The sequence below is a fragment of the Paraburkholderia sp. GAS33 genome (genome assembly GCF_050436645.1).
In the GTDB taxonomy this organism is placed as follows: domain Bacteria; phylum Pseudomonadota; class Gammaproteobacteria; order Burkholderiales; family Burkholderiaceae; genus Paraburkholderia; species Paraburkholderia phenazinium_B.
On the sequence record NZ_JBNDMP010000007.1, the window covers coordinates 340,540 to 398,210 of the forward strand.

The 57,671-nt window shown below is 61.1% G+C and carries 52 protein-coding genes (1 of these 52 running past the window's edge); 9 read left to right on the plus strand and 43 right to left on the minus strand.

Annotated features, from left to right (window positions below):
- Window positions 1–35: 35 nt before the first annotated feature.
- The 4 genes from P3T24_RS22990 (at window position 36) to P3T24_RS23005 (ending at window position 3,722) form a co-directional block, all read left to right on the plus strand.
- Complete coding sequence (locus P3T24_RS22990; RefSeq protein WP_429438081.1) at window positions 36–815, plus strand: HvfC/BufC family peptide modification chaperone; 780 nt, start codon at window positions 36–38, stop codon at window positions 813–815.
- A 68-nt stretch (window positions 816–883) separates the two neighbouring features.
- On the plus strand, window positions 884–1,327 hold the full coding sequence (locus P3T24_RS22995; RefSeq protein ID WP_429287161.1) for a DoxX family protein: 444 nt from the start codon (window positions 884–886) through the stop codon (window positions 1,325–1,327).
- A 45-nt stretch (window positions 1,328–1,372) separates the two neighbouring features.
- Complete coding sequence (locus P3T24_RS23000; protein ID WP_429438084.1) at window positions 1,373–2,014, plus strand: DUF1109 domain-containing protein; 642 nt, start codon at window positions 1,373–1,375, stop codon at window positions 2,012–2,014.
- Between the two features lie 121 nt (window positions 2,015–2,135).
- Entirely contained in the window at window positions 2,136–3,722 is a 1,587-nt protein-coding gene (locus tag P3T24_RS23005; RefSeq protein ID WP_429438087.1) for a methyl-accepting chemotaxis protein, read from the plus strand.
- A gap of 43 nt (window positions 3,723–3,765) precedes the next feature.
- Here the strand turns inward: P3T24_RS23005 and P3T24_RS23010 are convergent, their stop codons facing one another.
- The 4 genes from P3T24_RS23010 to P3T24_RS23025 all read right to left on the minus strand — a co-directional run bounded on the left by P3T24_RS23010 (window position 3,766) and on the right by P3T24_RS23025 (window position 9,980).
- Window positions 3,766–5,178, minus strand: coding sequence for an efflux transporter outer membrane subunit (locus P3T24_RS23010; protein ID WP_429438089.1), 1,413 nt, complete (start codon window positions 5,176–5,178; stop codon window positions 3,766–3,768).
- On the minus strand, window positions 5,175–8,351 hold the full coding sequence (locus P3T24_RS23015; protein WP_429438092.1) for an efflux RND transporter permease subunit: 3,177 nt from the start codon (window positions 8,349–8,351) through the stop codon (window positions 5,175–5,177). The genes P3T24_RS23010 and P3T24_RS23015 overlap by 4 nt, the downstream gene beginning before the upstream one ends.
- 11 nt (window positions 8,352–8,362) lie before the next feature.
- Window positions 8,363–9,508 carry an efflux RND transporter periplasmic adaptor subunit gene (locus P3T24_RS23020; RefSeq protein ID WP_429438095.1) on the minus strand — a complete coding sequence of 382 codons (1,146 nt, stop codon included), beginning with the start codon at window positions 9,506–9,508 and terminating at the stop codon, window positions 8,363–8,365.
- A 163-nt stretch (window positions 9,509–9,671) separates the two neighbouring features.
- Window positions 9,672–9,980, minus strand: coding sequence for a PadR family transcriptional regulator (locus P3T24_RS23025; RefSeq protein ID WP_074264529.1), 309 nt, complete (start codon window positions 9,978–9,980; stop codon window positions 9,672–9,674).
- 337 nt (window positions 9,981–10,317) lie between these two features.
- Between P3T24_RS23025 and ampC the strand changes: the two genes are divergently transcribed.
- Together ampC and P3T24_RS23035 are read left to right on the plus strand one after the other, a co-directional pair.
- On the plus strand, window positions 10,318–11,487 hold the full coding sequence (gene ampC, locus P3T24_RS23030; RefSeq protein ID WP_429438098.1) for a class C beta-lactamase: 1,170 nt from the start codon (window positions 10,318–10,320) through the stop codon (window positions 11,485–11,487).
- A gap of 38 nt (window positions 11,488–11,525) precedes the next feature.
- Complete coding sequence (locus P3T24_RS23035) at window positions 11,526–12,113, plus strand: hypothetical protein (RefSeq protein ID WP_429438101.1); 588 nt, start codon at window positions 11,526–11,528, stop codon at window positions 12,111–12,113.
- Here the strand turns inward: P3T24_RS23035 and P3T24_RS23040 are convergent.
- The gene (locus P3T24_RS23040) at window positions 12,104–13,012 is read right to left on the minus strand and encodes an SDR family oxidoreductase (protein WP_429438104.1); all 909 of its coding nucleotides are present in this window, start codon (window positions 13,010–13,012) and stop codon (window positions 12,104–12,106) included. The genes P3T24_RS23035 and P3T24_RS23040 overlap by 10 nt on opposite strands.
- A 90-nt stretch (window positions 13,013–13,102) precedes the next feature.
- Here P3T24_RS23040 and P3T24_RS23045 point away from each other — a divergent pair, with 90 nt between their 5' ends.
- Complete coding sequence (locus P3T24_RS23045) at window positions 13,103–13,747, plus strand: TetR/AcrR family transcriptional regulator (protein ID WP_074264525.1); 645 nt, start codon at window positions 13,103–13,105, stop codon at window positions 13,745–13,747.
- Window positions 13,748–13,823: 76 nt separating this feature from the next.
- Here P3T24_RS23045 and P3T24_RS23050 read toward each other — a convergent pair whose 3' ends face one another.
- From P3T24_RS23050 to P3T24_RS23065, 4 genes are all read right to left on the minus strand, one after another.
- Complete coding sequence (locus tag P3T24_RS23050; RefSeq protein ID WP_429438107.1) at window positions 13,824–16,118, minus strand: phosphocholine-specific phospholipase C; 2,295 nt, start codon at window positions 16,116–16,118, stop codon at window positions 13,824–13,826.
- Between the two features lie 243 nt (window positions 16,119–16,361).
- Window positions 16,362–17,243 (minus strand): MurR/RpiR family transcriptional regulator, encoded by an 882-nt coding sequence (locus P3T24_RS23055; RefSeq protein ID WP_429286998.1) that lies wholly within the window; start codon window positions 17,241–17,243, stop codon window positions 16,362–16,364.
- A 57-nt stretch (window positions 17,244–17,300) separates the two neighbouring features.
- Window positions 17,301–18,746, minus strand: a complete 1,446-nt coding sequence (locus tag P3T24_RS23060; protein ID WP_429438109.1) for a cytochrome-c peroxidase — start codon at window positions 18,744–18,746, stop codon at window positions 17,301–17,303.
- A gap of 137 nt (window positions 18,747–18,883) precedes the next feature.
- Window positions 18,884–20,665, minus strand: a complete 1,782-nt coding sequence (locus tag P3T24_RS23065; protein WP_429438112.1) for a phospholipase C — start codon at window positions 20,663–20,665, stop codon at window positions 18,884–18,886.
- A gap of 460 nt (window positions 20,666–21,125) precedes the next feature.
- Here P3T24_RS23065 and P3T24_RS23070 point away from each other — a divergent pair, with 460 nt between their 5' ends.
- Window positions 21,126–21,518 (plus strand): NUDIX hydrolase, encoded by a 393-nt coding sequence (locus P3T24_RS23070; protein WP_429404983.1) that lies wholly within the window; start codon window positions 21,126–21,128, stop codon window positions 21,516–21,518.
- 2 nt (window positions 21,519–21,520) lie between these two features.
- Here the strand turns inward: P3T24_RS23070 and P3T24_RS23075 are convergent, their stop codons facing one another.
- The 32 genes from P3T24_RS23075 to P3T24_RS23230 all read right to left on the minus strand — a co-directional run bounded on the left by P3T24_RS23075 (window position 21,521) and on the right by P3T24_RS23230 (window position 54,622).
- Window positions 21,521–21,922 (minus strand): transposase, encoded by a 402-nt coding sequence (locus P3T24_RS23075; RefSeq protein ID WP_429404982.1) that lies wholly within the window; start codon window positions 21,920–21,922, stop codon window positions 21,521–21,523.
- A 5-nt stretch (window positions 21,923–21,927) separates the two neighbouring features.
- On the minus strand, window positions 21,928–23,592 hold the full coding sequence (locus P3T24_RS23080; RefSeq protein ID WP_429404980.1) for an ABC transporter substrate-binding protein: 1,665 nt from the start codon (window positions 23,590–23,592) through the stop codon (window positions 21,928–21,930).
- A 21-nt stretch (window positions 23,593–23,613) separates the two neighbouring features.
- The gene (locus tag P3T24_RS23085; protein WP_429404978.1) at window positions 23,614–24,057 is read right to left on the minus strand and encodes a GNAT family N-acetyltransferase; all 444 of its coding nucleotides are present in this window, start codon (window positions 24,055–24,057) and stop codon (window positions 23,614–23,616) included.
- Between the two features lie 132 nt (window positions 24,058–24,189).
- The gene (locus tag P3T24_RS23090; RefSeq protein ID WP_429438115.1) at window positions 24,190–25,230 is read right to left on the minus strand and encodes an LLM class flavin-dependent oxidoreductase; all 1,041 of its coding nucleotides are present in this window, start codon (window positions 25,228–25,230) and stop codon (window positions 24,190–24,192) included.
- Between the two features lie 41 nt (window positions 25,231–25,271).
- Window positions 25,272–26,213: an ABC transporter substrate-binding protein gene (locus tag P3T24_RS23095; protein WP_429438118.1), complete on the minus strand. Its 942-nt coding sequence runs from the start codon at window positions 26,211–26,213 to the stop codon at window positions 25,272–25,274.
- Window positions 26,214–26,253: 40 nt separating this feature from the next.
- Complete coding sequence (locus P3T24_RS23100) at window positions 26,254–28,086, minus strand: amino acid ABC transporter permease/ATP-binding protein (RefSeq protein WP_429438121.1); 1,833 nt, start codon at window positions 28,084–28,086, stop codon at window positions 26,254–26,256.
- A gap of 31 nt (window positions 28,087–28,117) precedes the next feature.
- Window positions 28,118–29,440, minus strand: coding sequence for an LLM class flavin-dependent oxidoreductase (locus P3T24_RS23105; RefSeq protein WP_429438123.1), 1,323 nt, complete (start codon window positions 29,438–29,440; stop codon window positions 28,118–28,120).
- Window positions 29,441–29,483: 43 nt separating this feature from the next.
- Window positions 29,484–30,485 (minus strand): LLM class flavin-dependent oxidoreductase, encoded by a 1,002-nt coding sequence (locus P3T24_RS23110; protein ID WP_429438125.1) that lies wholly within the window; start codon window positions 30,483–30,485, stop codon window positions 29,484–29,486.
- A gap of 140 nt (window positions 30,486–30,625) precedes the next feature.
- Window positions 30,626–33,154, minus strand: coding sequence for a TonB-dependent receptor plug domain-containing protein (locus P3T24_RS23115; RefSeq protein WP_429438128.1), 2,529 nt, complete (start codon window positions 33,152–33,154; stop codon window positions 30,626–30,628).
- A 157-nt stretch (window positions 33,155–33,311) separates the two neighbouring features.
- The gene (locus tag P3T24_RS23120) at window positions 33,312–34,253 is read right to left on the minus strand and encodes an ABC transporter substrate-binding protein (protein ID WP_429438131.1); all 942 of its coding nucleotides are present in this window, start codon (window positions 34,251–34,253) and stop codon (window positions 33,312–33,314) included.
- Window positions 34,254–34,311: 58 nt separating this feature from the next.
- Window positions 34,312–34,860: a GNAT family N-acetyltransferase gene (locus tag P3T24_RS23125; protein ID WP_429438134.1), complete on the minus strand. Its 549-nt coding sequence runs from the start codon at window positions 34,858–34,860 to the stop codon at window positions 34,312–34,314.
- 239 nt (window positions 34,861–35,099) lie between these two features.
- Window positions 35,100–36,092 (minus strand): succinylglutamate desuccinylase/aspartoacylase family protein, encoded by a 993-nt coding sequence (locus P3T24_RS23130; protein WP_429438137.1) that lies wholly within the window; start codon window positions 36,090–36,092, stop codon window positions 35,100–35,102.
- A gap of 17 nt (window positions 36,093–36,109) precedes the next feature.
- Window positions 36,110–37,456, minus strand: a complete 1,347-nt coding sequence (locus P3T24_RS23135) for an LLM class flavin-dependent oxidoreductase (RefSeq protein ID WP_429438140.1) — start codon at window positions 37,454–37,456, stop codon at window positions 36,110–36,112.
- A gap of 38 nt (window positions 37,457–37,494) precedes the next feature.
- Entirely contained in the window at window positions 37,495–38,844 is a 1,350-nt protein-coding gene (locus P3T24_RS23140) for an LLM class flavin-dependent oxidoreductase (RefSeq protein WP_429438143.1), read from the minus strand.
- A 121-nt stretch (window positions 38,845–38,965) separates the two neighbouring features.
- Complete coding sequence (locus tag P3T24_RS23145) at window positions 38,966–39,310, minus strand: DUF3088 domain-containing protein (RefSeq protein WP_074266061.1); 345 nt, start codon at window positions 39,308–39,310, stop codon at window positions 38,966–38,968.
- Between the two features lie 129 nt (window positions 39,311–39,439).
- The gene (locus P3T24_RS23150; protein WP_429438146.1) at window positions 39,440–40,657 is read right to left on the minus strand and encodes an acyl-CoA dehydrogenase family protein; all 1,218 of its coding nucleotides are present in this window, start codon (window positions 40,655–40,657) and stop codon (window positions 39,440–39,442) included.
- Between the two features lie 189 nt (window positions 40,658–40,846).
- Window positions 40,847–41,569, minus strand: a complete 723-nt coding sequence (locus P3T24_RS23155; protein ID WP_217272807.1) for a GntR family transcriptional regulator — start codon at window positions 41,567–41,569, stop codon at window positions 40,847–40,849.
- A gap of 131 nt (window positions 41,570–41,700) precedes the next feature.
- Window positions 41,701–42,465, minus strand: a complete 765-nt coding sequence (locus P3T24_RS23160; RefSeq protein ID WP_429438149.1) for an SDR family NAD(P)-dependent oxidoreductase — start codon at window positions 42,463–42,465, stop codon at window positions 41,701–41,703.
- Between the two features lie 33 nt (window positions 42,466–42,498).
- Window positions 42,499–43,593, minus strand: a complete 1,095-nt coding sequence (locus tag P3T24_RS23165; RefSeq protein WP_429438151.1) for an LLM class flavin-dependent oxidoreductase — start codon at window positions 43,591–43,593, stop codon at window positions 42,499–42,501.
- A 40-nt stretch (window positions 43,594–43,633) separates the two neighbouring features.
- The gene (locus tag P3T24_RS23170; RefSeq protein ID WP_074264506.1) at window positions 43,634–44,140 is read right to left on the minus strand and encodes a flavin reductase family protein; all 507 of its coding nucleotides are present in this window, start codon (window positions 44,138–44,140) and stop codon (window positions 43,634–43,636) included.
- 98 nt (window positions 44,141–44,238) lie between these two features.
- The gene (locus tag P3T24_RS23175) at window positions 44,239–45,000 is read right to left on the minus strand and encodes an SDR family NAD(P)-dependent oxidoreductase (RefSeq protein ID WP_074264505.1); all 762 of its coding nucleotides are present in this window, start codon (window positions 44,998–45,000) and stop codon (window positions 44,239–44,241) included.
- Window positions 45,001–45,082: 82 nt separating this feature from the next.
- Window positions 45,083–45,811, minus strand: coding sequence for an amino acid ABC transporter ATP-binding protein (locus P3T24_RS23180; RefSeq protein ID WP_074264504.1), 729 nt, complete (start codon window positions 45,809–45,811; stop codon window positions 45,083–45,085).
- On the minus strand, window positions 45,808–46,464 hold the full coding sequence (locus tag P3T24_RS23185) for an amino acid ABC transporter permease (protein WP_429287000.1): 657 nt from the start codon (window positions 46,462–46,464) through the stop codon (window positions 45,808–45,810). Before P3T24_RS23185 ends, P3T24_RS23180 begins: the two co-directional genes overlap by 4 nt.
- A 3-nt stretch (window positions 46,465–46,467) precedes the next feature.
- Entirely contained in the window at window positions 46,468–47,130 is a 663-nt protein-coding gene (locus P3T24_RS23190) for an amino acid ABC transporter permease (RefSeq protein WP_074264502.1), read from the minus strand.
- Between the two features lie 46 nt (window positions 47,131–47,176).
- Complete coding sequence (locus P3T24_RS23195; protein WP_074264501.1) at window positions 47,177–47,998, minus strand: transporter substrate-binding domain-containing protein; 822 nt, start codon at window positions 47,996–47,998, stop codon at window positions 47,177–47,179.
- Window positions 47,999–48,184: 186 nt separating this feature from the next.
- Window positions 48,185–48,604, minus strand: coding sequence for a DUF1801 domain-containing protein (locus tag P3T24_RS23200; protein WP_429438153.1), 420 nt, complete (start codon window positions 48,602–48,604; stop codon window positions 48,185–48,187).
- 116 nt (window positions 48,605–48,720) lie between these two features.
- Window positions 48,721–49,056: an L-rhamnose mutarotase gene (locus P3T24_RS23205; protein WP_429438156.1), complete on the minus strand. Its 336-nt coding sequence runs from the start codon at window positions 49,054–49,056 to the stop codon at window positions 48,721–48,723.
- 43 nt (window positions 49,057–49,099) lie between these two features.
- Window positions 49,100–50,218 (minus strand): mandelate racemase/muconate lactonizing enzyme family protein, encoded by a 1,119-nt coding sequence (locus tag P3T24_RS23210; protein WP_429438158.1) that lies wholly within the window; start codon window positions 50,216–50,218, stop codon window positions 49,100–49,102.
- Window positions 50,219–50,225: 7 nt separating this feature from the next.
- The gene (locus P3T24_RS23215) at window positions 50,226–51,107 is read right to left on the minus strand and encodes a carbohydrate ABC transporter permease (RefSeq protein ID WP_429438160.1); all 882 of its coding nucleotides are present in this window, start codon (window positions 51,105–51,107) and stop codon (window positions 50,226–50,228) included.
- A 5-nt stretch (window positions 51,108–51,112) separates the two neighbouring features.
- Window positions 51,113–52,054: a carbohydrate ABC transporter permease gene (locus P3T24_RS23220; protein WP_429438163.1), complete on the minus strand. Its 942-nt coding sequence runs from the start codon at window positions 52,052–52,054 to the stop codon at window positions 51,113–51,115.
- A 75-nt stretch (window positions 52,055–52,129) separates the two neighbouring features.
- A complete protein-coding gene (locus tag P3T24_RS23225; RefSeq protein ID WP_429438166.1) occupies window positions 52,130–53,461 on the minus strand; it encodes an ABC transporter substrate-binding protein in 1,332 nt (443 codons plus the stop codon).
- Window positions 53,462–53,557: 96 nt separating this feature from the next.
- Window positions 53,558–54,622: an ABC transporter ATP-binding protein gene (locus tag P3T24_RS23230; protein WP_429438168.1), complete on the minus strand. Its 1,065-nt coding sequence runs from the start codon at window positions 54,620–54,622 to the stop codon at window positions 53,558–53,560.
- A gap of 245 nt (window positions 54,623–54,867) precedes the next feature.
- Here P3T24_RS23230 and P3T24_RS23235 point away from each other — a divergent pair, with 245 nt between their 5' ends.
- On the plus strand, window positions 54,868–55,659 hold the full coding sequence (locus P3T24_RS23235) for an IclR family transcriptional regulator (RefSeq protein ID WP_083611406.1): 792 nt from the start codon (window positions 54,868–54,870) through the stop codon (window positions 55,657–55,659).
- A 48-nt stretch (window positions 55,660–55,707) separates the two neighbouring features.
- Here P3T24_RS23235 and pgm read toward each other — a convergent pair whose 3' ends face one another.
- Both pgm and P3T24_RS23245 read right to left on the minus strand, forming a co-directional pair.
- A complete protein-coding gene (pgm, locus tag P3T24_RS23240) occupies window positions 55,708–57,366 on the minus strand; it encodes a phosphoglucomutase (alpha-D-glucose-1,6-bisphosphate-dependent) (RefSeq protein ID WP_429438170.1) in 1,659 nt (552 codons plus the stop codon).
- Window positions 57,367–57,427: 61 nt separating this feature from the next.
- Window positions 57,428–57,671 carry the end of an MFS transporter gene (locus P3T24_RS23245; RefSeq protein WP_429438172.1) on the minus strand. The gene runs 1,052 nt beyond the window's last position, so only the last 244 of its 1,296 coding nucleotides appear in the window; the start codon falls outside the window, past its right edge; the stop codon is at window positions 57,428–57,430.

Genomic DNA, 57,671 nt, shown 5'->3' on the forward strand with positions numbered 1-57,671 from the left:
TCCCCGTACGCATGCTACTGCGCAGGAGCTCAGCCATGCAGCCTGAAAACCGTTCGCTCCGGTACGCCGCAGAGTTTGCACCGGGACTGATTGACCCAGCGATCGCGGCGCCTGAAGGCCTGGTCGCCGCAGCGGGGAAGCGTGTGGTCAAGCGCTATAACGTCTATCGCAACAACGTGACGGTCAGCCTTATCGATGCACTGGCCGCCGTCTACCCCGCTGCGCAGAGAATTACCGGCGTCGACTTCTTCAGGGCCATGGCCCGTTTCCATATCCGCGCGACGCCACCCGCTTCGCCGCTACTGTTCGAGTATGGGCGCGACTTTCCTGCGTTCATCGAATCGTACGAATACGCCCGTGACATGCCGTGGCTTGCAGACACGGCGCGCATCGAGCGCGCGTGGCTTGATGCCTATCACGCGGCCGACCTGCCGGCACTCGCTACCGAGGCGTTCGGCAATATCGAACCCGCGGCGTTGGCCGGGTTGCGTTTCAGGCCGCATCCCGCGGCGCAGATCGTGCGTTCGGTCTATCCCGCTGTCGCCATCTTCGCGATGAATCGCACTGAAGGTCCTATTTCTGCGGTGCATTCGAGCGAACCTGAAGATGCGCTCGTGACGCGGCCGGGATACGACGTCATCGTCTCCCGCCTGCCGGCGGGAGGTGCCGCGTTCCTGATCGCTCTTCTCGCGGGCGAGTCACTCGGCGAAGCAGTCACGTCTGCGTTTGAAGAAGCCCCTTCCTTCGATCTCCATGCCAACCTGGCAGGGATGATCTCGGCGGGCGTATTTTCCGCCGTCCAACATGGAGATTGACCCAAATGACGTCCGACACCCAACAGGCAAAACCGCCATTTCCAGGTGCGGTGATATCCGCGATTGTCATGGCGAAGAGGTTCATACAACATCTCGCGCAACCGTGGCTCGTGCAGTTCGTGCTTCGGATTGCGCTCGCCGTTCCTTTCTGGAAGTCAGGCATCCTTAAGTGGCACGGCTTCCTGCAACTGAACGACACGGCAATCGACCTGTTCACGCAGGAGTTCCAGTTGCATCTCCCTGGCGGCCCCTATCCGTTTCCCGCCCCTGCGGTTTTTGCGTTCCTGTCGGGCTGCGGCGAGGTAACGTTCCCGGTATTGCTCGTGCTGGGCTTCGGAACCCGGTTCGCCGCCGCCGGCCTGATACTGATGACATGCATCATCGAACTGACCGTCCCGGAAGGCTGGCCGATCCATCTCACGTGGGTGGCCATGGCACTGGCCATCGCCGCCTGGGGACCCGGCCGCATATCCATCGACTATCTGCTGGGTGACAGGTCGTTCAGGCCCTGACCCGAAGTTTTCATCGAATCGTTGGGCTGTTCTCCATTGGACACCATGAGAACTTCAGATCTGATACTCAGGCTGACCGAGCGTCTGACGACGATCGATCCGGACGCCGTTTCGAAACGGCTCAACCGGTCGCTGAGCGTGGGTCTTGCCGGCAGCACGGCTTTGCTGGTGGTCATTTACGGCATCCGCAGCGACATGCCGCAATTGCTGTTGACGACGATGTTCTGGATAAGACTCGCGTTTCCGGTCGCGATACTCATCACCGCGTTGAAACTCGCCGGGCGTCTTGGACACCCCGGCGTACCCGTCAAGCTGGCGTGGTTCGCGGTTGCGCTACCCTTCGTTGCTGTGCTGCTCGTTGCTTCGTTCATGCTGCTCGCGACTCCGCGCGGCTATCGGCTGGAACTGATGCTGGGCACAACATGGCGAGTCACCACGGCCAATATCGTTCTGCTCTCCTTGCCTCCGCTTGCAGCCGCGATGCACGCCATGAAGGGGCTGGCCCCGACCCGCCTCGCGCTTGCGGGCGCCGGCGCTGGGCTGCTCGCCGGCGCGCAGGGTTCGCTGGTGTATTGCCTTTATTCCTCGGAGATGTCCGTGCCGTTCTGGGGTATCTGGTACGTACTAGGTGTTGTATTAACCGCAGGCATGGGTGCTGTATTTGCTCCGTTCTACTTACGGTGGTAGCCGGGCAAGCCTAAGGGCAGGCCACGCCACAGGAAAGCGGGTCTCGAGATCAATACGGGTTGCACGCGCTGACCGGACAAGGAGTCAACGCCTGTTGCTGCCCATACGCAAAGGATAAATCGTGAAGGCTATTGGTCACCTCAGGATCGGCGTTCGCCTTGGAATCGGATTTGGCGCGACGCTCGCCCTGCTATGCCTCGTAGGCGCGCTTGGACTCGCGCAGGCTTCCCGCATTTACGACGGCACGCAGGAGCTCGCAACCGATCTCCTTCCCAGTGTCCAGCGGCTGGGCGATATCCGGGCGCTCGCCGACGAGGTCCGCCAGGCTTCCCTGAGTTATCTGATCGCCACCAGTTCCGCCGAGCGTCAGTCGCAGCGGTCGAAACACGACACCGCGCTGAAAGAACTTTCGCAGGTGTGGCCCCAGTACGAGGCGGTGGTCGGATCTGCCGAGGAGCTGCAACTCTCGAACCAGATCAAGGCAGCATGGACCTCCTACCTAGCGCTGGACAAACGGTTAAACGAGCTCTCCGACAGCGGAGATGAACATTTCAGCGACGCCCGCTCATTCGCCGGGGGCGAGTCTTCGAGCGCATTCAGCAAGGTCACCGCACTCATCGCGCAGGATATTGCCCTGAACAGTCAGGGCGCAAGCGACTCCAGTGAGCAGGCTGCGGACGCCTTCCACAGCGCCTCGCTGTTTACCGGCGCGCTGACCGGAATAGCGATCCTGTTGAGCCTCGTGATTGCGTTCGTCATTACCCGCTCCATTACGGTTCCCATTGGCTCGTCCGTGAAGATTGCCCAGACGGTCGCGCAAGGCGATCTCACCTCGCAAATCGAAGTGAGCGGCAAGGACGAAACGAGCCAGCTACTGCGAGCGCTCAAACATATGAACGAAAGACTCGCTGAACTGGTAGGCCAGGTGCGTTCGGGCAGTGACAGCATCGCGACGGGCGCTGCGCAAATCGCAGCGGGCAATGCCGATCTGAGCCAGCGGACCGAAGAACAGGCTGCGTCGCTCGAGGAAACCGCGGCAAGCATGGAGGAACTGGCTTCCACCGTCCGGCAAAACACCGAAAGCGCCCGGCAAGGCAACGCGCTCGCGGCAAACGCGTCCGATATCGCGCAGCGTGGTGGCGACGTCATGGGCCGCGTAATCGGCACGATGCAGACGATATCGGAAAGCTCGGCCAGGGTGACCGATATCATCGCGGTGATCGAGGGTATCGCCTTTCAGACCAACATCCTCGCACTCAACGCATCGGTCGAGGCGGCGCGTGCGGGGGACCAGGGGCGCGGTTTTGCCGTCGTCGCTGCAGAAGTGCGGACCCTCGCACAACGAAGTGCCCATGCTGCCAAGGAGATCAAGGAGCTCATTACACACTCGGTCGAGCGTGTGAAGGCCGGTTCGAATCTCGTCAACGAAGCTGGCGCGACCATGGACGAAGTCGTCCAGGCGGTCAAGCGCGTCTCCGACCTGATGGGAGAGATTACGGCGGCATCGCTAGAGCAGGATGCCGGTATCGAACAGGTCAATATCGCCGTGGCTCAGATGGACCAGGTGACGCAGCAGAACGCTGCGCTGGTTGAAGAAGCTTCGGCCGCCGCGCAGTCGGTGTCGGCGCAATCCAGCACACTGCGCGAGGTCGTGTCGATCTTCAGGCTGGGAGCGGAGCCTGCGGTGAACAGCGCGTCGCTCGCGTAGCAGCACTCGTCCTGCGTTTGCGCGGTTGGTCCCGAAACTGTATCTACGCCTTCCAACCTCCACCCAGGGCCTTGTATAGTGTGATCAGATTGCTCAGTTCTGCAAAGCGGTCGTTGACCAGTTGCTGCCTTGCCGTATACAACGTGCGTTCGGCATCCAGCAGGACCAGAAAACTATCGGTCCCCGTGCGATAACGGGCTTGCGCCAGATCGTCGTAGTGCGTCGAAGCCGCCACGTACTCGCGATCCGCCGCCACCTGGTCCACGTAGGTGGCGCGCCCGGCCAGCGCGTTCGCCACTTCCTTGAAGGCAGTCTGAATCGCCTTTTCGTAATTGGCGACTTCGATCTGCGTCTCTATCTTCGCCGCGTCGAGCGTGGCCCGATTGTTCCCGTAATCGAAGATGGGCAGCGTCACCGTAGGTGCGAAGGTCCATGCGCCGGTCGCTGCCTTGAACAGGCCCGACAGCGCGGTGCTGGACGTCCCCGCCGCCGTCGTCAGCTGGATAGATGGAAAGAAAGCCGCGCGGGCCGCGCCTACGTTCGCGTTAGCAGCCTTCAGCGTATGTTCCGCTTCGACGATGTCGGGGCGCCGGGTCAGCAGGTCGGACGGCACACCGGCACTCACCGGCGGCAACTGCGAGGCTTCCAGCGCTTCGCTGTGAAGCAGTCCGTCGGGAATCGGGCAGCCGATCACCGCCACCAGATTGTTGAAGTCCTGCGCCACTGCACGCTGGTCGGCGATCAGGCTCGAACGCACGCTTGCATACTCGGACTCAGCCTGCCGCACATCCTGCATTGAGGCCGTACCGATCCGCTCGCTTTGCAGATTCACCTGATAGGTTTGCCGGTCGGCTTCGGCTGTTGCTGTCGCCACCTCGAGCAGCGATTGATCGGTCAGCCACTGAAAATAATCGGTTGCGACGGTCGCAATCAGGCTGATGCGCGTGCTGGTCTGCGAGGCGTCGGTCGCCAGATATTGTTCGAGCGCCTGATGCTTGAGGCTGCGCAAACGCCCGAAGAAATCGACCTCCCAGGAAGTCTCGCCGAGCGTCACGCTACTTTCTTTCGTGGTAACGCCGATCTCGCGATAGTTGTCCACCGCTCCTGTTGCATCGATTGTCGGCAGGAGTGCCGAACGAGCGATGCGGTATTGTGCCTCGTATTGGGCCACCTTCAGCGCAGCCACCCGCATGTCGCGATTGTTTTCAAGCGCCAGCGCGATCAGATTCTGCAGCGCGGGATCCTGGAAGAAGGTGTGCCAATCCACGTCTGCTGCGAGAGGCGCAGGGGATTGCGCAGCCACGCCGGCCCCGGAGGCTGACGCACTGGCCGCCACGCCCGCCGCATCCGTCCAGGCCGCCGCCACTGGCGAAGGCGGGCGCAGGTAGTCAGGCTCCAGGGTGCAGGAGCACAGGCTGATGACGCATAACACGCTGCCAAGAATATGCCGCTTCATTGCTCGGTCTCCGCCGGGTTCGTCGTGTCGGGATGCAACTTGCGCTCCTTGAATACCTTGCGCACCAGAATAAAGAAGAGCGGCACGTAAAAGACTGCCAGCAGCGTCGCGCCAAGCATGCCGCCCGTCACAGCCGTGCCGATCGCGCGCCGGCTCTCGGCGCCGGCACCGCCACTGAAAACCAGCGGCAATACACCGAACACGAATGCAATCGAGGTCATCAGGATCGGCTTGACCCGCAAGCGCGCCGCTTCGAGTGCCGCATCCATCAGATCGCGGCCCTGTTCGTGCAGCTCCTTGGCGAATTCGATGATCAGAATTGCATTCTTGGTGGCGAGGCCGATCGTCGTGAGCAGTCCTACCTTGAAGTAAATATCGTTGGGCATGCCCCGCAGCGTCACGGCAAGCACTGCGCCCAATGCGCCGAGCGGCACCACCAGCAGGACCGCGAATGGCATGCCCCAGCTTTCATAGAGGCCGGCCAGACACAGGAACACGATCACGATCGAAATGCCGTAGAGATACAGCGACTGCGAGTTGGACAGGACCTCCTGATAGGATTGGCCGGTCCATTCCACGGAAAACCCCTTGGGTAGTTGCGCGGCAATTTTCCCGATCGCCTTCATCGCGTCGCCGGTACTTGCGCCCGGCCCTGTCTGCGCGGTCATTTCCATCGCCAGCATATGGTTGTAGCGCTCGATCTGCGGCGACCCGAAAGTCCAGCGGGTGGTCGAGAAGGCAGAAAACGGCACCATCTGGCCATCGAAATTGCTCGGTCCGGAACCGGACACCAAAACAGCTCCGTCCGCCGCGGCGGTACGCACATACCATTGCCCGATATTGTCCGGCATCATCCGGTACGGTGCATCAGCCTGCACGAACACGCGCTGGATTCGCCCCGTGTCGATGTAGTTGTTCACGTAGGACGAACCGAAGGCGATTTCGAGCGTGTTGTTGATGTCGGCGATCGACAGACCAAGCGCGCTGGCCTTCTCACGATCGATATCGACATGGAACTGCGGCGTGTCATCCAGTCCGGCCGGATGCGTCATCGCCAGTGCGGAATTTTTTGCGGCGAGACCCATCAACATGTTGCGAGCCTGAAGCAGCCGCTCGTGTCCCAGCCCCGCCCGATCCTCGACCTCGAAATCGAGGCCGCTCTGGTTGCCGAGGCTAGGAATCGCCGGCAGGTTCACAGCAAATACCTGTGCGTCGCGCAAAGAGGCGAAATGGGCATTTGCGCGGTTCAGGATTGCATGCGCCTGCTGATCGGCGCCGTCACGCTGACTCCAGTCCTTCAGGCTGACAAACAGGATCGCATTGTTCTGGCCTTGTCCATTGAAGCTGAATCCATCGATCGCCAGTACCTTGTCGGTGCCGGGTTCATGATGCAGAAAGTAGTCCTCAGCGAGCCTGACCGTGCGGTCCGTCACGGACAGCGGCGTGCCGACCGGCGTCGACACCAGCACCACCACGACCCCTTGATCCTCGTCGGGCAGATAGGATGTGGGCAGCCCGCTCATGAGCCAGGCGAGCGCCGCGACGATCACGGCGAAAAGAAACAGGAAGCGCAGCGGGCGCGCGAGAAAAGCAGCCAGCCAGTCGCGGTAACGTTCGATGCCATGCTCGATAAAGCGGGCAATCCGTCCGCTGTGAGCGGCATCGCCGGCGCTGACCGGCTTGAGCAACGTGGCGCATAAGGCGGGCGTCAAGGTGAGCGCCAGCAGCAACGAGAGCACCATCGCCGCCACGATCGTGACGGAGAACTGACGGTAAATGCCTCCGGTCGCCCCGGAGAAAAAGGCCATCGGAATGAACACCGCGGTCAGCACGGTCGTGATCCCAATCAGTGCGCCGGTGATCTGCTTCATGGCCTTGCGTGTGGCTTCGCGCGGCCCCAGACCTTCCTCGCGCATCATCCGGTCGACGTTCTCAACCACCACGATGGCGTCGTCCACCAGCAAGCCGATCGCCAGCACCACGGCGAACATCGAGAGCACGTTGAGCGACATGCCCGCGACCCAAAGCACGATACAGGTGCCAAGCAGCGCAATCGGAATCACCACGGCCGGAATCAGCGTGGTGCGCACACTGCGCAGGAAAACCAGCATGACGAGAAACACGAGGACCACCGATTCGATCAGGGTCTTCATGACGTCCACAATCGAGATCTTCACGAACGGTGTCGTGTCGAACGGGTAGTCGACGTCGACGTCGGCGGGTAGTTGCGGTTTCAGCTCGTCCACGCGTGCGCGCACGGCCGTCGCCACCGCCATCGCGTTGGCGCCTGTGGCCAGCTCGATGGCAAGCGCTGCGGCCGGCCTGCCGCCCATGCGGGACACGATGTCGTAGGTGTCGCCGCCAACCTCGACGCGGGCAACGTCCTTCAACCGCACCTTGGCGCCGCTGCTATTGACGCGCAGCAGGATGTCGCCGAACTGGTCAGCAGTGCGCATCAGGCTGGATGCGGTGATCGTCGCGTTGATCGCCTGGGACGCGGTCGCCGGCGTCCCACCCAGTTCGCCAACCGAGGTCTCGACGTTCTGGTTGGCGATGGCGGTCGTCACATCGCTCGCCGTCAAGCCGAAGCTATGCAGCTTGATCGGGTTCAGCCAGATGCGCATCGCGTGCTGCGGGGAGAACAGGTTCACACCGCCGACGCCGTTAATTTCGGTGATAGGGTCCTGCAACTGACTCGCCAGCAGATTGCCGAGTTCGATCGAGTTTAGCCGTCCACTTCGCGAAGACAGCGACACCACCATCAGGAAACTGCTGCTTGCCTTGGAAATGTTGATGCCCTGCTGCTCGACCACCAGCGGCAACAACGCGGACACCTGGCTTACCTTGTTTTGCACCTGCATCTGCGCGATGTCGGGGTTGGCCCCTGGATCGAGCGTCAGTGAGATCGTGGCCTGGCCCGCATTGCTGCTGGTGGACGACATATAGAGCAGATGGTCGATGCCGCTCAGACTCTGCTCGATCACCTGCGTGACGTTGGCGGCCACCGTATCGGCCGAGGCGCCCGGATAGGTCGCCACGATCTGGATCACGGGAGGAGCGACCGACGGATATTGTTCGATCGGCATCGTGCGCAGCGCCAGCACGCCAGCGATCATGATGACGAGCGCGATGACCCAGGCCAGTACCGGCCTATCGATGAAAAAACGTGCCATTTCGTCCCCGCTTAACTGTGTACGGCTGCACTGCTAGCCGCGGGAGCGTTGGAAGCCTGGGTGTCGGTCACCTTGACCGGCGCGCCATCCTGAAGCTGGCTGGCTCCGCTAATCACCACCCGATCGCCGGCCTTCAGGCCCTGCGAAACGATCCACCGGTCGCCGTAGGCCGTATCGGCCTGGACGGGCGCCTCATAGGCCTTGCCATCGTGACCGGCCACCCACACCGTCGCCCGGCCGTCCGCGGTCCGCGTGACGGCCAGTTGCGGAACCAGCATCGCCTGCTCGTCGACGCCCTCTTCCAGCTCGGCCCGCACGAACATGCCGGGCAACAGTTCATGCTCCGGATTGGGCACAACCACACGCAGAATGACCGAGCCGGTAGTCTGATCGACGGTGATGTCCGAGAAGGCCAGCGTGCCCGGCTGCGGATAGTCGGAACCGTCCTCCATGACGATGTGCACGGTTGCGCCCTGGTTACCCGCCTGCTTCAGACGGCCAGCGTTGAACTCCTTTCGGAGTCTTAACCAGTCGACGCTCGGACGGGTCACGTCGAGATACATGCGGTCGATGGTCTGGACCGTGGCGAGCGCCGTAGTTTGCTCCGCGGTGACGAGGGCGCCGGCGGTCACGCTGGACACGCCGATCTGTCCCGAGATCGGACTCGTGATGCGCGTATAGCCGAGATTGATGCGCGCAGATTCGAGCGACGCGCGATCAGCCAGCACGTCAGCCTGATCTTCGTTGACGACGGCGATGGCGTCGTCGTAATCCTGCTTGCTGACGCCGTTAATCTTGACCAGTTCCGCAAAGCGGCTCGACTTCGCCTTCGCGTCCGACAACGTGGCTTCGGCCTTCGCGAGTACACCTCGGGCCTGATCATAGGTGGCCTGATACATCGCCGGATCGATCTGATAGAGCGGCTGGCCAGCCGTTACCTCAGCGCCTTCGGTAAACAGACGCTTTTGCACGATGCCGGAAATCTGCGGACGCACGTCGGCCACATTGAGGGCAGACAGGCGTCCTGACAACTCGGTCCGTTCGACGATCTTTTGCGGCGTCATGACCAGCACGCCGACTTCGGTTACAGATGCGGCGTCGCCCGCGCCGCCGGCCTGATGTTTGCCGCAGCCGCCGAGCGCCAACAGGAGCAGCATCGCAGCGAGGCATGAAGCTGGGCGCAGCGAAACCCGCCCGTACTTGTCAGAACACGCGAAAAGAACCATATCACCTGCTCGCTTTTACTTTTTTTTGACTAATGAAAAACGACCGGATCCCGATACCCAGGATCCTTTAACCGTTCTCCGCTACCGCGCCGCCTTACTGCCCCAGGACGCCGTGAACCTCGTCGACAAAACTGCGCCATTCCGCCCGCATTTCGAGTAACCGGCGACGGCCGATGCCGGTCAGCGAGTAATACTTGCGCGGCGGTCCCGAGGCCGATTCGACCGTATAGGTCGACACCCACGCCTCGGCCTGCAGACGCCGCATCAACGGATAGATCGTGCCCTCGCCCACCTCCATCGCGAGCGAGAGCGTCGATGCCAGTTCATAGGCGTAACTATCCCCGCGGGCCAGAACAGCCAGCACGCACATATCGAGCGCCCCTTTCTTCAACTGCGTTTTCATCTATGTCCGGAGGAATAATGCATAACAAGGAACCTTGCTATGCATAATACATGAGCCGGGCCAAAACGCCTGTTGCAACTGGGCGTGACAGTATCAGCCTCTATTTGTTTATGCAAGGTACCGATCAAAAATCATGCATACGATGTGCTTACGAAAGATTAACAGGACCTTCGCGCGACGGCGTATCGGCTCATCTTCTTCCGAGGATTGTTGGGGACGCCAACCATCCCATCCGAAAGTTTTTCTATTTCCTAAGGCAAGATTTGCTCGATAGTCGATGAACGGCAGAGGCGTCATACTCCGTCGTCAAAACATGCCCCACTCAAGGACCAGGCAAATGAATCGACGAGCCGTAAGCCTCATGACGATCACCGCTATTGCATGCACGATCGCGACCGCCAGCCACGCAGCGGACGATCAGAAAGACAGAATAAAAACCGCGGTCGACCACGCCATGGCGCCCGTCATCGCGCACAACGGCATTCGCGGCATGGCGGTCGGCATCGTCGATGGCGATGAACACTACGTGTTCAACTATGGCGTGGCCTCGACGGAGACAGGAAAACCGGTGACGAACGAAACCTTGTTCGAGCTCGGTTCGGTCAGCAAGACGTTGACGGCGACATTAGCGTCGTACGCGCAGGTTCGCGGCTATCTGTCTCTGTCTGACCCGACGAGCAGGTTCCTGCCGTCGCTGCAGAACAGCCCCTTCGGCAACGTGACGCTCCTCAATCTGGGCACGCACACTCCCGGCGGCCTCCCCTTGCAGGTGCCCGACAACATCAGCAACAATGAACAGTTGATGCAGTATTTCAAGGCGTGGCAACCGGCCTACGCGCCTGGTACCCATCGGACTTACGCCAATCCCAGCATCGGAACACTCGGTTTGATCGCGGCAAAAAGCATGGGGCAAGATTTTGACGGGCTGATGCAAGGTCAGCTGTTTCCCGCGCTCGGCATGAAAGACACCTACATCAAGGTACCTGCGGCGAAAATGCCCGACTACGCGCAGGGCTACGCAAAAGATGGCGCGCCGATCAGGATGGCGCCAGGCGTGCTGTCTTCTGAGGCATACGGTGTCAAGACGACCGCCGCGGACATGAATCGCTTTGTCGAAGCCAACATGAATCTGATTCGTGTGAACGAAAAACTGCAACACGCGATTGCCAATACGCACATTGGCTACTTCAAAGCAGGGCCCATGACACAGGATCTGATCTGGGAACAGTATCCGTACCCGGTCACGCTCGAGTCGCTTCTGTCCGGCAACTCGCCGGCGATGATCTTTAGCGCAACGCCGGTTACCGAAATAAAGCCACCGCAAGAACCACAAAACAATGTCTGGATCAACAAAACCGGCTCGACGAACGGCTTTGGCGCCTACATTGCCTTCATTCCGCAGAAGCGACTGGGGATCGTGATTCTCGCCAACAAGAACTTCCCGATTGATGAACGAGTCACCGCCGCATACCGGATTCTCACCTCGCTGGAGAACAGCGAACGTTGAGAGCTTTCGCCGCGGCCTTCTCATCCTGACGAGATACCATGAATTCACCCATAGCATTCAAGGCGGCTGAGCAAACCATGTGGCGACTAGTGCAGCGCTACACAGGTCGGGTGGGATATCGGCGCGGTGTGAAATCCGAAGGGCTATCGCTGAGTCCGCCGGTCATTGACTGCTCGGGATGGACCACCCTGCTCCTGACGCAGGCCATGCAGGCGGAAAACGAAGCGACCGGCCGGGCAGTGTTCAGCGCAGACGACATGCTGGCGTTGCATGCCTGGTCGGATCGGATCATCGAGGAGATTGGGACACGCACGGGGTTCATTCTTGAGGCGAGCAAGATCACAGCCGACACCTTCCCTCGATACGCCACGATTGGGCTGAAAATGGGTGAGCCCGCGTGGGCGAACAACCATCCCCGCTCGCGCGGAATCACTCACATCGTTCAGGTGGTGTGCGGCCCGGAGGACGGTGCGCAGTTCGTTTCGGAGTCCTACGGCGGATCCGTCTCTCCGGGGATAAGCCTCACGCCGCTGACGGAGTGGCTTGCTTTATCAGAAAACCATCTCCGGGCTGGCGAAATGTGGGTTGTCGACCCTTTCCGGCTGGCCTCGAAAGCTCAAGGCTGAAAGACAGCGATGTTGTCCTTCAACCACTCCGTCAACGATCGCGGCGCTTTTCCCGTGAGTTCCTCGACCGTCGACGTCGTCTCTCCCAGCACAGACTCGCGGAACATCTGATCAAGGCCCAGCAGCAGATCGACCGCGAAAGGAGGATGCCCCGCGGCGAGCAAGACCTCTCGTTGTTGTGCAGGAGTGCGATTAATGTAGGTAACCGATCTATCGAGCAGGCGCGACAACTCCTCGGCAACCTGCGCCATCGTCCATGCCCGAGGACCGGTCATGTGGTACGCCCGCTGCGATTCGGGTTCGATATCTTCCAGCAGGGCAACGCGCGCGACGTCGGCTATGTCGCGCGTATCGATGAAATTCGCACGCCCTTCCTTTGCCGCGCCGCCCCACGAACCGGCGGCCACACCCGCGCCCGCATACTTGAGAAGATAAGCAAAAGCACTGGGGCGCAAAACAGTAGACGCTACCGGTTGATGCGCCAGGTGCGCCTCGATCTGCATGTGCCAGGCAAACGGGATCAGTCGGCTGGCGGGCCCAAGGGCGGACAGCTTGACGATATGCCGGACACCCGCGGCAACGGCGGCATCGATCAATGCAATCTCGTTGTCGACCTGCCGGCCCGAGGTGCCTTGCGAGATGAACAACCGGTCGACACCACGCAACGCTTCCCGCAGGGTGTCCGGGCGTTCAAAGTCGACACCAACCGCCGTCGCACCGGCAGGCAATCGTGCGCCATCGGGCTGGCGCGTGAGCGCCACGAGTTCAACCGGATCGGCGGCGAGCAACGTGCTCAACGCCAAACCAACGCGACCTGTGGCCCCGGCAATGGCGATCCGCGGCTTCTGTGTATTCGGGACTGGATGACTGGACATATCGGTGCCTTTTGGAGGTATCATGGAACGAACGATCCAAATATCATGGAACGATCGTTCCCATAATGGAATGATCGTTCCTGATTGTCAACCTGTTTTGTCAACGAGGACCGAGTGAGCGGAAAACCGCAATATGACGAAGCCGCAGTCATCGACGCGGCACTGGAAGTTTTCTGGCGCCACGGCTATGCGGCTGCGTCGATCAATGATCTTTCGGAAGCCACGGGTCTGTCCCGATCGAGCCTTTATCAACGCTTCCAGGACAAGGACGGCCTGTTCCAGGTGGTACTTGCGACCTACACAGACCGGGTGCTAAGGAGGATGAATTCGACCGAGGGCAGCACAGGACGCGCTCGCCTCGAAGCATTGCTGCGTGGACTTCTGCCGGGTGTCCGGCAACGCCCTCCGGGCTGCCTGCTGGCGAGGAGTTGTGCCGAACTCGTCGACCTGTCCGAAGCAGGACAACAGGCAGCCGTCGTCGGGATGAACGCGCAGCGCGAGATGTTGGCGAATCTGTTGCGCGAAGCGATCGCGAATGGCGAATTGCAAGCCGACGCGGATGTCGATGCCCTGGCCTGGCACTTTCTCGGTGTTTCCCAGGCAGTGCTTAACCTGCCTCAGGCGGGCGCAAATGCAGACACCCTGGACCGTATGATCGACCTCGCCATGCTGGCGTGGCCGAGCGCGCGCGTAGCCAGAAAGCGAGCCGCAGCTCAAGGCAAAAACAAACCTCGAACAGCGCCTCGCCGACCTAGTTGAACGCAGGGCAATCCAGCGTAAAAGGCGACCACCAGTGTGCCTCACAGCACACCGGTGGCCTTCGTCTTTACTACGGCTACGCTAGTTCACGATCGGACATGGCACCCAGCGCCGGATCGCTAGTGCCTGCGGCGGCGCTCTGGTGAGCGAGACCGCTGCCCATCGCCGGATCGCTGATGCTCGGCCGGCCGGTTTCGACGCGGCCCGCGAAGCGCCGCGTGAAACCGCTCGCGGTGGCCGTGAAGTCGTACCAGCCGCCGAGTGCCGCCATTTCCCAACGCTGCACGGTCGACCGGCGGGGCGGCACGAATAGCGTCTGCGGACGCAGGAACGCGCTCGCATAGGCATTGGCCGCCAGCGTCACCTGCACGTCTTTCGAACCGTTGTTGGTAAAAGTCGCCGACACCGCGCCGGTCAGCGCCTCGTAGCCAACCTCGATTTCCACCTGTGCGCCCGTGAGCGCGTTGCCGCTGAACTGGCGCACGAAGCCGTTCGGCCCATACACCCACAGGTTGTAGTTGCCGCTCGTGCTGGCGGTCCATGCGCTGTCGTGCAACTGCTTGCCGGCTTCGACGGTATAGCGCCGCGGGATCGTACTGAGATTGTTCTGGTCATAGACATGGAATACCGCGCCCTGCTTGCCGGTATTGCTGAACAACAGCTCGATCGTGCCGTTCGGCGACACGCGTGCGTTGGTGTGCAACTCATAGGGCAGCGCACGCGACGGCCGGAATCCGGGTTCCTGGAACAGCGGCTCGGGCGAGCTCGGCGGCGTGACCGCCGGCAGCGCCTGCTGCGCAGCGTCGAAGGCCGCGGTGTTGGCGGTGCTCGGCAGCCGCGAATAGGTAGAAGCATTCGCGTCCGGACGCCGGAAGTCGAAGCAGCCGGTCAGATCGCCTGTGATCGCGCGGTTCCACGGGCTCACGCTCGATACCGTAATACCGAAGCGCTTCTCCAGGAACATCGCCATCGACGTGTGCGAGAACACTTGCGAATTGACCCAGCCGCCGGCGCTCCACGGGGAGATGACGAACATCGGTACGCGTCCACCGAGGCCCCACGGGCGCACCGAACCGCTGATCGTGTCGGCGGATTCCAGATAGGTCGAATACAGTGCGGGTGTCGTTGCAAAATACTCACCGGCTAGCGGCAGCGTCGAGCCACCCATGACGTTGCCGCTCGCGTCGTAAGACGGCACGGCGGGGCGCAGCGCGTGATCGAAGACGCCGTCTTCCTCGTCGTAGGTGATGAAGAACGCGGTCTGGCTCCAGACGGCCGGATTGGCCGTCAGCGCGTCCAGCACCTGCGAGATGAAATTCGCGCCGTCGCTCGGGAAGTAGCTCGGGTGCTCGGAGACGTTCGGCGTCGGCAGGATCCACGAGACCTGCGGCAGCGAGCCGCTCTTCACGTCGTTCGCGAACGACGTCACAAAATCAGGGCTACCGGTCATGCCATTGTTGTAGATGGTCGAGCCCGGCTGTGCAGTACGGAAGCTTTCGAATGCGAGGCAGCCGTGCAGCAGCCCGCCCCAGTTGTTGTTCGGATCCTGATAGATCTTCCAGGTCACGCCGGCCTGCTGCAACAGTTCCGGTAGCGTCGGCCACGTGAATGCCGTGCCGCCATAGGTGTACTGATACGGCGGGGTCGTGGCCGAAATCGTGCCGCCGACCGAGCAGCGCACGTTGGTCGCTTCGGCGTTGGCATCGGTCGAATTGACGCCGCTGCTGCCAAGCTGCGGATTGAAGTTCGAGCCAGAGAAAAACGCGATGCGGTTCGGATCGGTCGGCGCAGTCAACTGGCAGTGATACGCGTCGCACAGCGTGAAGGCTTCGGCCAACGCAAAGTGAAACGGAATATCGGCGCGCTCGTAGTAGCCCATCGAGTACTGCGACTTCCAGTACGGCCAGTGGCCAAATTGCCCCTGGCTCCACGCCGCCTGCCCGGTGCCATAGTCGTGCGGACAATCGGCCACACCCATCGCGTTCATCGTCGCCGTGTTGAGGTGAAACGGCGGGATGACGGTGGTCGTGCTTGCACCAGGCGCTGACGACGCCTCTTGCCACACCGTCTGGCCGTTCGGCAGCGTGACCGGGAAGCGATCGCCAAAACCGCGCACGCCCTTGAGCGTGCCGAAGTAGTGATCGAAGGAGCGGTTCTCCTGCATCAGGATCACCACATGCTTGATGTCCTCGATCGTGCCGGAACCATAGTTGGCCGGAATCGCAAGCGCCTTGCGAATCGATGCCGGCAGGATCGTGGTGGCCGCCAGTGCGCCAGCGGTGTTCACCGAGCGGCGCAGAAAGTTGCGGCGGGAGTCGTTGTGCTGGGTGGACGGGGTCGGGGTGTCGTCGTTCTGTTCGATTTCGCTCATCACGTGTCTCGACGTAGTAGGGACGGGCAGCACCCGGCACTCTGGGCCAGCGTGGCTTGCCGGCGGATTACGGGGCGCAGTCAGGACCGGGAGCGCTGTCGTGCTCGACGCTGGGTGGAAAGGCTGCCGCGCCCGATCTCCTGTTCAGGTTACGAGGCCTTCGTGACAGACGAGTGAAGTTTATTTATCGAATATGTTTCCACTTTTGAACATTATTCAATTTTGCTTCCACCGCCCTTCCCGTCAGTAACGCTTCAGCGAGAGGACATCGAAGGTGTGGCGAATGGTATCCACGGAGCGCTCGTAATCCGCTAGCGCGAGACAGGCAATCAGCGTGTCGACGATCGCGAGTTGCGCGATCCGGCTTGCCATCGCCTCGGTGCGAAAGTGCGTCTCGCGCGCCATGGTCGTGAGCACGATGTCGGAATACGCGTGGATGGGCGAGCGCCCGAAGTTGGTGATGCAGATCGTGCGCGCGCCCGCTTCCTTCGCCAGCCGGGTGCTGGCGACCGTCTCGTGGGTGGCGCCTGAATGCGAGATGGTCAGCGTGGCAACACTCGAATCGCATAGCGACGCACTCACCGCCTGGATATGCGGGTCGACCGCGACGCGCGCATCGAGACCGATGCGCAGCAGCCGGTAATGCGCGTCCTCGGCGATCGGCGCCGAGCTGCCGACACCGTAGATTTCGACGCGCTTCGCACTGCGAATCGCCATGACGGCCTGCTCGAGCGCATGCACGTCGAGAGTCGCTTCGGTTTCGTGCAATGCCTGGACATTCGAACTGAAGATCTTCGCAACCACGGCCGCCGTGCTATCGCCGCGCGCCACGTCCTCGTGAATCAGCTGCACCGGCTGCACGATTTCCTGCGCGAGCACGATTTTCAGCTGCAGGAAACCCTTTGCACCGAGCGTCTTGCAGAAACCTACCACGCTGCCTTCGCTCGCGCCGACGCGCTCGGCCACTTCGCTGACCGACATATGCACGACTTCGTGCGGGTATTCGCGGATGAAATCCGCGATGCGCCGGCTCGCGGCGCCATAGGTCGGATAAAGCTGTTCAATGCGCGACAGGATGGCCGACACGGTGATCGCGTCGGCCCGCGCTGCTGGGTTGTTTGCCACACGGTTTCCTTGCAGGGGGCGTCGATAGTGCAAGTATGCCCCCGACAATACAACGCATCACTTCGGGTGGTAGCCGTCGTTTAACGTGCCGATAAACGCGATGATGTCCTGGATATCCTGATCCGTCATCGCAGGCTTATCGGTCGGCTTGACGTCGAACGGCGCGTCGGCGAAGTCGATGTTGGGCTGGTATTGCTTGGGCACATCGTCGAACATCACCACCTTGCCCGACGCATCGTGCGAGTAAATCTTCTCGGGATTGGTATTGCGCAGGTTGTAGAAGTCCATCACGTGCTTCAGGTCGTGATAGACACCGTTGTGAAAGTAGATGTGCCGCGCTGCACTATTGCGTAGCGTCGGCGTGAGGAACATCGAGCAGTACTGCGTTTGCTGCGCCAGATCCTTGCGGATCGGACCGCACAAGCCGATGTCGAAAGCCTTCGGATCGCGGTTCTGCGCCAGCTCAGGGTTGCGCGGTACAGCAAGCGCTTCGTATTGCGTGTCGGTGAAAAGCGGCGGCAGGTTGTCCGCAGTCGGCGCACTCAGGTGGCAGCCGGCGCAGTTGGCCTTCTTCGGATCGTTGAACAGATGCAGGCCTCGCAGTTCCGTTTGCGTCAGACGTGCCTTGCCTTGCAGCCAGTAGTCATACTTGCTGGTGAACGCGTGGAACGACGGTTCCTCGAACTGATAGCGGCCCACTGCGAACATGGCTTCTGCCGTGAAGCGTTGCGGATCCTTGAGGATCTGCGGACCGAAAAGCTTCTCGAACGTTTTGACGTAAGGGGCCTTGGCAAGTTTGGCAGCCACGTCTTCTACGTTTGTATTGGCCATTTCGTTCGGATCGAGCAGCGGTCCGATGGCCTGTTTTTGCAACGTATCGGCACGGCCATCCCAGAACAGGCCGCCCTGCGGCACCATCGCCGGAGCAGCGGGCGCGAGGCCCGCGACCTTGTCCGCACGCTGCACGCCCTTCGCGGCCGAGGCAAGCGCAGCGAAATCGGGCGGCGCCTCGGCATCCGCCGCATCAGGCCCGATGCTGAAAACCGCCTGACGGTACAGGTAGGCTAGCGAAGGCGGCGGACGGTAGCCCGGCCGGTCCAGATGCGGACCGCCCAGCTGCACGGACAGATCGTTTGGCGGTCCGTACGAATGCGCCGGGCTGTGGCACGACGCACACGACTGCTTGCCGGACGCGGACAACGACGTGTCGTAGAAAATCTGCTGGCCCAGTTGGGCGACAGCACTCAGAGGAGCAGACGGCGGCAAAACCAGTTGCACCGGATGCGGGTTCGCGCCGGTGATACCTCCCACGAATTCACCTACGGTGTCGGGCATCTGCTCGGGGTAGGCGAACGCGTAGCCGACCAGGCCCGCGACGGCTAGCAGCACGACCACACATCCTGCCAACAGGGGCCCGCGGCCGCGTGGCCTGCTTTGTCCGGGTGGCTGGGGGGCAATGGTTGATCCGGCTGATGGCGAAGTGGGCTGTGGACTCGTAGACATGTGAATGTAGTGAGAAACGCAGAGGTATCAAAAACGCATAGGGCCCGGCCTAAGCCGGGCCTCTCCAAAAACACTCGTCCCGGTAGCGTGAGCTACCGGGACGTGAACCGGCTATGAAGCGTGCCGGCTGATGCTGCTTAGACTGCCGGTGCCACTGAGGATGCGGCCGCCGGCGGCGTGGCAACCTTCGTACCCAGGTTCTGATCGAGGAACAGCGTCGGATTCGGCGTCGTCGTCGAGAAGTTGAACAGGCTCATGATGCTGCCTGCGCTGGCATCGTTCGAACCCTGGCCGATACGCGTACCATTCAACCAGTTGTCTTCGATGAAGCGCACCACCGATGCCTGTGTGATCAGCGTATGGTCGACGTAGTTCGGCTTGGCATACGGCGAGATCACGAGCAACGGAATGCGCGTACCCGGGCCGCAGCGGCCGTTCACTGCACCACCGTTGACACCCACGCCCTGCACCGCGCCCGTCGCGTTACATACACCGGCGCTGACGATCTGGTCGGCACCCGTCACACTACGTTCGTTGTCCGAGCTATTACCGGCGCTTTCCACCGTGGTGCTGTCGAACGACGAGGTCGTCGGCGTAGCGAACTGGTGGTCGTACCAGCCGTCCGAATCGTCATAGGTCACGATAACGGCGGTGTTCTTCCAGTCCGGCTGCTGCTCGAGGAAGTTCACCACGCTGGTCACGAAAGCCTGCTCGTCGAGCGGATCGGAATTACCCGGGTGCGCATCGGCAATCGAAGGTGCCTTCAGGAAGCTGACCGACGGATAGTTGCCGGCGTTCACAGCGGCAAAGAAGTCGTCCACGTCGTACTGGTGGTGCACCGGCGTCGCCGTGCTATCCAGCGGATCGGTATGACCGATCACCGAAACCGAACTCGGACGCGTGTGCGCCAAGTTCTGCGTGCTCGCGTAGTACTGGAACCACGCATGATGCTGAACGTAATCGGCTTCGTTCGCGCCTAACACGCTCGAGAAGGTCGTCCGCTTGCAGCCCGTCGTACCGTTCGGGTTGACCGTGGTCAGGTTGAACCCGCCCATGAAGCCGCCCCAGGTGATGTTGGCCGAATTCAACAGATCGCCAATGTTCTTCGAGGTCATCGTTGCCGTCGCCGTCGAAGCCGAATCGGCCGCAACTGTACAGGCATCGCCAGTCGGATCCAGGTCACCGATCAGCGTCCAGCCGCCCTGCAGGTCATAGACCACGTTGGACGACGGATTGGCCGACGCGCTGGCCGCTACCACCGCGCCGTTTTTCGTAACCACGGCACCATTGTGCTGGCCCGACACCACGGCGATCGCGCCCGGCGTCGAAGGACCGTACGTGTCCGTGTACATGTTGTCGCTCATCGCGAAGTTCTGAGCGTAGTTCCACAGAGCCGTCACGGTGTTGCCGTCGAAGTAACCCATCACGAGGCCGAGCGTGCCGAACTCGCCAGTCGTGCCCGTCGCGTTGTTACCCGTGTTGAGCGGGAACAGGTCCATCTTGCCGTTGTCGGAAGCGAGCTGTTCCGCCGTGTAGCCGTGGTTCTGACCTTCCGTGCCGGCCTGGGTACGGTCGAGGCGGAACGGATTGATATTGGTGCCAGCCGGGTTCGCCGTGTTGGAGACCGTCGGATTCGCAGTGAGTAGCGCCGTCGTCAGACCGTTGACCGTCGGCGTGCCGGCTGCCGCGGTGAACGTCGGTTCGCCCGAGGGGTTCGTTGCGTTCGGGTAAGTGCCGAAGTAGTGGTCGAAGGATTCGTTCTCACCGAAGATCACGACGACGTGCTTGATCGGCGTCGCGGTAGTCAGTGCATCCTCTGCCGACGGCGCTGGCGTGTTGTGGCTGCTGCTGCCGCAAGCTGCCAGCGTCAGCATCGTCACCGCCAACGAAATCGGCAACAGGGGTTTTCTACGTAACATATGGGGCGCTCCGGATATTCTGCGACGGATCCATCGTTTGGGGATAGGAAGCCGCTTTGTTAAAGGAGTACAGCGTGTTATCAGCTCGATTACGCCGACGCATTGGAGCATTCGAATATGAACGTTTTATAAACGCACTGAAAGATACGGACTTGAAGCGGACGATTGGCTGAAATCACAGGTAATCGGAAGTTCATCGAAAGCATTTTGTATTATTTCGGTTGTGCGAACCGGCTGGGCCTTGATTCACCTGCGTCGCACGCACAAGCTGCGTGCACTCGCAAAGGCAACCGGATAGGGGTCAGCGGCCCGCTCTTTTTAAGGCGCGTTTTAGCCTGGTTTATTACGAAATTGTGATCGACAGATCCGGATTAATCGAAGACTGTATTTCGTCAATTCCGTGAATCGCCGGCGCTGGCCGGTCAACGAACGCGCCGCCGCGCGACATGGCATACCGCAGATGAACAACGACCGCTTTCCGGTATCAGTTAAAGGCGTGGCATTCAGCGCGCCCGGCCAGGTCATCCTGCTGCTGAACGAGCGGCAGGAGTGGGAGCTGCCCGGCGGCCGGCTTGAAGTGGGCGAAACTCCCGAGCAGGCCGTTGCCCGGGAGTTCGAAGAAGAGCTGGCGGCAACCGTCACGCCCTGCAGGATTCTCGATAGCTACCTGTTCGAAGTGATCCCCGAGCGCTTTGTATTTATCGTGACGTATGGATGCCGGATCGACGGGACGTTCTCGCCTTCGATCAGCGAAGAGCATTTGCAGGTGGGGACATTCGACGTGGATGCATTGCCGGAGCCGCTTCCCTCGGGATACCGCCGCTCGATTCTTGCGTGGCACGCGCAAATCTAGTTTCAGATCACGTCGACCGGCGCGCGCCACGTTTGCGGACTGCTCCACGACAGACGTTTCAGACGAGCGTGATCCGGGTTCGCGGCACGATGTTTGAACGCATCGCCAATTGCACCACGCGGCGACACTGTCCGGCCGCCGGCATTGAGCCGTCTGACGATTTCGGCAAGCGTGCCGTCGGCCTGCCACTCGTCAAAGCGACGCACGCAGGTCGGGCGTGATGGATACCGGCCGGGCAACCTGGACCAGCCATGCCCGGTCGACAGTCCCCACAGCACCGCATTGACCACGGTGCGCGGCTCCACTCGCCGTCTTCCTGAGCGCTCGGGCGGCGCCACTTCGTTGCAGAACAATCCCTCGATCAGGGCCCATTCGCTGTCGGTCAACTCCTCAAACTGGCTCATGTCGTTTACTCCAGCCAGACGCCGTCGAACCGGTGACTTCCGAGCGGCGAAAATACGAGCCCTTTCACGCGCTTCGATGCAGGCAACGACACGATCGAATGTGCGATCGGCGTATAAGGCACCTGCTGCTTGAAGATTACCTGGGCCTGCTCATAAAGCGTCGTGCGTACTGCGGTGTCGGAGCTCGAGCGTGCCTTGACGATCAAGGCATCGAAGCTGGGATCGCACCACTTCGACACGTTGCTGCCATGCACCGCATCGCAACCGAGCAAGGTGCCGAGCCAGTTGTCGGGGTCGCCATTGTCGCCCGACCAGCCGTAGAGGATCGCGTCGTGCTCACCGCCCTGCTTCGCGCGGCGATTGTATTCACCCCACTCGTAGCTGACGATTCTGGCGCGCACGCCGATGTTCGCCCAATCCTGCTGGATGAGTTGCGCCATCAACTGCGCATTCGGGTTGTAGGGACGCTGCACCGGCATCGCCCACAGCGAGATGTCGAAACCGTTCGGGAAGCCCGCCTGCGCCAGCAATGTCTTCGCCTTCGCGGGATCGTACGGCGCATCCTTTAACTGTTTGTCGTACGACCATTGGGACGGCGGCATCGGATTGGTCGCGATGGTCGCGTTGCCTGCGAAAACGGCCTTGATAATGGCGGGCTTATCGATCGCCATATCGAGCGCGCGCCGCACTTCGACGCGGTCCAGCGGCGTGTGCTGCGTGTTGTACGCAACAAAGCCTACATTGAAGCCCACGCCTGTAATCAAGGTCAGGTCGGGGTTGCGTTTGATCACCTCCAGATCCGCGGGACGTGGGTACACCGACACCTGGCATTCGCCGCTCGCGAGCTTCTGGGCCCGCACACCTGGGTCGGGCGTAATGGCAAAGATCAGGTGCGCGAGTTTCACGTCTTCCGGGCGCCAATAGTCGGGATTGGCGTCGTAACGGATCAGGGCATCCTTCTGATAGGAACGGAACACGAACGGACCAGTGCCGACCGGCAACTGGTTGATATCGGCCTCGCGATGCGCAGCGCTCAGTTGTGCTGCGTATTGCGCGGACAGGATCGATGCAAAGCTCATCGCGACATTGCGCACGAAGATCACGTCCGGCTGTTTTAGCTGGAAGCGCACCGTGTAGTCGTCCACTTTGTCGATCCGCTCGAGGTTCTTGTCGAAGCCCAGATCGCTGAAATACGGGAAACTCGTCGGATAAGCCCGGCGAAACGGATCGTCGGGATTGAGCATGCGGTTGAAAGTGAACAGCACGTCATCCGCGTCGAAATCGCGAGTGGGCTTGAACCACGCCGTCGTATGAAACTTCACACCATGCCGCAGATGAAACGTGTACGTCCGCTGATCTTCGGACACCTCCCAGCTCGTCGCGAGCGCTGGCTCGAGGTCGAGCGTGCCGGGGCGAAATTCCACCAGTTCGTTGTAGACCGCGCTGCTGCTGGCGTCGAAATCGGTACCGGTTGTGTGCTGACCCGGGTCGAACCCGGCCGGACTGCCCTCAGTGCAGAACACCAGGGTCTTGCCGCTGGCTGCATACGCCGGCGTGGCAACCGGCAGTGTAGCCGTCAACAGGCTGAACGATGCGACGCAGAGGGATATGGACGCAAGCGCAACGCGCCGCACAGCAAGCGCTGATTTTTTCAAGGAACGGTTGATCATTGATAGGTTGGGTAGAAAACGCTACAGGTACTTCTCGAACAGATATCCCGGCGGCTGGTCCTCACCGAAGTCGTGTGCGGACATCAAGGTATAGCCATTGGTCTGATACAGGGCAATGGCCTCTGGCTGACGCGGTCCGGTACTGAGGAACACGCGCGTATAACCCAGACGAACCGCATGCGCCTCCAGTTCGATGAGAATGCGCCGTGCGAGACCCTGACGCCGATGCTTGCGGCTCGCCCAGATGCGTTTGAACTCGGTAGTGCCCGGGTCGGCATGGCGCATGAACGCGCCACCCGCTATGGCCTGCCCGTCTCGCAGCAAAAGCAGGAACGCACCGTGCGGCGGCGCGAAAGCCTCCACCGGATAGCGCCGCATCTCTCTCGCGATCTCGTCGGTGTCGATCAGGCCCGCGTAACGACTGCTGTATTCGTAGGCGAGCTCTTCAAAAAGAGGACGCGCCAACGGGTCGTTCCCCAAAACATAAATGAGGCGGTCGTCGGGCACGGTGTGAATCTGTGTCGGAACAGTGGAAACGGATGTGGCTTCGGCTTGTGTCATAAGGTCAATCAATCGATACGGCAATATGTGTGGCTGCTACGCCGCGACAGGTTCTCGTGCGGCCTCGGGCCGCCAGCCCAGTTCAGGTGCGATGCGTATCACGAAGTCCTCGAGGATCTGCTGATAGTTGTCAAACGGAAGGTCGTAGGGCAGTTCGAGGCGCAGTTCGCGAACCTGTCCAACGACCGGATCTTCAAGCAGGCGCGCGACGATCTCGTCTGCAGTACCAACCAGATCGGGCGCAAACAAGGTACGGCGCTCGCCATGCGCAGTCAAAGTACGTGCGTGGCGTCCCTCGGCGAACTCTCGATATCGTTGCCGCGTCCTGGCATCGGCGCCATCGGTCGGCACGATCACGCGGCCCAGCGCGATACGCGGCGAGCGCGCTTCGCGCCAGTGCGAGTGGAACAGTTCGAGCTGGCGTAGCTGCGCTTGGCGGTAATCGTCGGTTCCCTCACCGGTTGTGATGTTGCCGATCAGCAGATTGAAGCCATTGCGGCCGGCCCATTCGATCGAGCGTCGCGAACCGCCGCCATACCAGAGCCGCTCGGTGAGACCCGCCGCATAGGGCGTCACACGAGGCCGCACGCGGCCCGCCGCCGATTCGATGAAGGTGTCTTCCGCGCCGAGCCATTCACCGGCGAGATTGTGGCGCAGACGCTCGACTCGCGCATGTGAGAAGTCGATCAGTTCGGGATTCGCATCGAAAAGCCGTTCACCGAGCAGGATGCCGTGCGCCGGGGCACCTGCGCTGAGCCCGATGTTGAGGCGGCCGCGCGACAGCACATCGACGGTGGCAAGGTCCTCGGCAAGACGAAATGGATTCTCGTAGCCCATCTGGATGACCGCGGTGCCGAGGCCGATCCGCGTCGTACGCTGGCTGGCAGCCGCGAGGAACGTCGCCGACGAGGAGACCGCTCGTTCCAGGTGGCGCTGACGCACCCACGCGCTGTCGTAGCCAAGCGCCTCGCCGACGCCAAACAGTTCAAGCGTCCGCTCGAAACCGGCGAGCGGCGCATCGTCGGCATAGTTGCCCGGCGTGAGGAAAGCAAGGTGATCAATGCGGACCGCACACATAAATGCCCTCTCTGGTTGTTCTGGCTCGTAAGCGCCTTCGATCACGCATCCGGAAAGCCGGCAGGATTGGTCTCCGAGTGCTCGACGGCCTCTGTTTGCAGGCCCCAGCGCGCGAGCGCCGCGCGATACTGGCCGCCGCGGATCAGCCCATTGGTCGCCGCCGTCAGCGCCGGCGCGATGCCACTGCCCTTGCGGCTCGCGATCGCGACGTCCGCGTTGTTCGGCCAGCCCGCGTTGACCGTGCCTACCTGGCGGATCTGTCCTTGCGTCGCGGCCTCATAGGCGAGCGTCGGATCTGGATTGAAGATGGCATCGGCGCGGCCCGACAGCAGCGCCAGCCGGTTAGCGGCGCTGTCGTCGTAGTACTGCAGGCTCGCCTCTTTCAGCCCATGTGCGGTGTTCCTCTGATTCCATTCGAGCAGGATCCGCTCCTGGATCGTCCCGGAACTGGTGATGATGCGCAGCCCCGCGATATCCTTCGGTTCGCGGATCGACCTGATGGCGCTGTCCGACTTCACATAGAACCCATGCAGACCCAGCCTGTACGTCGTAAAGTCGAACTTCTGCTTGCGTTTCTCGGTGACGCCGACGTTCGAGATCACCGCGTCGTATTTACCTGACGCGAGACCCAGCGGCCAGTCGGGCCACGCGACAGGCACCAGCAGCAGACGCAGGCCGAGCGCATCGGCGACGAGCTGCGCGTAATCGGGATCGGAGCCCACGATGCTACGGGCGTCGGTCGCGTACGTCGCGATGGGCGGATCGAACGGCGCTATCGCCACCGTGAGCACGCCTGGCGTCACGAAGCGATAGCCTGCGAGCAGGCGCTGCGCGTCCAGATCCCTGGGCGCGCGGATACGCTCTTTCTGCTCCGGGCTGAAGTCGTAAACCTGTGTTGCCGCATACGCTGGTTCGGCAGACCATGCAAACGGCAACGCAGCCAGCGCGGCCATCTCCATCATGAACGTCCGTCGGCCGGTCATCAGGGATCCTAAGCCGTTGTGTTTCATTCGTCGCATACGCTCACAGCACCTTCGAGAGGAATTCACGCGTGCGAGCCTGCGCCGGATCGCCAAGCACGCGCGACGGCGGCCCCGCTTCGACTATGCGTCCACCGTCCATGAATACGATCGTGTCGGCGACCTCGCGCGCGAAACCGATTTCATGCGTGACAATGATCAGCGTCGTGCCCGAACGTGCAAGCTGGCGGATCACGTCAAGTACCTCGTTGACCAGCTCCGGATCGAGTGCGGACGTCGGCTCGTCAAACAGTAGTACTTTCGGTTTCAGTGCAAGCGCACGCGCAATCGCCACACGTTGTTGCTGACCGCCCGATAGCTGGCGCGGCCATGCATCGGCCTTGTCGCCGAGTCCTACGCGCGCGAGCAGTGTGCGCGCCTCAGCCTGGGCCTGCGCGCGCGGCACACCTGAGGCCAGCGGCGCCTCGATGACGTTGTCGAGCACGCTCAGGTGCGGAAACAGGTTGAAGCTCTGAAACACCATGCCGACATCCGCGCGTCGCCGCTGCAGGATGTCCTTCTCCTTGAGCTCGTAGAGCGTGCGTCCGTCGCGGCGATAGCCGATCAGCTCGCCGTCGATATCAATGAAGCCATCGTCCACGCGTTCGAGGTGGTTGATCGAGCGCAGCAGCGTCGACTTGCCCGAGCCCGACTGACCGAGAATCACGGTGACGCTGCCCGAAGGAAACGCCAGCGAAATGTTATCGAGAACCTTTAGGGTGCCGAAGCTCTTCGAGACGTTATGGATGCCCACCTTGCCGCCGATCCGTCGCTGCGCCCAGCCGACTTTGCCCGCTTCGCTGCTGGATTCGCTGCTGGTTTCTGCCCCCACGCCAGATCGGCTCCCAAGCTCGCCTGCGCTTTCACCAGGTGCAGCGCGCGCATTACGCCACCGGCCGAACAATGCAGTCAACGGCGACAACGCCACCTGCTCGCGCGTCGCACCGCGGGCATAGTACCGTTCGATGTGAACCTGAATCGCCGACAACACCGTGAGGATGATCAGATACCAGATCGTCGCGACCATCAGCAGCGGAATGACTTCCAGATTGCGGTGATAAATGATCTGCACCGTATAGAACAGATCCGGCATCGCGAGGATGTAGACGACGGAGGTGCCTTTCGCGAGACCGATTACATCGTTGAACGCTGTCGGCAGAATGGCGCGCATCGCCTGTGGCAACACGATACGACGCACCTGGCGGCCACCCGGCAGACCCAGCGCCGCACCGGCCTCACGCTGCCCGTGGTCGACGGAGAGAATCCCACCACGGATAGCCTCGGCCGAAAACGCCGCGTGGTTCAGCGTGAGTCCAAGCACGGCCGCGAAAAACGGACTGATCAGATCGGTGGTCGATTCATTCAGTAGTGCAATATGCGTAAACGGAACCCCGATCCAGATCGTCTCGTACAGATAGCCAAGGTTGTTTAACAGTAGCAACAGCACGATCGGCGGGATCGAACGGAATAGCCAGATAAACGCCCACGCACAGCCGGCCAGTAACGGCGAACGCGATACTCTCGCCAGTGCAAGCGGTACCGCGAGCGTGAAGCCGAACAACGCGCCGAGCCCCGTCAGCACCAGCGTACGCCCTAGCCCCTCGAGCACGGGCCCAGCAAAAAACCACTGCGCGAAGACGCCCCAGCCCCAACGCGGATTGCCGAGTACCGAATTCGCCACGATCGCGATCAGCGCGATCGCCAGCACGGTTCCTGCCGTGCGCGCATGGTGCCTTGCGGGAACGATCCGATAGTGCGCGTATTCGGGACCTGCTGCGTCGTCGCTTGCGTGGCCTGCGTGAGCCGTGCCGGGAAACCGCTGGGTGGTGTCGCTCATGATTCTGCTCTCCTGCCTCGCGCTACGTCAGTCATGCCGTTTCCGCGGCAGCGTAGCGGCTTTCGCGTCGCGGCAACCCAAGATGATCACGCAGCGTTTGGCCGGCGAGCGTGCGGCTATAGCGGCCGCGCGCCTCCAGCGCCGGGATCACGTAGCGCACAAAGTCGTCGAAACCCTCGGCCTGCACCGGGAAACCCAGGATGAAACCATCGGACGCACCGGCGTCGAACCAGCGAATCAGTTCGTCCGCGATCTGCTCGCCTGTGCCGATGAATTGAGGCTTCGGTGTCGTCACTTCCAATGCGACCTCGCGCAAGGTCGAGCCATTCTTCTTCGCCTCGGCCTTGATGCGGTCGGTGGTCGAACGGAAGCTGTTTTTGCCGAGGTCACCGAGTTCGGGGAACGGCTCGTCAAGCGGGTATTGCGTGAAGTCGTGGTGTTCGAAGAAACGGCCCAGATAGGCGAGCGCCTCCTCTATCGAGATCAGGTCGCGGATCACGCGGTACTTCGCTTCCGCCTCCTCTGCGCTCGCGCCGACGATCGGCCCAATGCCCGGGAATATCTTGACATCGCTCGCCGCGCGCCCGTGATCGACTGCGCTCTGCCTCACGCTCTCGGCGAACGCCCGCGTTTCTTCGAGCGATGGCGAATGGGTAAACACCGCATCCGCATACTTGCCGGCAAGCGCAATGCCGGAATCCGATGAGCCTGCCTGGAAAATCACCGGCTGTCCCTGAGGTGAACGCTGGATATTGATCGGGCCCGCCACCTCGAAGAAACGGCCCTTATGGTTGAGCGTATGCAACTTCTCGCGATCGAAGAAACGTCCGCTCTCGCGGTCGCGCACGAATGCATCGTCATCCCAACTGTCCCATAGTCCCTGCACCGCCTCCAGATATTCGTCGGCGATCTGATAACGCAGTTCGTGATCGGGATGCTCGCCGCCATAGTTCTTCGCGGAGCCTTCGAGCGGCGAGGTCACGACGTTCCATCCCGCGCGTCCGCCGCTAATCAGGTCAAGCGAAGCGAACTGCCGTGCTACCGTAAACGGATGGCTGTACGAAGTCGAGAGCGTGCCCGCCAAACCGATCTTCGAGGTGGCGGTCGCCAGCGCCGACAGGATCGAAATCGGCTCGAAACGGTTCAGGAAATGGGGAATCGACTTCTCGTTGATATAAAGGCCATCGGCTACGAAAGCAAATGCAACGCCGTTGGCCTCCGCCTTCTGCGCGATACCCGTGATGAAATCGAGGTTGACGCTGGCATCGGCGGGGCCAGCCGGATGCTTCCAGGAATTCATATGGCCGCCTGCGCCATGCAGCATGATGCCGAAAGTGAGATTTCGCTGGGTCATGATTGGATCCGGTAAACGAAAATGAGCGTGAATGTAGGCGCGGTCAGACGCGCGCGGCCTGTTCTACAGGGGATAGTGCTTCGAACGAAGCGAGTCGCAGCGCATAGTCCGCTACAGGGGTGTCGATCACGAATTCCTCGATGCCGAAGCGCTCGTGCAATGCGTCGAGTTCCTGATGCACGTCGTCTGCGGTACCGGTAACGACGTGCGGATGCAGTTCGTCGAGGCGGTAGTCGCTCACGCCGGTTTGCCGCGCGAACTCCGCTGCGGCCTCGGGGCTGGGAAGATTCACGCTCTGCCCGGTGGCGAGCCGCAGTTTGAAAATACGCAATGGACCAACATGACGTTGAGCCTCTGCTTTGGACTCCGCAGCAAACGCGTAGAGCGCAAGCAGCGGCGTACGTCCTGTCGCATCGCGGTACGTATCAATGGAGCGGCCGATGCTGTCGCTATCGCCGTTAAAGTGACCGGCATAGCAGAATTGCCAGCCGTGTTTCGCGGCAAGCGCAGCACTTTCCGGGCTGCCGCCTAGCAGGATGCCTTGCGGCGCTTCGGGCGGCTGGGGCAACGCGATTGCTCCAGCCAAAGGATGATCGACGTCCACGCCCGCTTTGAGGAACGCGTCCAGTTCGGCGAGCTGATGGGCGAAGTCAGGCTTCTTTGTCTTGTCGTGAGACCATTGAAGCGCGCGCGTCGTCAGCGGCAAGCCGCCCGGCGCCTTGCCGACGCCCAGGTCGACGCGGCCCGGCGCCAGAGACGCGAGCACGCGGAACGCTTCGGCCACCTTAAAAGGGCTGTAATGCTGCAGCATCACGCCACCGGAACCCACGCGGATGTGCGACGTATGCGCGAGCAGATGGGACACCACAATCTCAGGCGCGGAACTGGCGAGCCCTGGCGCGCCATGATGCTCTGCAATCCAGTAACGCTTGTAACCCAACGCTTCCGCACGTTGCGCGAGCCGGACGGTAAAGCGCAGCGCGTCGTGAGCATTCGTTCCGTCGGCAATCGGACTTTTGTCGAGAATCGAAAGGGAATAGGACATATCGATACCTCCCCGCACACTAAAACTCGCGCGGGAACAGAGTTACGGGAAACTTGCCGGGTGACATCCGCTTGTTCCATTATCGCCATCGCAAGCCGATGTCGTTCGAGCAAATTTTGCTATGCATATGACGAATTACGTCAGAACGTGTAGCGGGCACGCAGATAGTAGAAACCGCCGTCCTCGCCGATCGTCGAAGCAAACGCGTCGTATTGCGCGCCTTCGAGCTGAGCCTGGTACGGGAGCTTCGACGGATAGACGTTGAACAGGTTGTTGGCCCCCGCCGCTATCTGGAATCGCTTCGTCACGTCGTACCGGACCTCGAGGTCGGTGACGTATCGCGCTGCGTTCTCGAAGTGGATGAACTGCGTCGTCGAGAACGCATTAGGCCCCACGATGTAGGTTTCCTCGCTCGAGGTCGAACCAAAGCGCGTCTCGTGCAGACTCACGCCCCACTTGTCGAGATGCCAGGTGCCGCCGATGATGATCTTGTTCTTCGGCGTCGCCGTGGTCAGCCAGGCGATCTGCTGCGCGTTGAGTTCTGGTTGACCATTCGCCCCGTTCGCCACGTGCGTGACCGACGTTGTATTCAGATTCACACCGAGATCCCAGTCCACCTGCCCATAAGCACCAAAGCTGGTGTGCCAGGTGCCGGACAGGTCGAGGCCACGGGTACGCGTACTCGCACCGTTCGTGAAGTAGCTCGCAGACACGGCTGACGCTGGCACCGAACTTGGCACCGACAACCCTGCGGCCTCCATTGCTGCGATCGCCGCCGCGCCAGAGGCCGTGCCGCCTTCGACGATCCGGTTGCGAATATCGATCTGGTAAGCGTCGATCGTCACATTGAGGTTCTTGACGGGCGTCAGCACGAGGCCGATGTTGTAGTTGGTCGACTCCTCTGGCTTCAACGGCTGCGCGCCGATCAGCTTCGCCGCTGCCGAATTGGCCGCCAGAAGGCCGCTAACCGATGCCGGCGATTCGTTGACGTTGCTGTAGTACTCCTCAGCGAGAGACGGCGCCCTAAATCCGGTACTGACACTGCCGCGCACTGCAATCTGCGGCGTGAAGTCGTAACGCGTCGAGATCTTGCCATTCGTCGTGTCGCCGACATCGCTGTAATGCTCGAAGCGTCCCGCCAGATCGACCGTCCATTTCTGCGTCAGGTGGGTAGAGAGGTCGATATACGTGCCGAGCACGTTGCGCGAGTTGTCGCTGGCGCTAACGGGCGCAAGCCCCGGCAACGCCTGTGCCCCACCTAACAGATAGGAATACTCATCGCCGGGCCCCACGCTGTAGGTCTCACGCCGCTGTTCAAGACCAAACGACACGTTGACCGGCGCCGGCAGCAGCGGCAGTTGGAATGCCCGCGAGAAATCCAGGTTGTTCGTCAGTTGCGTGTTGCTGACGGTGGCAAGGTGGAAACTGGTCGGCGTAAAGCCATCCGCCGCGTACAGTGCGGTGTTGGCCGAGTTGACCAGGCCTATGCCTTCATTGTCGCCACCATAGGTCGTGCTCAGATCCCAGGACCAGCCGAACAGATTCTGGCCTTTGGCGCCCGCGGTGACTGAATAGTCGTTTTCGTTGACCGTCTCAGTGGGCACGAAGCCGCCGGGATACACCTGCGGCAACACCGAAGGCGGACGATAGTTCTGGTAAGCCTCGGCATCGCGGTGAGCGTAGGTGCCAAAGCCATACAGTTCGACGTCGTCGCCGAGGTAATACCCCGCATTGAAGCCCACTGACTCCCGTGTGCTGGCCGGGTCGCCCTCGATCGGGTTGTAGTAGCCATGCCCGGGCTGGAAGGTTCCGAAATAATCGTCGGGACCGGTGCGGACCGTGTGATTCTGGCGGTCATATTCTGCTGCGAGGTCGAGAAAGCCATGATCGCCGAGATTCAGGCCGATATTGGCGGACTCGCCGTTCTTGAAGCCGTCGCCGTCGTAAGTCTGGCCGCTTGTCGTCTGCAGCGAGCCCCCGTGCGAGGCCGACTTCAGGATGATGTTGATCACACCGGCAATCGCGTCCGATCCGTACTGCGCCGAAGCACCGTCACGCAGGATTTCGATGTGATCGATCAGCGCGACCGGGATCATGTCAATGTCGACGCCCGTCGAACCCTGGTTGAGACCACCGTCGAGTGCGATATTGGCTGTCGTATGGCGACGTTTGCCGTTCACCAGCACGAGCACGTGGTCCGGCGTCAGGCCGTGCAGCGACAGCGCATCGGTCAACTGCGCCGTATCCCCAGCGTAGGTTTCCCGTGTAATCGACGGCGACAGTTTGACGAGTGCGTCCCGCAGGTTGCTCTGCCCGGTAGACTGCAACTGCGCACCGCTGATCACGTCGATCGGGGTCAGGCTCTGGCTCGCCTTCGTACTCGTGCGTGTGCCGGTCACGACGACGGTGTCCTGCTGCACGGTACCGTTAGCGACAGCGTGTTTCGCTGCCGGAGCTGTTTTCTCGGACTGCGCCGCGTTAGGGACTGTTGCCGCGGGCTGAGCTCCGGCCGCGGTCGCTGCGGCATCGCTCGCCGGCGCCGGCACGGTTGCGCCCTGTGCCCATGCCGCGCCGTTGCATGTAATCGCCAGAACGGCGGCCGAGAGCAACTTTATGCGAACTCCGGCGGCGGCCGGGGCAGCCTCATTTTTCCTGTTTTTCTTGCGCATCGAACTGTCCGTTGGTCGTAGGCGAAGACAACGCTCCGCCACACCGGCTGATTTCGGCAGTGCGAGGAGCAATCTATTAGTTCTTAGTAATACTGATGAAATACGGTGAAGAGATAAAGCAGAGCTTCATCCGGGCAGCTCGCGCTGCCCGTCCAAGCTAGCTTTTCGGCAGACCTGGCGGATTTGTCCGGGCCTTGTCGATCGCTTCGGAGCCCAGACTCCAGCGGTCGAGAGCCTGAGTGTATTTCCCGCTGCTAATGAGGTCGTTCAGCAGCAGCGTGAGCGGCGCAGCGAGACCGCTACCCTTGCGGGTGGTAATCGCGACATCGGCGAGAGTCGGCCAGCCGCCGCTGATAGTACCCACCGCCCGTATGCCGCCCTTCTGCGCGGCCTCGTAGGCGAGTGCCGAGTTGACGCTCAGAATCACATCGGCACGTCCCGAGCGCAGCGCCACATCGCGCACGGCGATGTCGTCGTAGTACTGAACCTGAACCGGCTTCAGACCATGCGCGACATTTTCCTTGTCCCACGCGAGCAGGATCTTTTCCTGGTTTGTTCCAGAATCGGTAATGACACGCAGTCCTGCGACGTCCTTCGGTTCACGGATCACCTTGATCGGGCTCGAATCCGCTACGTAGAACCCGAGCACATCGCGACGATAGGTCGAGAAATCAAACTTCTCCTTACGCTCTTCGGTAACGGTCACGTTCGATAAAACCGCATCGACCTTGCCCGACTGCAAGGCGAGCGGCCAGTCTTCCCAGGCAAGCACGACGATTTTCAGCTTGCGGCCGAGGCCGTCAGCCACCAGTTGCGCGAGGTCCGGGTCGAATCCGACCACCGTCTTTTCGTCCGTTGCGTACGCGCCAAGCGGCGGCCACGCGACTGCCATACCGATCACCAGTTCGTCCTTCGAGGCGAACTGAAACGAGGGCGGCACGGCCTTGATCGCCGCCGCATCAGGCGTGGCCCGGACACGATCGTGCTGATCCGGGCTCAGATTGAACGCGCTCGCGGCCCACGCCGTACCGGCCACGCCCAGTGCCAAAGCGAAGAACGTTCCGGCCACTGCCAATAAGACTTTCCGACTTTGCTTCATGACTTGATATGCCTTGTTGAAATAGACGATCTGATCGACGGGTAATACGCGTGCTTTCCTACCGGCGGCCGAGCGGCCCAGGGTGGATCAGATCGCGTAATGAATCGGTACGGCCCGGCTCCAGCAAATCCTTACCGAACGGAAGACGAAAATGGATCTCCGGTGCGATCGAACGATCGAACAGGGGTTCGTAGCCGGCATGGGTATAGAGTCCAGCAGCCTCCGGCTGCCGGAAACCGGTCGTCAGATACACGCGGCGATAACCCTGGCGTATCGCACGTGTTTCGAGCTCCTGAACGACGCGGCGCGCGAGGCCCTGACGCCGCTGACTCGCATGGGTCCAGATACGCTTGAGTTCCGCTGTCGTCGCGTCATAGCGCTTGAAAGCGCCGCCACCGACCGTCTCTCCGTTGTGCAGGATCACAATGAACGCCCCTTCGGGCGGCACGAACAGTTCGGCTGGATAGCGCGCGAGCTCTTCGCTCACCGTGGCAGATCCGGCGGGCCGAAACTCGCTATAGCGGGTGGTGTACTCGACATTCAGCGCATCCAGCAGAGGCTGCGCAACGGGATCCAGCAATGTGGTATCGATGATTTCGTATGTCATAGCAGACAGGGGAATCGTGTTTCCCCTTTTTTGTTGAATCTTTTTTCCGTCCGACCTTGATGTCCGTCGAATTAAAAAGAAGATAACAGGCTGCTATTGAGGATCGAACCAAACAATTTACGTATGGTTATTCCAGGGAGTCCATATATATAATTCGCGCTGCATTAACGGATTATTCGATCGAGAATAAAGCGTTAGAATTGCCGCAATATTGGCGGACTATTTATTTCGGATTGCTTTCAAACGGGTTCGGCGAGATGGAATAGACAGTCGCCACGCTCTACTGCGGCCGGCACGCGCTTGCAGACAACCTCGCCCGCTGCCGCGAAGAACGTCGTGACCGGCTCACGCAGCGGCGTATCCGGGAAATGAATGCGTGCCGCGGGCTGGCCGGTCACGACCTGGTCGCCGAGTTCGACGAGCGGCTCGTACACGCCGCGATCGTAGGCATACACGTAATGACGTGAGCCGGACACAGTAAAGAAGCGTGTTTGTGCGGGTGGCCCGTCGGGCACGAGCGGGCCGCTCAGCAGTCCGATGAAACCCAGCAGATTCAGCAGGCCTTGCCGCGCATCGCGCAGCAGCCTGGCCTGCACGGTACCGCCGCCTCCGAGTTCAGTGAGAATGGAGATGGCGCCCTGGCGGCGCGCTGCGCTCGCTGCATGGACGGGATTCGGCCGATGCAAAAACGCTCGCGGTAAGCCGAACGCGGCGAGCAACGCTTTGAGCCGCTCCTCTTCCTCAGGATCGCGCGGCTCGATGGCCAGCATATTGGCGCCGTCGTAGAGCAGCGAACTGCCGCCCGAATGCACGTCGATCAGATATTGCGAGCGCGCCAGCAGCGTGTGCTCGATGTAATCGGCGATCGCCGCCGTTGGCGAACCTTGGGCATCACCTGGAAAACTGCGGTTCAGATTGCCGCCATCGAGCGGCGAAGTCCTGAGCCCCGCCGCAGCCGCCGGAAAATTCGCCATCGGCAGGAAAATCAGTTGACCGCGCACCCACTGAGGCTCGATCTCGCGGATCAGGCTGGAAACGAGTACCTGTCCTTCATATTCGTCACCGTGGTTGCCACCCATGAGCAGCACGACGGGGCCATCGCCATTGCGCACCGATGCGATCGGAATCGGCACCCATCCGTACGCGGAGCGATGCACCGAATAAGGCAGGCGCAGATAACCGACATGACGTCCATCGGCATCGAGATCGACTTCATTGTGGATGGTGCTCATCGGGTTCCCTCGTTGCCTCACGCGGCTCGAGCATAGCGGTTGACCGGTCGTCGAAGTCCCAGATTGTCGCGCAACGTGCGGCCCTCGTATTCGCTGCGGAACAGGCCGCGTCGTCTAAGCTCGGGGATCACGAGTTCGACAAAATCGTCCAGCCCGGCCGGCAGGACCGGCGGCATGACGTTGTAACCGTCGGCACCGCCTTTCACGAAGCGCTCCTCGAGCTGATCGACAATCTGCGCCGGCGTACCGACGAGTTGCCAGTGCCCTCGGGCACCTGCTACCCGCAGATACAACTGCCGGATCGTCAGATTCTCGCGCCTCGCCAACTCAAGCGTCAACAACTGACGGCTCTTGCTCGCATTCGTCTCGGGCAATTCGGGGATCGGACCGTCGAGCGGATAGCCGGATAGATCAAAGCCGCCAGTCAGCCCTGACACCAGTGCAAGGCCCACCTTTGGATCGATCAGCGCCTGCAACTGCTCGAATTTCTCCCGCGCCTCGCTTTCACTGCGGCCCACGATGGGAAACACGCCAGGCATGATTTTCAGGTCGTCCGGGTGCCGGCCATATTGTGCGAGGCGTCCCTTAACGTCCGAATAGAAATCGATGGCGTCCTCGAGCGTCTGCTGCGCTGTGAAGATAACCTCCGCCGTGCGGGCTGCAAGGTCGCGCCCCGCCTCCGACGATCCAGCCTGCACGACGACCGGATGCCCCTGCGGCGAACGGGCTACATTCAGCGGGCCCCTGACCTGGAAAAAGCGCCCCTTGTGATCAAGGACATGCCGCCGCTCCGGATCGAAGAAGCGTCCTTGATCCTTGTCGCGCAGGAATGCATCGTCCTCCCAACTGTCCCACAGACCCTCTACTACCTCGGCAAATTCGATTGCGCGCTCATAGCGCTCCGCGTGTTCGAAATGCTTGTCGCGGTTGAAGTTCTTTGCCTCATGCTCATTGGACGAAGTGACCAGGTTCCATCCCGCGCGCCCGCCGCTGATGTGGTCGAGCGACGCGAATTTGCGGGCGATGTGGTACGGCTCGTTGAAGCTGGTGGAGGCCGTTGCGACCAGACCCACATGTTCCGTGACGGCCGCCAGCGCGGATAGCAACGTAATCGGTTCGAACTGCGCGACGTAGCTGTGCGCCGTGCGGCTGAGAAACTCCACATTGTCGCCACGCGTACCGGCACCATCCGCGAGAAACACCAGATCGAATTTTGCCGCTTCCGCCGCCTGGGCCAGCTTCACGTAGTGCCTGAAATTGACGCCAGCATCGGCCTGCGCTTCGGGATGACGCCATGCTGCGATATGGTGTCCTGAGGGATAAAGAAAAGCGCCGAGGCGCAGTTGGCCAGTGCGTTGGGGCATGGTGATAAGCGTTGAAGATGAGGAGTCGACGCGCGGGCTTAGGCGCTCTTTTGCCAGACGCGTCCGTTATCGGGGCGCGCGAGGCCGAGGTGCTCGCGCAACGTGCGGCCTTCATAAGCGGTGCGAAAAATGCCACGCTGCTGCAGGAGCGGCACGACGCCATCGGCAAAATCCTGCAGGCCGCCCGGCAGAACGTCGGGCATCAGGTTAAAGCCATCGGCGGCGCCGGCGTTGAACCAATGCTCGATGTCATCGGCGATCTGCTCGGGAGTCCCGACGATCACGCGATGCCCACCGCCACCCGCAAGCGAACGGATCAGCTCTCGCACCGTATAGCCATGCCGCCGGGCCTGCGCGATGGTTGCGTGAAAGAAGGTATGGTTACCATTGCCGCCACCCGGTAGCGTGAGATTGTCGGGTAGTTGCTCGTCGAGCTTGAGTTTGTCCGCAGGAATACCTAGTGTGCCTGCGAGGCGCGTCACACTGTAGCTCCAGGGAATCAGATCGACCAGTTCGTCGCGTCGCCGCAAGGCTTCGCTTTCCGTGGCGCCGATAATGGTCGTCAGGCCTGCCAACACCTTCACTGCATTGCGCCCGTAGCTTGCTGCGCGGGCCTTTAGCTCGCGGCCATAGGCGAGCGACTCTTCAAACGACTGTGAGGCAGAGAATACTGCTTCAGCATGGCGTGCCGCGAGATCGCGGCCATCCGGCGATGCTCCGGCCTGCACGAGTACCGGATGCCCCTGCGGCGAGCGCGGCAGGTTCAACGGCCCCTGCACATCGAAATATTTTCCGCGGTGGGCGACGGGATGAACCTTGCCGGTATCGACGAAATGTCCACTGGTTTTATCGCCGATGAACGCGTCGTCTTCCCAGCTATCCCAGAGCGCCTTGACCACCTCGGTGAACTCGGCCGCGCGCGCGTAGCGCTCGGTGTGGTCGGGCACCGCCTCGCGGCCGAAATTGCGCGCCGAGGCCAGGTCGGCGGTCGTGACGACGTTCCAGCCGGCGCGCCCTGCGCTGACGTGATCGAGCGTCGCGAAACGCCGCGCAATGTTATACGGCTCGTTGTAGCTAGTCGATGCCGTCCCGATCACACCAATGCGCGAAGTAACAGCCGCGATGCTCGCCAGCAGCACCGTCGGTTCGAGCGCGGTGATCGTACGAAAGTTAATCTGATCGGCAATCGACGCGTTATCGGCGAGGAACACGGCATCGAATTTCGCTGCCTCGGCCATCTGCGCGACACGGACGTAATGACCGACATCGATGAACGCGTGCGGATCCGCCTCTGCGATTCGCCACGCTGACGGGACGAAACCAGAGTGCAGGATATTGATGTTCAGATGCAACTGGCGCGGCGCTTGCCGGCCGGCAGCGTGGCTCATGAGAAAGTCTCCGTAGCGGGATCGTCTTCGCTCGCCTCGCGAGCGCAAGTGCAAGCGGCGTGTAACGCAGCCCCGCAACCGGCTCGACTGCGCGAACCGGTGGAGGGCCCGCCAGACAGCGTCAATGGACCTTCGGGAAGCCGTGACGTTCGGCGAGCAGCGCAAGAATGCGGTTGGTGTCGGTGACGAAACGCTTGCTGCCTAGCGTCTGCGCGTCGTCGGGCACCGGCGCCTCGTCGCCGAGGATCAGCACGGGCAGGCCCTGATGATCCGCATCGAGCGCCTGGATCGCCACCTCGCGTGGACGCGCAAACGGCAAACGCTGGATGTCGAGGCTGGCGCTCTTCGATGGGTCGCTTGCAAGAAGCCCTTCGATGGGCGCGCCATGGGGGCAAATGAAGCGCTCGCCAGGATGCTTCGGATCGGTAAAGCCCGGTTCGAGGAGTAAGAGAAGGTCTCGGCTCATGATGTGCGGCGGATCCATAGGGGATGAGTCGAACGATTCTCAACCCTCGAACGGCATCACGCCACGAATAAATCTGCACAAGGATATGCGGCCAGCAACTTAAGGAAATCAAAACCGATTCGCAAGCAGCTAAAACACCCGTCCCTCGGTCAGATGTGTGGTCACGCCGTTCAGTTCGTAATCGCCGATCACCCGCGCCTTATGCAGCAGCGGGTTATGACTGAAGATCGTGCGCAGATTGCGCCAGTGGCGATCGAAGTTGTGCGAGCGCGCCGTGGCCGACGCTCCGCCCACCTCGAACAGACGTTCGCCTGCATAGAGTGCCAGCTTGCTCACGACCAGTTGGGTCTTGGCCGTGGCGAGCGCACCTTCGAGCACCAGTTCTTCGGCATTGCTCACGCCTTTGCGGATCGCGTTCGCCGAGCGGTCCAGCGTGCGCGCATTTTGCTGCACCAGGGCGTCGATTGACAGACTATGCGCTGCGAGGTCGCCGATCACCTGTTGCACGAAACCATCCTCGCGCGCCGAGGGCGCAGGGCTATGCAACACGGGCCGGCCGAACTGCGTCACGTAGCGTCGCGCATCGGCCACGATGTTGCGCACAATCCCGGCAGCCACTGCCACCAGATGCAACTGCCGCAACGCGCCGCCGTGCCGTCCTGCCAGCGTGGTGCTCCCACGTGCGGCGATTTCATGCGTATAGACGCGCACATTGTCGAGCACGAGGCCGCCGCTTGCCGTCATGCGCTGGCCCATGCCGTCCCAGTCATCGAGAACCTGCAGACCTTCACGTGTCACCGGAATCACGATCTGCATGGTCTCGTCATTCTCATCCTGCACGTTGATGCGCGCATAGTCGGAAAACGCGGTTCCCGTCGAATAGTATTTGCGACCCGACACGCGATAATGTCCGCCGTCGCGTACCAGTCTGGTGGTGATTTCGCCAGGACGTGCGGTTCCGAGTTCAGTAGATGCTCCGCCAAAGATCGCACCCTTCTGCAGGCGTTCGATCTGAATATCGTTGAACGTAGAGCGCGGCGAGAGCACCAGCGACTCGGTCAGGTCGTAATGAATCCGCAAGGCGTGCGCCACATTGGACTCATGCGCAGCCAGAGTGGTGACGACATGAAACAGGTCTTCCAGCGTCCCACCTAAACCGCCCCACTCCAGCGGAAGACGCAAGACACCCAGCCCCGACTCGCGAAACAGCGTGAATGCGTCAAACGGCAACTCACGCCTGGTTTCGCGCTGCGCGGCGTCTTCGCCGATCGCTTCAGCCAAAGCCGGCAACGCGGATAAAGCCGCGTGGAGCCGCGACTGTGCGGCGGTGTCGTTGGAGACCTGCATGCCTTCATTCCTTTTTGAAAACGCACGGACCGGGCGTGTCCGGCTGCAAGGCGGCGATCGAAACGATCGAGCCGCGGATTCAGTTTGCCGAAGCAACGGGTCAGTATAGGAATGTGATGCGCAGCGCAGAACCACAGATTTGAGCTATGGATATGCGTGAGTATGGATTGGAGGGCGTTGCAGGTGCCGTCAGCTCGCGTTCGGCGCTTTGGCGTGATCGTCGCCCATGCGTTCAATGAACCGCTCGGCCGCTAACGTGAACGAGTGTTGCCAGATCTGCTCAGCCAAAACGAAATCCTTGTCCTTGATTGCCTTTGCGAGCGCCTCGATCCTCTCGAGCGCGTCCTTCTCGCGATCTGTATAGGTCATGCTCAACAGATTGTTGAAGCGCACCACCTCGGCCGTCAACTCCTCGAAATAGCGCGCGGTCTTCTCCAACTGGCTCGCCTTGACAATAGCGTCCTGAAACTCAAGGTGATTGTTGATCGAGGCGTTCTGGTCCGGCTCCTTGGCAAAGCGCAATGCGTTGCGCGTGAGCCGCTCGAGATCGCGGATGACGCTGCCCGTGAGCAGTTCAGGTTTCGATGCCAGCGCGCGCAGTGCAATCGTCCCTAACGCCGAGCGGATTGCATACACCTCGAGAATGTTTTCCGGATTGATCTCGGCGACGATTGCACCACGGTTGGGCCGTACTTCGACGAAGCCCTCCCGGCTAAGACGCTTCAGCGCCTCCCGCACCGGGTGCCGCGAAACGTTTAGCTGGTCTGTCAACCGGCTTTCAATCAGCCGGGTGCCTGGCGCAAAACGCCCCGAGACGATCGCGTCCCTGATCTGCATCGCGGCATACTCGACGCTATCGAGCGCCACTTTCGGAGCGAGGCCGCCCACCTGTGCCTTTGTTTTCAGAACCACCGCGAGATGCCTTTAAAAAATGTCGATAATCGACATTGTACGGCAGTTCGGCAACAGCGCAGATAGCGAGATTCAACACCTTCAGGCGCCATGTGGGACGCCAAAAATCAGATCCGACACCGGCGGCCGTATCAACTCCAGCCGCCATCCACCACAAAGCTCTGGGCGCTGCACATGCGGCTGTCGTCGGAGGCGAGCCAAAGCGCCATCCGCGCGATATCGTCCGGCATGACCAGATCCTTGAGGCACTGACGCCGTTGGATTTCGGCCTTGCCTTCGTCTGTGACCCATAGTTCGAGTTGCCGCTTCGTCATCACCCAGCCGGGCACGAGCGTATTCACGCGGATTCCGCGCAGACCGAGATCCCGTGCGAGGCCGCGCGTCAAACCTTCGATAGCCGCTTTGGCCGCAATGTAGATCGGCATCCCGCCAAGTCCTACGCGCCAGCTGAAGGAGCCGACATTGACGATCGACCCGCCGCCGGAGCGGACCATGCCGGGCACGACCGACTGCGCGCAAAAGAACAGGTGCCGCAGATTCAGCGCGATGCGTTCGTCGAAATATTCGACGGAGACGCTTTCCAGGTCGTGCCGCTCATCGTGCGCGGCGTTGTTGACCAGCGCCTCGATATCGCCATGCTGTGCGCAATGACCGGCGATCGCGCTCTGCACTGCGGCTATATCGCAAAGATCAACGTGCAAAAACACCGGTTTCCTGTTTTCAGGCGCGTCCAGCTTGTCGAGCAGCCAGCGTGCCGCCGCTTCATCACGTTCGATAAACACAACCCGTGCGCCCTGGCGCCAGAACTGCTCGACGTGCGAGGCACCGATGCCTCCACCGCCGCCTGTCACCAGCACATGGCGATCTACAAGACTGGGATATTGCGCGAATTTCATTGGAAACCCTCCTGTTCAAGCAACACGCCAGGATCAGGCCTTGACGAGCACCTGCCCTTCAAGCCGCTCCTGGCCGATCCGCTCGATCGGACCCAATTCCTTTTCGACCAGCGGTAAAACCTCAGAAACAAACCGTTCCAACGAACGACGGGCCCGTTCGAGCGGCATGCACCCAAACTGGAAATTGCAGGCGTAGTGCGTCGGATTCAGGCGGCGCAGATCCTGGACGATCCGCTCGGCTACCTGTTCTGGAGTGCCAACGACTGTGTTCGCCGCATACTGTTCAATCGTCTGCTCCCCGTCGAATGGCTCGTCGCTAATGAAGCTGCCGTCCATCGGGAGATCGTTAAAACGAAGGTGGTTGGCCATGCGACCCACATAGCGCGCACGCTCACCGGCCTCGAGTGCTTCCGCGCGGCTGTCCGTGACATGCACGTACTGCATGATGGCCAACGGCTTCGTTTTCGGATCGACACCGACCGCCTGCCAGTTCTGATCGAGCTGATCGACCATCTTGTACAGCACCGGCGAACCGAGCGTACTGGCGGCAAGAAACGGTGTGGCGTTGCTGTTGCGGATTCGCTCCAGCAGCGGAATCTGGCTGCTCGTGACATACACCGGCGGTATCGGGCTCTGCAGAGTCCGCACGGCAAAGGTCGACCTGGGCACCGTGATGTATTTACCTTCGAATTCGACCTCGCCATTGAGCAGCGCGCTCTCGACGACGTTCCAGTACTCCAGGAACATCTCCACTTTTTCCTCGATAGGCAGGCGGAAACGCTCGAATTCGAACTGCTGGTAGCCCGTGCCGACTCCGATTACCGCGCGCCCTTCCGACTGGATGTCGAGCAGCGCGATCTCCTGGGCAACCCGCACGGGGTTGTAGAGCGGCAATACGATCACCCCCGTACCGAGCTTGATGCGTTTGGTCCAGCCCGCGGCGTAGGACGCCATCATCAGCGGCGACGCACACATGGAATAGTTGCAGAAGTGATGCTCCGCGAACCATGCCGTGTCGAAGCCCAGATGTTCCGCGGCCTGCACCATCGTTTTCGTATCGCTCATCACACCAGCGGCCCCTTGCGGATGATCACGCAGGGTCATGAGGCTGAAAATTCCGAATTTCATCCAACTCTCCAGATTACGTTCCAATCAAAACCGCTACCGTTCATGCTGCTGCGGCTGCGAGCGCCGCCGTAGTGACGTAGGTCCCGTCCTGGTAAATGAGGGGACTGACCTCTTCGGCAAACCGGACCTCTTCGACCTTGCCGATCACGACCACATGGGTCCCATATCTGATGGTCTCTCCGACGCTGCAGAGCAGATTGGCCTGCGCGTCGGTGAGGTAGGGGATACCCAGAGTGTCGCCTTCCCAATGGCCCGCGCCAAAACGCTCCGAACCCTTGAGCTTTCCCCCAAACGCACTCGACACATCCGCATGCGAGCGTTTGAGGACGTTCACATAGAAGCGCCCTTCGGCCATCAGCGGTCCGATCACCGACGACGACGTATTCAGGCACACCACCATCGAGCAAGGCTCCAGGGAGAGCGAGGTAACGGCCGTGGCCGCCATGCCGAACCACCCACCGTCGCGAGCGCAACTGATCACGCTGACGCTGGCAGCCAGTCTGCGCATGCATTGACGGAATCCATCGTTAAGCTCGCCGGTACTCATGACATCTCTCCACAGTGGATCGGTTGCCTTAAATATTGCAGATTATCTACAATCCGTCAACGTGATTCTGGGCCTTGTTGCGGGGCCCGATCGCGAAGTTAGAGGGAAATTCCGCCGTCGATAATGACCGTTTGACCCGTCATCATCCGTGCGCCGAAGCCCAGGTAGGCAATCGTTTCGGCGACGTCCGCCGTGGTTGCCCAGCGCTTGAGCGGCGTCTTTTCGATCGATTCCTTCCTGTGTTCCTCAGTCCAGCCGATCCCCCACGAACTTTCCACTACGCCCGGCGCAACGGCATTCACCCGAACATTGGGCGCAAGCGAACGGGAGAGGTTTTTGGTCAGATTGATCACCGCCGCCTTGGACGCGCTGTAACAGATGCTGCTGCTCACCGAGCCGAACCCGGCAATCGAAGCCGTGTTGACGATCGCACCTTTCGCTTCGGCCAAAGCCTTGGCAGCGAACTTCGAGCAGCGAAACACGCTCATGAGGTTGGTATTCATGATGACCGTCCAGAGATCCTCGGTGACAGAGTCGAGATCGGCGATCGGAATCGGTTTGCTCACGCCCGGTACGCCGGCGTTATTCACGAGAAGATCGAGACGTCCCAATTGTTCGATGGCCGTTCGGACCATCTCTTCCGCGCTACCCGGGTTGCCTACGTCGCCCGGCGCCGCAAACGCCGTGCCGCCGCTTGCCTGAATGCTTTTCACGGCCTCCGGACCACGCGGATCGTTCGGTAGAAAGTTGATAGCCACGGCGGCACCGGAGCGTGCGAGCAGCCTCGCCGTTTCCAGGCCTATGCCCGACGCGGCGCCGGTGACCAGTGCCGCGCGATTTTTAAGGTCAAACGAAATCATGGCGCTCCTTGGTTGTGCAGATGGATGTTGCCGGGCGAATGCACGCCCTTCGTACTTCTGATTGATTACCTTTCGACTGTCGTCACGCTCTCGAATCGCGCTGCAAAAACCGCTGGGTTCTCTCATCGCGAGGACTGCCGAGCACTTCCGCCACCGTGCCAACCTCGCAGACCTGTCCCGAATGGAGAAAGGCGACGCGGTCGCCGGACTGGCGCGCAAACGAAATGTCGTGAGTCACGACGACCATGGTCATGCCTTCGGATTTCAGCAGACGCATCGTGTCGAGCACTTCGCCAACCAGTTCTGGATCCAGTGCCGACGTCACCTCGTCGAACAGCATGTACGCCGGTTCCATGGCCAGTGCGCGGGCAATTGCCAGACGTTGCTGCTGACCGCCCGACAGCCGCGTCGGCAACAGATCCGCCTTGTCGCCGAGACCCACGTGCTCCAGATGCTTCTTCGCGATCGCGCGGGCGTCGCTACGGCTGCGTTTGGCGACCAGCCGTAGCGCAAGCATGACGTTCTCCAGTGCAGTCAGGTGCGGAAACGCGTTGTACTGCTGAAAGACAATTCCAAGCTTCTGTCGCAGGCGATTCAGGTTGGTGTCCTTCGCATGAACATTGATACCGTCGACCGTGATCGATCCCCCCTGAATCGGCTCCAGCCCATTGATGCACTGAAGCAAGGTCGACTTGCCCGAGCCACTGGCGCCCAACAGGCACAGCAGCTCGCCTTTTTTCACGTCCAGATCGATCCCTTTCAGGATCTCGACCTCGCCGAACTTCTTATGGACCGAACGGATTTCGATCATGATGCGATGCCTCTTTGCAAATGAGCGCTGTAACGCGACACGGGATAGCAGATCACGAAATAGAACAGCCCGACCCCAAGCAGCAGCGGCAAGGTTTCATTGGTACGCGAGATGAGTATCTGCGCCGACTTCATAAACTCGACGTATCCGACGACGCTCACCAGCGCCGTATCTCTCGTCAATCCAAGCAGAAGCCCAATCCATGCACTCAGCCCCGTGCGCAGTGCCAGGGGCGCGGAGATATGGAAGAGCGTCTGGAAATAGCCCATGCCGAGCGAGCGTGCCGCACGGATGTATGCGTACGGCACCGATCCGAGCGAGCCCCGCACCACTTCGGAGGTCACCACGGTCATGGACGAACTCAGGACAATGATGCTCAACCAGAACGTGCTGAACGCGTTGCCAGACATCGAAAGCGCGCTGTTGACAAGAATCAGCTGGATGAGCAACGGAACGCTGCGCGTGATATCGACGTAAGGAGTGGTGACGACACGGATTCCCGGCGACACATGCCGAAGCCAGCCGAGGACGATGCCTCCGCACGTTCCGATCCCCCCCGCAAGGACCGATACGAGCAGGGTATGGAGCGCCCCGATGAGCAGAAACTGCGCGTCGCTCCAATGAAAGCCCTGATCCGCCAGAATGAACTGCATACGCTAGGTCCTCAAGGCACGACGAAACACGATCTTCGAGCCGAACTCGATGGCCTTGGCAAGCACGTAGTAGATACCCGCGGTCACCAGGAAGAATTCGAAACTCCGGAACGAGACTGACTGTGCCGCGTTGGCCGCACCGGTCAACTCCCTCAAACCTATCAGCATGCCTAAGGATGAATTCAGCAGTGCCCACACAGCCTGATTGATGAACGCCGGAAACACGTGGCTGAAAACCTGCGGGAAGATCACCTTGCGGTATGCCTGCCACTGGCTCATGCCCAGTGAGCGAGCGGCTCTCAGTTGTTGCGGAGGAACGGCAACCAGGCCCCCGCGGAAGATCTCGGCGAGGTAGCCCGCGTTGTTGAAAGTCAGCGCAATCAGCACCGAGGCGAAACTCGAGATGTTGATGCCGAGGGCGCCGACGCCGAAGTACATCATGTACACCTGAAACAGCGTTGGTGTGTTTCTCGCCACCTCGATCCATGCCGACGAAAATTTTCCGGCGACGCCCCGCCCATTCTGTCTTGCAACCGACAGCGGCATGGCCAGCAGCGTTCCGAACAAGACTGAGAGACACGTGATCTCGACTGTCAGCCGCACTCCGCTCAACAGTTCGGGCCATGCATCCCACACGAGAGACCAGTAAAAGGTATAACCAGACACATGTACTCCCAATCAGACGCAGTCCCGACGTGCCGCAATCGCGGGTTCAGTAGTCGACGCCCTTGAGATTGAGCGGTGCCGGCTCGCCCGGCGCGATGTACTTGTTATACAGTTCCTTGTACCGGCCCGATGCCACCTGATTCCAGACAAACAGCTTCACCCACTGCAGAAACTGATAGTCGTCACGCTTGACGGCGATCGAATCCATGTCGGACAGGTCTGCCGTTCCGCCCACGACGAACGTCGGAAACTTTCCGCTCTTCACCAGCAGGTCGGCGGTGGACGCCGAGACCAGGATCGCATCGACCTTCCCCTGCTGGAGCGCCAGATAGGCCTCGGTATCGGAGGCGAAGCCGGTATAGGTCGTCTTCGGGTTCTTCCACTGGGCGATGGACTTGTTCAGAAACTGCTCGGTCGAGGTGCCATTGACGCCGCCCAGAGCGTGTCCCTTCATACTGTCATACGACTGGATGCCTGCGCCTTTCCGGGCCAGCACGACGGTCACGTAATTGATGTACGGCTGGCTGAAGGCCACGCTGATGCCGCGCTGCGCGGTATTCGTGGTCGACGCAATCAGCACGTCGATCCGGTTCGACACCAGCGCCGGGATACGGTCAGGCGACGGCGTTTCGACAATCTCGGCCTCGGCGCCGAGCGCCTTCGCCATATCCTGGCAATACGCCACGTCGAAGCCATCGGGCTTGTTATCGGGCGTCCGGAAACCCGCGGGCGGCGAGTCGAGCATGACGCCGCAGCGCAGTTTCTTCGCCTGGATGACAGAATCCAGCGTCGATCCATAGCCCGGCATCATGAGCGCCGCAAGGCCAAGCGCGACCACCGCGCGGACAACCATACTAACTTTTGACATGTCCTATCCTTTGCTGGGTAAGCAAACCGCTAGTGATCGCGGCGCACTTCACTGGGATTGAGAGGCAAACGCACGACCCGCCACCGCCCGTCCAGACGGTCAACCAGTCAGGCGACACATCTAAATTAAGTAGATTGTCTACAATTGTCAACCAGACAAAAACCCCATGCAGGGGTTCGCCGCGCCTCAGGGCTTTTTAGTTTCAGCCGTTTTCGCCCGAGGCCTCGTAGGCGCGTTCTTCTTCAATTTGGTCTGGTTATATTCGATCGCGGCGCGTACAAGGGCTTTCAAGGCACGGTCATTGACCTTATCGCCCTCGAGAAAGTCGATCGCCCGTCTCATGTTGCCTTCGAGCCCCGCGTTGAACAGCTTGTCCGGATCCGCCAGACTCGCCCCGTGGGCAAAGGTGACCTTCACCTTCCCTTTGTGGGCATTGGCCACCGCGATCATTCCGTCGCGCGACCACACCGGGCTGCCCATCCACTTCCATTCCTCGATGATCTCCGGATCCGCCCCAAGGATGCTCTTGCGAACGCTGGCAAAAGTCTTACCGCGCCAATCCGTCAGCCCTGCGATCAGTTCGTCAATGCGTTCCGATGGATTCATTGGCTCTCCATGCCTCCAGTTCCGGTGTCGTCCCGTTCAATCACAATCGTAAATGTAGCGGCTGCACTGGAAGATTGTAAGCGAACGCTGGTACGACACCCGTCGCGGCGGCCTGGTCAGATCTGTTCGCTCAGACGAAACACACTCTCCATCGGCTGCCAAGCGGTTTTCTCGGCATGAGGCAAGGGCTGCTGGAAGCTCGCCATCAGCGTCTCCCATTCTTTCACTCGCGGATGCGTGCCCGGCCCGATGACCAGCTGCTCCGGCGCAAATCCGGGATCGGCGTCGATTAGCATGACCAGGCGGTTCTCGCGCCGCCAGATGGTCATGTCATGAATACCCGAAGCCCGAAGATGTTCGAGCACCTCGGGCCATACTTCCCGGTGATAGCGGTCGTACTCTGCCATCATGGCCGGGTCGTCGCGAAGATCGAGGGCGAGACAGAAGCGCATGCGACACTCCATGACAGGGGCAAACGGCAGGCTACGCGTGTACTCAGGCGTCGACCGGCGTGTCGAGCTCTACGTGCAGACGCTGTTGCGCGCGAATCGCGTCCCAGTCCCAGTCGATACCGATTCCTGGTGACGCCGGCGGTGTGGCATACCCCTGCTCCACCACGATCGAAGTGCCAGTCAACGAGTCCAGCTGAGGAATGTACTCGAGCCAGCTTGCATTGGGTACGGCCGCGCACAAGCTTACGTGCAGCTCCATCAGGAAGTGCGGACAGATCTCTATGTTCATCGCCTCGGCAATATGCGCAACCTTTAGCCACGGCGTAATGCCGCCCACGCGGGCAACATCCGCCTGAACGATCGAGCATGCATCCGCCTTCACATACTCGGCGAACTGCGCCGGGTGGTAAAGCGATTCGCCAACCGCAACCGGCACCGTCGTCGCAGCACACAGACGCCGATGCGCGTCGAGGCTTTCGGCGGGCATCGGCTCCTCCAGCCATGCGAGCCGTAGTGGTTCAAACGCGTGCGCCCGTCGCAGCGCTTCGGCCAGCGTGAATCCCTGATTGGCATCGACCATCAGTTCGAAGCCGTCGCCCACAGCCGAGCGCACGGCAGTCAGGCGGGCGGCGTCCTCCGACACATGCGGGCGCCCTACTTTCAGTTTCGCGCCACGGAACCCCTCGGCTTGTGCCCGCAGCGTCTGCTCGACCAGTTCGTCTTGCGACAGATGCAGCCAGCCACCCTCGGTCGTGTAGGTGCGCACACGCTGTTGCGCGCCGCCGGCGGCAATCCACAGCGGCAGGCCCGCCACGCGCGTATTGCGATCCCATAGCGCCGTATCGACGGCGGCCAGTGCGAGGCCGGTGATCGCGCCCACCGCGGTTGCATGCGTATGGAAGAACAGATCGCGCCAGATTGCTTCGTACTCCGCGGGATTGCGGCCTATCAGCCGCGGCACGAGATGATCGTGCAGCAGCGCGACGATCGACGAGCCGCCGGTGCCGATCGTGTACGTATAGCCGGTTCCGCTACTGCCGTCGCTGCAGCGAATCGTCACCAGAATGGTTTCCTGCACGACGAACGACTGGATGGCGTCCGTGCGCCGCACTTTCGGCTGCAGGTCGACCTGCCGGATTTCGACGTTTTCGATAACGGTCATGGTAGTTTTATCCTTTGACGCCGCCGAGCGTAAGCCCCGCAATCAGGTGTTTCTGAACAATGAAAGTCAGCACGATGGCCGGAACGATGATGATCACCGCCATCGCGCACATGCCGGCCCAGTCCACCGTGAACTGCGCGGTGAAGTCCATCAGGCCGACGGGGAGTGTTTTGGTATCGGGACTGCGGCACAGTTGCGAGGCCAGCGCGAATTCGTTCCAGCTCGTCAGGAAGGCGAAAATCGCCGCCGACGCCACGCCCGATCGCGCGAGCGGCAGCTCGATATGCCAGAACGCCTGCCAGCGGGTGCAACCGTCTATCTGGGCGGCCTCGGCGAGTTCCGCCGGCACTTCGCGAAAGAAACCGTCGATCAGCCAGACGGTAAACGGCACGTTCATCGCGAGATACACGATGATGACGCCGATGCGCGTATCGAGCAGACCTGTCCACGCCCACAACATGAAGATCGGCAACGAAAGCGCGATGCCGGGAATGGCGCGTGTGAGCATCAGGACCACGAACAGTGTCTTCTTGTGGCGGAACTCGAAGCGTGCAAACGCATAGCCGCCTAACACGCCGACCACGATCGCGGCGCAGGTGCTCGCCAACGAGATCAGCATCGAATTCACAAAGTACTGACGAATCGGCAGCGAGGCCATTGCACCGAAGCCGAACATGTTGCGGAAGTTGTCGAGCGTATAGCTGCTGGCATCGGAGAGCGGCTGGTTCGACAGGATCGCCACGTTCGAGCGAAATGCGTTGAGCACAACCCACAGGCCGGGCAGGCAGATCACCGCCATCACGATGAAGACGGCGAACCACAACGCGGCCCGCCTGAGCGGCGCCCCTGGCGAGGAAACCCGGTAATCGCGTTCAATAGTCGTGCTCATGATGTTCAGGCGGGTCCCATATGTCTGCGTGCGGCATTTAGCTTGCGGAAGAAGTACAGCGTGAACAGCACGGAAACGAGCACCGACACATAGCCGATTGCATTCGCGTAGCCCATATGCGAGTCGTCGTAGGCGATACGGCCCACCATCGTCCACAGTAGTTCGGTGCGCCCGCCGGGACCACCGTTCGTCATGATGCGCACAATGTCGTAGGCCCGGCCGACATCGAGCGAGCGGATCGTCATTGCGATGTAGACGAAAGGCATCAGATACGGCAGCGTCACATAACGGAAGGTTTGCAGCGGCGTGCAACCGTCGACTTTGGATGCTTCGATCGGATCTTTCGGCAACGCCATCAGCCCGGCAAGCAGGATCACCGCGAAAACGGGTGTCGAGTTCCAGACCTCGGCTGCGACCAGCGAGGCCAGCGCCGAATTCGCATTGACCAGAAAGGGAATCGTGCTTTTCAGGCCGAACAGTGTTTGCAGAAGATGATTGACCACGCCGGTGCTATCGTTGAGCATGAACTTGAACTGAAAGCCGACCAGCACCGGCGAAAACATCATCGGGAACATCATGACGGTGCGCAAAATACGCTGGCCTTTGGTGACCTCGTTGAGCAGGAGCGCGATGCCGAGGCCCAGCACGAGTTCCAGATTCAAGGCAATCGTCAGGAACAGCACCGTGCGGCCGAATGCGGCCCAGAAATCTTCGTTGGCAAAGGCACGCAGATAGTTGCGCAGACCAATGAAATGCCAGATCGTCTCAGGCTCGATCAGGCGGTAAGCGGTGAAGCTCGTGTAGAGCGAAAACAGCAACGGCAGCACGACAACGACCGCCACGGAGAAAAACGCCGGCAGCAGCAGCTTGAGCGGCAAAGCAATACCCTCATGAGAAACCGGCACGAGAGCGGGTACGGCAGACGAATCTTGAAGGTTGGATCGCATGGTGTCGTGGAGCTGGAAGCAGATCGCCCCGCACGGCGCAGCGTGCATCGTGCGGGGCGTGCGGTACCTTTATCGCTAGTCGGAGGCGTCCTGCATGATGTCGGAGACCTTCTTCGCCGCGTCGTCGAGCGCCTGCTGGGACGACTTGTCGCCAATCAGCGCCTTCTGCAGTTCGGGCCACAAGGCATTCGAGATTTCGTCCCACTGCTGGATGCGCGGCGGTGTAAAGGCATCCTGACGTGCCGCCGTGCTAAACACGGCGATGGCATTCGCCATGTAGGCATCGTTCTTCGCCTGGAACTCCTTCACAACGGCCTGCTGCGCATCGACGCGCGACGGAATCGTGCCGAGGCGCGCCTCCACCATCTGCGAATCGAAACTGGTCAGGAATTGGACGAAGCTCGCGGCGACCTCCGGACGATCGCAGCTCTTCGTGATCGAGAAGCTATGCGATCCGGACCAGCCAGGCCGCTTGTTGGCGGCACCGAGCGGCGCCGGCACGACGCCCACATTGCCCGCGATTTTGGAGGTCTTCGGATCGTTGTAGAACGACGCGAAGCCTGGCCAGTCGAGATCCAGCGCTACCTTGCCGGCGGCAAAGTTATTGCCGAGGTCGTCCCAGACGTAGCTCGGCACGCCCTTGGGCACCGCACCGGCCTTGTAGAGATCCACAAACCAGTTGAGCGTCTTGACGCCAATCGGCGAGTTGAACGCGGCACGGTTCTTTGCATCGAGCAACTGTCCGCCATTGGCGATCAGCAGTGAATAGAACGTACCCGTAATCGCTTCGTCCTTGCCGGGAAACTGCGTGCCGTAGAAATTTGGCGCCTTGGTAAAGAACTTGGCCTGCTGGGTGAATTCCGCGTAGGTTTTCGGTGGCGCGAGCGTCTCTCCGAACTGCTTGCTATAGGCGGCCTGGTTGGCCGGATCGCCGTACGCAGTCTTGTCGTAGTACAGCGCTTCGATATCGACCGAGCGCGGAATCTGCACCAGATGTCCATTGATCTCCGAGGCCTTCAGCAGGCTCGGCGAAAACGCGGCCAGATAACTCGCAGGAAAGAGTCCCTTCAGATCACGGAAGATCGGGTACTGGGCGGAAAAATTGGTGTGATTCGACGACACGCAATAGTCGATATGGCCAGATGCGATGTCCTGCTTCAGTTCGCGATCCAGCTCGAAGTGACTCTTGCGCGAGATGATCTCGACTTTCGCACCAGTCTGCTTTTCCCACAGCGGAATGCGCGTATAGAGCGCCTCGTACTGCACACCGCCGATCAGCTTGACCCGCAGTGTGTAGCCTTTGTATTCGTCGTCGGCATGAGCGAGGCCGGACGCAACGATGCCCGCGAGCGCGAGCACCGAAGCGGCGAGCCTGAACATGGTCGGCATGGTTGGATAGCGCATCATTGTCTCCTCTTTTATGAGTTCCGCCGTGAGACCGCGCGGCTTGCCGGCGGCCAATACTTCATGCGAGCCCCGCGGCGGGACGGCTCGCACTCCTGTTCATCGCAAGCGCCTGCCGCTGGCGCGATCGAATACGAGTACCTTGCCGAGGTCGGCGCGCAGCGCAATCTGGCTGCCGGCGCGCAGATCGGTACGACCGTTGAGCATCACGCAACAGGTCTGCCCAGCAACCGTGCCGAACAACTCGGTTGCGGCACCCGTGGGCTCGACCACGTCGAGCGCGAACGGCATGCCGTCCTCGCCTGCGAGGCCGAGATGTTCGGGCCGCACGCCGTACACCACCTGCTGGCCGTGCGCGGCATTGACAGGCGGCACCGGCAATGCGAGTTCGCCGACGCGAACGCATGCGCCATCGCCATGCTGTTCATACACACCGTTGAAGATATTCATCGCCGGCGAGCCGATAAAACCCGCCACGAAGAGATTGTCAGGATCGTCATAGAGCGCGAGCGGCGTGCCGATCTGTTCGATTTCGCCACCGTTGAGCACGACAATGCGATCAGCCATTGTCATGGCCTCGATCTGGTCGTGAGTCACGTAGACCGTGGTGGCGCGCAAGCGCTGGTGCAGCGCCTTGATCTCCGCGCGCATCTGCACGCGCAGCCGCGCATCGAGATTCGACAGCGGCTCGTCGAACAGAAAGACCTTCGGGTCGCGCACGATGGCACGGCCCATCGCCACCCGCTGGCGCTGGCCGCCTGACAGGTGGCGAGGATGTCTGCCGAGCAGCTCCTGCAAACCCAGCAGCGCCGCCGCCTTTTGCGCGCGCGCCGCAATCTCCTTGGCGTCGTGGTTACGCAGCTTGAGCGCAAACGTCAGGTTTTCGAGCACCGTCATGTGCGGATAAAGCGCGTAGTTCTGGAACACCATCGCGACATCGCGATCACGCGGCGGCAGCGCGTTGACGATCTGCCCGTCGATCAGGATGCGCCCGTGCGTAACGCCCTCGAGCCCCGCCAACGCGCGCAGCAAGGTGGATTTGCCGCAGCCGCTCGGCCCGACGAGCACCAGAAACTCGCCGTCCGGTACAGCCAGGTCGATCTGCTTGAGAACCTGAACGGCGCCGAACGACTTGCGCACCTGTTCGAATGCAACGGCTGCCATTCCCCTCGCCTCCACGTGATTGCCATGTCCGCGGCCTGCTGACTGGTGGCCCGGAACACGCTCGTTCCGCGACTCGTTAAATTTTAGGTATGAAAACATATTTCATGTATGAAATTTACTAGGTGTTTTCCCCGTCTGCGGAATGGCCGCCAGGATCGCTCATTTCGCCTTCTCCGGCCCTACAATCCCTCTGGTTATCATGTGCGCCATCTGATCGGGCATCCGTTGGCATTGCGGGAGGAAAATTGAACGACAACGCGACACGCTACTCGGCGCCGGCCCTGGAAAAGGGCCTCGACATCATCGAACTGCTGGTGGGCCACCCCGAGGGCTTATCGCTTGCGGAACTCGCCAAGGAACTGGGCCGCACCACCGCGGAGATCTTCCGCATGGTGGTCACGCTGGAAACGCGCGGTTATCTGCAGGCTGCCGGCGACCGCTACGTGCTGTCGCTGCTGCTGTTTCAATTGGCGCACCGGCATCAACCGGTGCGCTCGCTCGTGTCGACCGCGCTGCCGCTGATGACGCAACTCGCCAAGCAGGCCGGGCAGTCGTTTCATCTGTGCGTGTATCAGAAGGGCCGCGTGTTGATCGTGGCCGGCGTCGAAAGTCCCGAGCGCTGGGGTTTCTCATTGAAGGTGGGAACCTTGATCGGTCTCACCGATACCGCATCGGGGCAGGTTCTGCTGGCGTTCCAGGAAGAGCCGCAGCGCCTCGAGATGCTCGAACTGCATGTGCCGGTGGAAGGCGAGCAGGCCGTGGATCCCCAGCAGTTGACGAAGGACCTGGCGCAGATCCGCAAACACGGTAACGCGCGGATGCCGAGCCGCCAGGTCAAAGGCGTGAAGAACCTCGCCTATCCGGTATTCGGCCGGGATGGGCACGCCATTGCAACGCTAACCTCGCCGTATATCGAGCGGATCGACAACGCCCCTGTACCGTCGATGAGCGAGGTGGGAGAAATGATGAAGCAGGCGGCGCAGACGCTGACCGCGCTGATGGGGTTCAACGTGTACTGGGACGCGTCGACGCAGTAACGTGCATGCGTCAAACGCGGCCCCTGGCACACCCAGCGCCAACTGACCTCAGGGCGTCGCGCCCTGCTGCGCAAGCGTACTGTCCACCATCGCCTGCGCTTCCTCGACGATGCGCGTCAGATGCTCCTCGCCGAGGAAACTCTCCGCGTAAATCTTGTAGATATCCTCAGTACCTGAAGGACGCGCGGCAAACCAGCCGCTCTGCGTGATCACCTTGATGCCGCCTATGGCTGCGTCGTTACCCGGCGCACGGTCGAGCACCTGCAGGATCTTTTCGCCAGCCAGTTCGGTATGCGGAAACTGCGAGGGCGACAACCGTCCCAACAGCGCTCGCTGTGGCGCCGTAGCGGCCGCCTGCACGCGGCGTTCGACCGGCTCACCCAGGCGCTGGGTCAGATCCCGGTAGATTTCAGCAGGGTCGCGGCCGGTGCGTGTCGTGATTTCGGCCGAGAGCAGCGCGGGCACGATGCCGTCCTTGTCAGTGGACCACGCTGTGCCGTCGAGCCGCAGGCAACTCGCTCCCGCGCTCTCCTCGCCACCGAACCCCAATGAACCATCGAGCAGGCCGCTAACGAACCATTTGAAGCCAACAGGCACTTCGTAAAGCGTGCGCCCAAGCTTCTCGCTGACCCGATCGATCATCTGACTGCTGACGATGGTTTTGCCCACCGCTGCACGAGTTGGCCAGTGCGGTCGATGCGCGAACAGGTAATCGACGAGCACGGTGAGATATTGATTGGGCGGCATCAGGCCCGCTGCGCGCGTGACGATGCCGTGCCGGTCATGATCCGTGTCGCACGCGAAGGCCACATCGAAGCGGTCCTTCTGGGCGAGCAGCGGCTGCATCGCGTAAGGCGAAGACGGGTCCATGCGAATCCGCCCGTCCCAATCGAGACTCATGAAGCGAAAGGTCGGATCCACTTCATCGTTGAGCACGGTGAGGTTCAGGTGATAGCGATCCGCAATCGGCCCCCAGTAGTGCACGCCGGCGCCGCCGAGCGGATCGACGCCGAGGCGGATCGGTGCACCGCGGATCACATCCATGTCGAGCACGTTGACGAGGTCGGCGACGTACGTGTTCAGATAGTCGTGCCGGTGCGTGTGCGACGAGGCCAGTGCCTTCGCCAACGGCACACGCAGCAGGCCATCGAGACCGGCCTCGAGCAAGCCGTTCGCGGCCTTTTCGATCCAGCCGGTGACACTGCCGTCAGCGGGGCCGCCATTCGGCGGGTTGTATTTGAAGCCGCCGCTATCGGGCGGGTTGTGCGAAGGCGTCACCACGATGCCATCAGCGAGGCCCGCGGTGCGGCCACGGTTATACGTGAGGATTGCGTGGGAAACCGCGGGCGTAGGCGTGTATTCGCCGTTCTGCGCGATCATGACGTCGACGCCATTGGCGGCCAGCACCTCTAGCGCGCTGACGTTGGCGGGTTCGGAGAGCGCATGCGTATCGATGCCGAGAAACAGCGGCCCATCGATCCCCTGCTGCTTGCGGTAATGACAGATAGCCTGCGTGATGGCGAGCACATGCCATTCATTGAAGCTGCGTTCGAACGGCGAGCCGCGGTGCCCCGAGGTGCCGAACGAAACGCGTTGTGCGGGGATCTGCGGGTCCGGCGTTTCTGAATAGTACGACGTGACAAGCCGGGGGACATTGACAAGCATTTCATGCGGTGCGAGCTTGCCGGCGAGCGGATTGATGTTCATGGATGCCCTCCCGTTCTTTTGAGTATCTCAGCATACTCTGCCTGGGCGGGAACGGACAACGCTACGCGCTCGCGGCGCGTGCCACCTGCGCGCTGGCACGGCGCTCAGCCAGCACCGGACGCACCAGACTCCAGATCAGCGCCACGCCCACCAGATCGCCGAGGCCCAGCGCCACGAAGAACGGTGCATAGCCGATGGTCATGACGAGCGCGCCCATCACCAGGGTAAAGCCGAGGTTGCCGATACCGGCGCTGAGCGCCGCGAAGCCCGTCACGGTCGCCACCTCATGACGCGGAAACAGATCC

Bases quoted from the DNA above. Each gene is read 5' to 3' on its own strand.
- ampC (WP_429438098.1), top strand. From the start codon at position 10,318: ATGAATCGACGAGCCGTAAGCCTCATGACGATCACCGCTATTGCATGC.
- P3T24_RS22990 (WP_429438081.1), top strand. From the start codon at position 36: ATGCAGCCTGAAAACCGTTCGCTCCGGTACGCCGCAGAGTTTGCACCG.
- P3T24_RS23170 (WP_074264506.1), bottom strand. From the start codon at position 44,140: ATGAGTACCGGCGAGCTTAACGATGGATTCCGTCAATGCATGCGCAGA.
- P3T24_RS23210 (WP_429438158.1), bottom strand. From the start codon at position 50,218: ATGACCGTTATCGAAAACGTCGAAATCCGGCAGGTCGACCTGCAGCCG.
- P3T24_RS23230 (WP_429438168.1), bottom strand. From the start codon at position 54,622: ATGGCAGCCGTTGCATTCGAACAGGTGCGCAAGTCGTTCGGCGCCGTT.
- P3T24_RS23225 (WP_429438166.1), bottom strand. From the start codon at position 53,461: ATGATGCGCTATCCAACCATGCCGACCATGTTCAGGCTCGCCGCTTCG.
- P3T24_RS23040 (WP_429438104.1), bottom strand. From the start codon at position 13,012: ATGATACCTCCAAAAGGCACCGATATGTCCAGTCATCCAGTCCCGAAT.
- P3T24_RS23110 (WP_429438125.1), bottom strand. From the start codon at position 30,485: ATGTCCTATTCCCTTTCGATTCTCGACAAAAGTCCGATTGCCGACGGA.
- P3T24_RS23205 (WP_429438156.1), bottom strand. From the start codon at position 49,056: ATGCGCTTCTGTCTCGCCCTCGATCTTCGCGACGACCCGGCCATGATG.
- P3T24_RS23000 (WP_429438084.1), top strand. From the start codon at position 1,373: ATGAGAACTTCAGATCTGATACTCAGGCTGACCGAGCGTCTGACGACG.
- P3T24_RS23130 (WP_429438137.1), bottom strand. From the start codon at position 36,092: ATGAGCACCATCCACAATGAAGTCGATCTCGATGCCGATGGACGTCAT.
- P3T24_RS23105 (WP_429438123.1), bottom strand. From the start codon at position 29,440: ATGACCCAGCGAAATCTCACTTTCGGCATCATGCTGCATGGCGCAGGC.
- P3T24_RS23120 (WP_429438131.1), bottom strand. From the start codon at position 34,253: ATGAAGCAAAGTCGGAAAGTCTTATTGGCAGTGGCCGGAACGTTCTTC.
- P3T24_RS23150 (WP_429438146.1), bottom strand. From the start codon at position 40,657: ATGCAGGTCTCCAACGACACCGCCGCACAGTCGCGGCTCCACGCGGCT.
- P3T24_RS23125 (WP_429438134.1), bottom strand. From the start codon at position 34,860: ATGACATACGAAATCATCGATACCACATTGCTGGATCCCGTTGCGCAG.
- P3T24_RS23140 (WP_429438143.1), bottom strand. From the start codon at position 38,844: ATGAGCCACGCTGCCGGCCGGCAAGCGCCGCGCCAGTTGCATCTGAAC.
- P3T24_RS23025 (WP_074264529.1), bottom strand. From the start codon at position 9,980: ATGAAAACGCAGTTGAAGAAAGGGGCGCTCGATATGTGCGTGCTGGCT.
- P3T24_RS23065 (WP_429438112.1), bottom strand. From the start codon at position 20,665: ATGTTACGTAGAAAACCCCTGTTGCCGATTTCGTTGGCGGTGACGATG.
- P3T24_RS23050 (WP_429438107.1), bottom strand. From the start codon at position 16,118: ATGAGCGAAATCGAACAGAACGACGACACCCCGACCCCGTCCACCCAG.
- P3T24_RS23095 (WP_429438118.1), bottom strand. From the start codon at position 26,213: ATGACCGGCCGACGGACGTTCATGATGGAGATGGCCGCGCTGGCTGCG.
- P3T24_RS22995 (WP_429287161.1), top strand. From the start codon at position 884: ATGGCGAAGAGGTTCATACAACATCTCGCGCAACCGTGGCTCGTGCAG.
- P3T24_RS23215 (WP_429438160.1), bottom strand. From the start codon at position 51,107: ATGAGCACGACTATTGAACGCGATTACCGGGTTTCCTCGCCAGGGGCG.
- P3T24_RS23075 (WP_429404982.1), bottom strand. From the start codon at position 21,922: ATGAGCCAGTTTGAGGAGTTGACCGACAGCGAATGGGCCCTGATCGAG.
- P3T24_RS23135 (WP_429438140.1), bottom strand. From the start codon at position 37,456: ATGCCCCAACGCACTGGCCAACTGCGCCTCGGCGCTTTTCTTTATCCC.
- P3T24_RS23175 (WP_074264505.1), bottom strand. From the start codon at position 45,000: ATGATTTCGTTTGACCTTAAAAATCGCGCGGCACTGGTCACCGGCGCC.
- P3T24_RS23060 (WP_429438109.1), bottom strand. From the start codon at position 18,746: ATGTCTACGAGTCCACAGCCCACTTCGCCATCAGCCGGATCAACCATT.
- P3T24_RS23200 (WP_429438153.1), bottom strand. From the start codon at position 48,604: ATGAATCCATCGGAACGCATTGACGAACTGATCGCAGGGCTGACGGAT.
- P3T24_RS23015 (WP_429438092.1), bottom strand. From the start codon at position 8,351: ATGGCACGTTTTTTCATCGATAGGCCGGTACTGGCCTGGGTCATCGCG.
- P3T24_RS23145 (WP_074266061.1), bottom strand. From the start codon at position 39,310: ATGAGCCGAGACCTTCTCTTACTCCTCGAACCGGGCTTTACCGATCCG.
- P3T24_RS23220 (WP_429438163.1), bottom strand. From the start codon at position 52,054: ATGCGATCCAACCTTCAAGATTCGTCTGCCGTACCCGCTCTCGTGCCG.
- P3T24_RS23035 (WP_429438101.1), top strand. From the start codon at position 11,526: ATGAATTCACCCATAGCATTCAAGGCGGCTGAGCAAACCATGTGGCGA.
- P3T24_RS23080 (WP_429404980.1), bottom strand. From the start codon at position 23,592: ATGATCAACCGTTCCTTGAAAAAATCAGCGCTTGCTGTGCGGCGCGTT.
- P3T24_RS23070 (WP_429404983.1), top strand. From the start codon at position 21,126: ATGAACAACGACCGCTTTCCGGTATCAGTTAAAGGCGTGGCATTCAGC.
- P3T24_RS23010 (WP_429438089.1), bottom strand. From the start codon at position 5,178: ATGAAGCGGCATATTCTTGGCAGCGTGTTATGCGTCATCAGCCTGTGC.
- P3T24_RS23100 (WP_429438121.1), bottom strand. From the start codon at position 28,086: ATGAGCGACACCACCCAGCGGTTTCCCGGCACGGCTCACGCAGGCCAC.
- P3T24_RS23185 (WP_429287000.1), bottom strand. From the start codon at position 46,464: ATGCAGTTCATTCTGGCGGATCAGGGCTTTCATTGGAGCGACGCGCAG.
- P3T24_RS23165 (WP_429438151.1), bottom strand. From the start codon at position 43,593: ATGAAATTCGGAATTTTCAGCCTCATGACCCTGCGTGATCATCCGCAA.
- P3T24_RS23090 (WP_429438115.1), bottom strand. From the start codon at position 25,230: ATGTGTGCGGTCCGCATTGATCACCTTGCTTTCCTCACGCCGGGCAAC.
- P3T24_RS23020 (WP_429438095.1), bottom strand. From the start codon at position 9,508: ATGCTGCTCCTGTTGGCGCTCGGCGGCTGCGGCAAACATCAGGCCGGC.
- P3T24_RS23180 (WP_074264504.1), bottom strand. From the start codon at position 45,811: ATGATCGAAATCCGTTCGGTCCATAAGAAGTTCGGCGAGGTCGAGATC.
- P3T24_RS23115 (WP_429438128.1), bottom strand. From the start codon at position 33,154: ATGCGCAAGAAAAACAGGAAAAATGAGGCTGCCCCGGCCGCCGCCGGA.
- P3T24_RS23195 (WP_074264501.1), bottom strand. From the start codon at position 47,998: ATGTCAAAAGTTAGTATGGTTGTCCGCGCGGTGGTCGCGCTTGGCCTT.
- pgm (WP_429438170.1), bottom strand. From the start codon at position 57,366: ATGAACATCAATCCGCTCGCCGGCAAGCTCGCACCGCATGAAATGCTT.
- P3T24_RS23160 (WP_429438149.1), bottom strand. From the start codon at position 42,465: ATGAAATTCGCGCAATATCCCAGTCTTGTAGATCGCCATGTGCTGGTG.